Genomic DNA, 57,671 nt, shown 5'->3' on the forward strand with positions numbered 1-57,671 from the left:
CTGTAAAAGCGGAACCAATATCAGCCGTTACCCAAATAACGGATATGTACTCAGTCGGATCCAGCATCCTGGCCGGCCCTGAGGCCGCCATCGGGAGCAAGCCCCCTCCCACAGGTGCCGCGTCACATCACATCCTGATGCCTAGCCCCTCAATTACACGGCTTGTCGTCACGACGCACTTGCGCCTGGGTAGCGCTCCAGTCCGTCAACAGGCTGTACGCCACCGCCAGCAGCGTCGGCCCGATAAACAGCCCGATAAAGCCAAAGGCGATCAACCCCCCAAACACCCCCAGCAGCACAATCACCAACGGCAGGTTACCGCCACGACTGATCAGATACGGCTTGAGCACGTTGTCCACACCGCTGATCACAAACGTACCCCATACCCCAAGGAACACCGCATAGGTGTAGTCACCCTTCCACGCCAGCCAGGCCGTGGCCGGAATCCACACCAGCGGCGGGCCCATGGGGATCAGGCTGAGCAGGAAGGTAACAATACCCAGCACCAGCGCACCCGGCACGCCGGCGATCAGGAAGCCGATCAGCGCCAGCAAGGCCTGGGCCGCCGCAGTGCCGATCACACCATTGACCACCCGCTGCACCGTACCGGCCACCAGCTCGATGTAATAGCCGGCACGTTCACCGATCAGCCGTTCCAGCAGACGGTGCACAAACATCGCCAGGCGCGGCCCATCACGGTAGAAAAAGAACACGAAGACCAGGCTCAGGGTCAGCTCAAGAATACCGCCGCCAATTTGCGCACTGCGTGCCAGCAACCAGTTGCCGACCTGGCCGAGGTACGGCTTGATGCTGACCATCAGCGCCGCGCCTTGTTGGTCAATGCTGTCCCACATCGCCACCAGGCGCTCGCCGACGAACGGGATCGAGCCCAACCAGGTCGGCGCCTCGGGCAAGCCGTCGACCTGAATGTCTTTAATCAGCGCCACCGCATCGCGCACATGGTCGGCCAGGTTGAACCCCAGCCATACCAGCGGCACCGCCACCAGCAGCATCCAGCCCAAGGTCAGGATGCCGGCGGCCAGAGACTCCCGCCCGCCCAGCCAGCGAGTGAGCAAACGCATCAGCGGCCAACTGGCAAACGCCAGCACCGCGCCCCAGAACAGCGCCGACCAGAACGGCGCCATGACCCAGAAGCTGGCGCCAAACAGCACCAGCAGCAGGATTTGCACCAGCAGGCGATCGTTATTGAGCATCGGGTATCTCGAGAATAAGGCTGTAGGAAGAGAGCTTAGGCGAACGGCACGGGTCCGTTCGCCTTGTAATGGTCAGCGTATCAGATGCAGGTGCAAACCCTTAGCGTCACCGCTGCCGGTTTCCAGGCGTGCGGCGCGTACGCCCTTGTCGACCAGGGCCTGGCGCCAGGCCTCGGCTTTCGGGCCGGTCAGGCTCACGCGCAAGGTGGTATCAAGGTTCAACCCACGGGAAATCAAGGTCAGCCAGGTGTCATCAGGCTCGGCGGCCAATGCAGGGAGATCCAGCTCGCCCGTGCTTTTGAGCTCTCGCAGCAGGGTGGCCGAGGTGGGTAGCAGATCGCCCAAGGGCGCGCTGGCATCGAGTTGCTCCACATGCAGGTAAGCGCGTCGGTTGCCGCGAGTAATGCCGTACAGCGCGACCAGCGAGTTGTTCTGCGGGGCGGCCAGGCGCAGTAGCAGGTATTCCTGCTGGCCGTCGGCCCCCACCAGCTTGGCGTTGCCGAACACTTCATTGGCCCACAGGCTGCTCTCGCCGCAATCGCGGGCCTGGCACCAGAACAACAGCTGCGCGCCCTTGGCCTGCAAAGCTTCGCGCGTTGCAGTAAAGGCGGCGCTGGAGCTGTGCTCCGCGGGCAATTCATAGGTGATTGCAGTGGCCTGGCCGCGCGCGGTGGCCTGGCCTTCGTAACGCAACTGGCCGCTGATCTTGCGGATCGCGCCCATGGGGTAGATGCGTTCCTTCTCTTCAGCGGGGCGATAGTCGACAATTTGCGCGTCAACCTGGCGGGACACGGCAGGTAAATCCTGGCTGCCTGGCACATCGGCGGCAAACACCAGGGGGCTGAAACAGCAAAGGCCAAGGGCACGGATACATCCTTTACCCAGGCTCATCGGATCGATAGGCCCTGGCCAATGGAGGTCACAGCGATGTTGAGTGTGTTCATGGTTGACTCCCTTTCAATCCGCCCAGCCTCGGCAGTTGACCCCGCCAAGTCAAGGCGTGGAGAAGAACCGATTGAAACAGTCTGCAACAAGAGCGGCGCCGGACTCATCATTCAGGTGCAAATGATGGCCACCTGGCAGCGTAGTAACGCTGAAGGGTAGCTGAGAAAGCAATTCAGCATGTTTCGCCAACATGCCGTCAGCCGCCACCACCAACTGCGCCGGGCAACTGACGCGACGCACAAAAGCCATGGCCTGTTCATCGGTCAGACGCATCGGCGATGCCAGGGTCAGGCGACTGTCGCTGCGCCAGGTGTAACCGTCCGGTACCGGCATCAAACCGCGCTGGGCCAGCAGTTGCGCCGCTTCACGACTGACCGCCACCACGCCCTTCATTCGCGCTTCAACCGCTTTTTCGAGGGTGTTGTAGACCGGCTTGCGCTTGTCCTGCAGGTTCAGTTGCGCCTGCAAGGCCATGCCCAGACGCTCGGCTGCATTCTCGCCGCTGGCGGTCGGCGGGATCACACCGTCGATCAAACCCAGGTGCGTCACTCGCTCCGGCAGCGCCCCGGCCAACACCAGCGAGACGATGGCGCCCAGGGAGTGGCCAAGTAATGCAAAACGTTTCAACCCCAGTTGTTCGGCCACCTGCAGCACGTCGTAGACATAATCCCACAAGGCGTAACCGGCGCCTGCCGGGCGATGGGCCGAATGCCCGTGCCCAGCCATATCCAGAGCGATGATGCGCAACCCGTGCAGCTTCGGCGCCAGGCGCGCAAAACTGTTGGCGTTGTCCAGCCAGCCATGCAGGGCAATCACTGGCAGGCCATCCTCGGGCCCGAACAGGTGCGCGGCCAATTCGATATGCCCCAGGCTCAGGCGAACCTCTTCGACCGGTGTACTCATGCGCAACTGCGCTCGCGGGCTTGCCAGCGGGCGAACAGGTTCTTGATCAAGGCAGCCGTGTCCTGGGGGCGTTCGAGGGGGAACATATGACCGCCTGGCATAGTGAGCATTTCGCCCATGGGCAAGCGGCCGACGCCGCTGGCATGGTGACGCATGACCACTCGGCTCTGGCGACCACGCACCACGGCCAGTGGCACTTTCAGCTGGCGTACCTGGCCCGGGCTGGTGTGCGGCACGCCCCGGTAGATGCTGATTTCGGTGGCCGGGTCGAAGCGCAGGCGCAGGCGGTCGCCGACTTGCTGCAAGCCATGCTCCAAATACGCGTCAAAGCATTCGGGGTCGAAGCCACGAAACAGGGTTTTGCCGGCGAAGTAGCTGCGTGCGGTGTCCAGGTCGGTGAATTCTTCACGCCGGCCAAGGGTACGTCCTGCCGGTGTCAGTCGATCGATAAAACCAAAGCGCTTGGCGGCGCGGATCACCCAGCGGTCGGCACGGGTGAGCACCGGCGAATCCAACATCACCACGCCACGGTACAACTGCGGGCAACGCATGGCCGCGTACAAATGCAGCACGCCACCGAGGGAATGGCCGACGCCCCACACGGGTTCCGGCTGTTGCTCAAGGTGGTGGATCAACTCGTCCACCAGGTTCTGCCAGTTATCATCCACCGGGAACCTGGGGTCGTGACCGTGCTGGGGCAGATGCGCCACCGTATATTCCGGGGCCAGCGCGGCAAACAGCTTGCCGTAGGTGGCCGAAGGGAAGCCATTGGCGTGGGTAAAAAACACGTGCTGCGACATACAGGTTCCATCGATAAAAACAGAGGTTGATTGTCACCATACCGGCCGCCTACAGCAATGACTGTAACTGCCAGGAATGATGACACTCACGCCACGCCTATCGTGCCGGCGGGTTTTCGCCCAGCGGCACCACGGCCATGGTCAGGCGCGAGACGCAACTGGCCTTGCCATCATCGCTGCTCAGGCGGATATCCCATACCTGTGTAGTGCGCCCGATATGAATGGCCTTGGCCACCGCCGTCACCCGCCCGCTGCGCACGCCACGCAGGTGGTTGGCATTGACCTCAAGGCCCACGCAATAAAACTTGCTGGCGTCGATGCACAGGTAAGCAGCCATGGAGCCGACGCTCTCGGCCAACACCACCGAGGCGCCACCATGCAGCAGGCCGTAGGGCTGATGGGTGCGGTGATCGACCACCATGCTGGCAGTGAGGGAGTGCTCGTCGAAGCTTTCGAAACGAATATCGAGCAACTCACCGATGGTGTTTTTCTGGATCGCGTTGAGTTGTTCGATATTCGGTTGGGTGCGCCACAGGCTCATAGGGTTGTCCTTGTTGGTTTTATTACGATCCTAATCCTGCCACAGAACGGTTTCAGCGCGCTCGCTCCAAGTGTGCAAATGTGGCCCGTACGTCGACTCGATCACGTTGCGCTTGATCTTCAAGGTCGGCGTGAGAAAGCCGTTTTCCACCGCCCAGTTGTCTTTCACCACCACCAATTGGCGCAAGCGCTCATGTTTATCCAGCCCGGCGTTGACCTGTGCCAGCCAGTGGTCAAGGTGGGTTTCAAGCGTTTGGCGGGCTTGGCCCTGTGCCGACAACACGCATAGCCCGATCGGTGCGCCAAGCCCCTCGCCGACTACACACACCTGTTCGATGCGTGCATGTTCGGCCAGGCGATTTTCAATCGGCGCCGGGGCCACGTATTTGCCTTTGCTGGTCTTGAAAATCTCCTTGAGGCGCCCGGTCAAGCGCAGACGACCGTCTGCGTCCTGCTCACCCTTGTCGCCGGTACGCAGGAAGCCATCTTCGGTAAGGGTCTCAGCGGTTTTTTGCGGGTCCTTGAAGTAGCCCAGCATGGTCGCGCCGCTGCGTACCTGCACTTCGCCTGATGGGTCGATGCGCACTTCTACGCCTGGGCAGGGCAGGCCAATCCAACCCAGCGTCTGTGCACCGGGGCGGCACACATGGGAATAGCCGCAGTTTTCGCTCATGCCGTACACCTCCAGCACGTCCAGGCCAAGGCGCTGATACCAACCCAGCAACGCCTCGGGCACGGGTGCCGCACCGGACAGGGCAATACGCAGTGCATCCAGCCCCAGTCCCGCGAGCACTTTATGACCGACGCGCTTGCCGATAAAAGGCAGGCGTAACAGGGTGTCGAGGCGTTTTTCCGGGATCTTGGCGTAGACACCCAACTGGAACCTGGTCCAGATACGTGGCACGCCAAACAAGGCCGTCGGCCGTGCCCTGCGCAAATCTTGCAGGAAGGTATCCAGGTTTTGCGCAAAAAATACGGTTTGCCCGGTGTAGATCGCCGCCATTTCCACAAACATGCGTTCGGCGACGTGGCACAGCGGCAGGTAGGACAGCAACCGATCGCCCTCCCCCAGGCCGAACAACTCGGTGCCGCGGGTGGCAGCGAAGCCCAGTGCCCCGAACGTTTGCATCACACCCTTCGGCAAACCGGTCGTCCCGGAGGTGTAGACGATGGTGGCCAGTGTCGAGCCAAGGGGTTCGGGGTGGTCCTGGATCGGTGAGCAGGCTTGCAGGTCCGCCCAGCTGAAATCGAACGTCCCCGCCGGGCACAGCGGCAGGCTAATGGTTGGCACACCCGCTGGCACACCCGGCGCCATTGCCGGCCAGTCATCGAGCTTGCCGATCAACGCCAACGCCGCCTCGGAATGGGTCAGCACATGGGCGACAGAGTCAGCGGTGAGGTTGGGATAAAGCGGCACCGAAACGTGCCCGGCCATCCAGATCGCCAGGTCGGCGATGATCCAGTGTGCGCAGTTTTTCGAGATCAGGGCGATGTGCGAACCTTGGGGCAAGTCACGTGCACGCAACCAGTGGGCAGCGCACCGGGCCTGGTGGCCGACATCGCCCCAGGTGAGGGTCTGCACCTCGCCACCGTCAATGGGCTGCACCAGAAAAACCTTACGCGGGTGCCGCGCTTCACGCTCGAAGAAGACCTGCAACGGCAAACGAAAAGCGACGGGCATGGGACGCGCTCCTTTGTGATCCGAGATACAGCCAACCAAGCACTTGCTTGGCTGACTGTATAGCACACACAAAGCCAACCATTTCTCAGGGAACACAGAACAGCCAACCGTAACCACGATGCGAAGCGAGCCGCTCTTGCTCTTGATCTGCTTTTGATCTCAGGCGCCCCGTCAAACCACGCTGGCCGGAATTCGACAGGGATTTGGGGGGTAAACCGGCAGGGATGCCGGTTTAGCCGCCCCGCGCCATGGATGGCGCGTGGCGGCGGCCCCCCAAATCCATGGCGGATTACGGGCACACCGAGCCCAGGCGAGGTGCCGAGTGGTGGCGCAAGAGCGCTTTGGTTACTTTCGCCTGGGCCGGCATTCCGGCTTTTCGAAAGTGACCCGCTGTAAGAGCGGAACCAATATCAGCCGTTACCGCAGCAATGGATATGTACTCGGTCTGATCCAAGCCCCCCGTCGGCTACAAGGCCGCCTTCGCGAGCAAGCCCGCTCCCACAGTTGGATCATGGAGTGTCGGGCAGACAAGCGTCGATTGGCAGGTCGTCACGGGAGCAAGCTCCCTCGCCACAGGCCCAGCCTCGCCCCTTATGCCTCGGGATTCTTCACCCCCACCAGACTCATCAAACCCGCCAGCGGAAAATCCCCCTCAAGCTCCGCCAGGCTGGCCGTATACATCGGCTGTGGCTGGCGCTGATGCCCATGCTGCAAAAAGCTGATCAAACTGCCCACCAAAGGCTGATGGCTGACCAGCAACACGTTGTCATCAGTATCAAGTTCCCTCAGCACCTGCTGAACATCACCATCAGGCGTCAGCCACGGCACCGTGCGCACATCCGGCTCGAACCCCAAAACTCCGCGCACCAATTGAGCCGTCTGCTGCGCCCGCACATAAGGGCTGGCGATGATGGCACTGAGAGGCTGCCCGATCAGGTGCGCAGCGCTGAGCAATACTTCGGCACGGCCATGCTCGGTAAGATTGCGTTCAGCGTCCGTGCGGGCGTGCACCTGGGCCTCCCCGTGGCGCAAAACCCACAACTTCATAGCTTTGGCTCTTCATCACGCACCGGGTGCGGTGCTGGCGGCACGCTGTGGGCGGCTTCGCCTTCGGGTGCACGCGGGGCTGGCCAATCGGCAAACGGCCAAGGCTTTTGGTCGGTGTGGAAGCTACCGAAGCGGCCGATCTGCGCCAGGAACTGGCTGAGGCTATCGCCAAAATTCATCAGGCCCAGGTTCGGCGCACCGTAGACAAGCCGGTAAATCAATTGCACCACCACCAACGCGCCGAGCAGCAATTGCGCCACCTGCCACACCAGCGCAAACGCCAGCATCCACAGAATGCGCAAGGCAATCGACTCATATTTGGGGGCTGCTTTCGGATCGTTCATGGCGCGTTCCTCAGTTGAAACCACTGGTAGAAATAAAGTCGACATCGGTCTTGGGCTCGGCCCGCATCAACAACTCGATGACCTGCTCCAAGGTGCGCCCTTCGAACAGGATCGCGTGCAAACCGGCGACCAGCGGCATATACACCCCCACTTCCTGGGCCTTGGCCTTCAATACCTTGAGGGTGTTGACCCCTTCGGCCACTTCACCCAGACGCGTCACAGCGTCTTCCAGGCTCAGCCCTTGGCCCAGGGCAAAACCTACCTGATAGTTGCGGCTTTTGGGCGATGAGCAGGTGACGATCAAGTCACCCACGCCCGCAAGGCCCAGGAACGTCATCGGGTTGGCACCCTGGTTCACCGCAAAGCGGGTCATCTCGGCCAGCGCACGGGTGATCAGCATACTCTTGGTGTTTTCACCCATGCCCAAGGCGACGGCCATGCCGGCAATGATCGCGTAGACGTTTTTCAGCGCCCCGCCCAACTCGACACCAAAGCGATCGGCGCTGGCGTAGACCCGGAAGGTGCGGCCATGCAGCACGGCCTGTACCTGCTCACACAAGGCGTCGTCTTCACTGGCGACCACCGTGGCGGTCAAGGCGTGTTCGGCCACCTCCCGCGCCAGGTTCGGGCCGGACAGCACGCCAATGCGCGCCAGTGGTGCAATCTCGGTGAGGATTTCACTCATCAGTTTGAAGGTCTGGGCCTCAATGCCTTTGGTCAGGCTGACCAGCAACTTGCCTGCCAGGCGCTCGGCGTGCGGCGCCAGCACTGAGCGCAACGCACTGGAGGGCAGCGCGACGAAGCACAGGTCGCACGCAGTGAGCGTTTCCAGCAGGTCGGTAACCGGTTCGACAGCTGGATGAATCTTGATGCCTTTAAGGTAACGGGGGTTTTCCCGGTGCACGCGAATGGCTTCAGCCTGCTCGGGGTCGCGCATCCACTGACGCACGGCATGGCCGTTCTCGGCCAGCAGGTTAGCCACGGCGGTGCCAAAACTTCCGCCTCCCAGGACCGCAATAGGGCGCTGTTGAGTCATATGCAATCCGTTAATCCATACCAATGGCGATGGCGGCATTATACGGGCCGCCCGGCTTGCGGCCAGCCCCCGTATCAATTCGCGCACTTGTCGGAAAATGCCACGTTTGTACGAAGTAATTGCAAGTCCGACGACTGGCAAATAGCCCCACCTCAGTTAACATGGGCGGCTATCCGTCATTAACAAGGCCGTGCCGTGTACCTGGGCCCTCCTCCTCGCTCATCTCTATGGTTGATGCTGTTGTGCAGCGTACCTGCCCTGGCTGACGATCTGTTTCTCGACAGCCAGCCGCTGCCGCAGGTGTTGACCGCCACGCGCCTCAAGCAATCGGCCGCCGCCGTGCCCGGCAGCATGACGGTGATCGACAGTGAGCTGATCAAGGCCAGCGGCGCCCGGGACATCGCCGAACTGCTGCGCCTGGTGCCCGGGATGATGGTCGGCTATACCACCGGCAACCAGGCGTCGGTCAACTACCACGGCACCAGCGCCAGTGATGCGCGGCGGATGCAGGTGCTGATCGACGGGCGTTCGGTGTACCGCGCCGGCCTGGCCACGGTGGACTGGAGCGATATCCCGGTGGCCATGGAAGATATCGAACGCATTGAGGTATTTCGCGGCCCTAATACCGTCAGCTATGGCGCCAATGCACTAATGGCGGTGGTCAATATCCTCACCCGTTCCCCCGCCAACAGCCAGGGCTCGCGGGTGAAGGTCACCCGCGGCGAACGGGGGATCAACGACTTCTATGCCAGCCAGGGCGTGGGTTGGGAAACCGGCGATTTGCGCTTATCCCTGTCCGGGCAACAGGACGACGGTTTTGACAGCGACGCGGTCGGCGCCGACCGCCGTGACGGTCGCCGTCTCAACCGTTTCAGCCTGGCGGTGAGCCAGACGCTGAACGCGCAACAAAGTATCGACTGGCAACTCAATGCCAAGGAAGGCACCAATCAGCGCCCTTATACCTACACCCCGGTGTTTGACGGGATCAGCGAAGGCGGCAGCAATTCCGATGTTGTCGCCAAGGACTACGCTGGCTCTTTGCGCTGGAATTTCGACTTCAATCCCGATCACAGTCTGTATATCCAGGGTTCAGCCCAGCAATGGGACCGCCGACAGGTCTGGAAAGCCTGTGATGCCAAGGTCTCGTTCAGCCCGCAGCTGACCCAGTTGTGGCAACTGAACCCCAACTATGCCGAACTGTTGGCGCGGCACATGGACACCTACAGCCAAGGCTCTCCACCCCCGGGAAGCGCCGCCGAGCAGGCATTGGCCAACCAGGTGCTGGATCAATGGAAGAACCACGGCGGCAAGGACACCGTCTGCGGCGATATCGACCAAAGCACCCGCGAAAGCCGCTACGACGTGGAGATCCAGGACACCTTCAGCCTCTCCGACAGCTTGCGCCTGGTCAGCGGCATCAACTATCGCTATGACCGCGCCGACTCGGACACCTACTTCAATGGAACCCTGGACGACACCACCTGGCGCCTGTTCGGGCACCTTGAATGGCGGGCCAGCGAACACTGGCTGCTGCAGGGTGGCGCCATGTACGAAGACAGTCACCTGAGCGGCGACTCACTGACGCCGCGTGTGGCGGTCAATTACCTGATCAACCCGCGTCACGGGTTGCGGGCGGTTTACTCCGAGGCGATCCGCTCGCCGGACATGTTCGAGAACAACGTCAATTGGAGCTACCGCGTCAACAACCTCAGCTCCCCGGCCTACGGACAAAACTCCGGGCAATATTTTGTCGTGACGCGCGGCCCTGGCGACCTCGACAAAGAGTTGATGCGCTCCCGAGAACTGGGCTACAACGGGTTCTTTGCCGACCTGGGGCTGAATGTCGACGTGAAGCTGTTCTATGACGAAATCACCGACATGATCAGCTCGCCGCTGCGCAACAACCAATACATCGCCAGCAACGCCAACAGCTCGCGCTTTACCGGTGCCGAATCACAGTTCGACTGGCGCATGAGCAACACCGACCGCCTGCGCCTGACCTACGCTTATGTCGACGCTACTTCCAGCAACCCACGGGACAAGGCGCAAACCGCGCGCAACAGCGGCTCGGCCGGTTGGCTGCGCGAGTGGGGCCAAGGGTGGTCCAGCGCCCTGTTCTACTATGGCGACGACGCTCTTAACCAGTATCGCTTCCAACGGGTCGACCTGCGGGTAGCCAAACGCATTGCCGTGGGCAAAACCAATGTGGAGCTGGCCGGCATGTTGCAGCAACGCCTTGATGACCAGCCCACCACCTGGGCCGACAATAATTACGACCATCGTCACGTTCTCTACTTCAGCGCCGAGCTGGACTTCTGACATGGCCGATCAGTCACGGATGACCCTCTTGCTGCTTTCACGATTGTGGCGCCGTGGCGTGCTGCTCGCGTGCCTGCTGCTGGCGGTGCCGGCGTGGAGTGCCGATATCCTGCTGACGGCTGCCGAAGACGGCGCCGGGGTGCAAGCCTTCACCCAGGCCCTTGCCCAGCAGCGCCCCGACGACCGGGTCAGCTTCACCCCGCTCAAGGACTTGCCGACACCGAGCCAGTTGCCCGCCGGCACTCGCTTGATCCTCCTGGACCTGCCCAGCCTCGATTGGCGCCTGCTGGATACCCAGGGACCGCCGACCCTGGTGCTGCGCATCAGCCGCCTGCAGGCGCGGCAACGCCTGGGTAATACGCACCCGGCCAAAATCAGCCTGCTATGGAGCGACCCGCCGCTGGAGCGTCAGTTGCGCCTGATCGCCGACACCCTGCCGCAGGCACGACGCATCGGTGTGCTTTACGGTGCCGACAGTGAATTCCTGCTGCGCGAGCTGATCCGGTTTGCCACCCCCCTGGGCCTGGAAATCGTGCCTCAGCTCTGGGACAACACCAGTGACAGCCGCCCGCTGCAAACCCTGTTCAAGAACAGCGATGTGCTGCTCGGCCTTGACGACCCGCAACTGTACAACCCCAAAACGGTAAAGAACCTGTTGCTGAGCAGCTACGCCCAGCAACTGCCCCTGATAGGGCCCAATGCCGGGTTTGTCCGGGCCGGCAGCCTGGCCAGCACCTACAGCGATCAGCCCGACTGGCTTGCCGTGCTCGACCGCCTGCTGGATCACCCGCCGGCCAATTGGCCGCACACGTTGTACCCGCAACACTTCAAAGTAGTGGGCAACCCGCAAGTCGCGCGCTCACTGGGTATCGAACAGGTTGATGAAACCGCCGTCGCCGCCCGCTTGGCCGAAGGAGAGAAACGCCCATGACCTTGCGTCGCCGTTGGGATATCAACACCCGCACCCAGCTCATTACCCTGGGCCCCGCGTTATTGTTGACCCTGCTGTTGATCAGCTTCTTTACCTTCGTACGGATCCAGGATTTGCGCCAGGAGCTGGACCACACCGGCCAATTGATCGCCAACCAACTGGCGCCTGCGACTGAGTATGGAGTGATTTCCGGCAACAACGATGTGCTTGAAGCGCTGCTGCGTGCGACCTTGGCCACGCCTCACGTGCGCTTCCTGGAAATTCAGAACAGCGCCGAAAACATTCTGGTGTATGTCGAGCAGCCGTCGGAAAGACATGACCGCTCGCTGTCCGTGAAAGTGTTCCAGGCGCCAATCCGCCTGCAACACATCCAGCTCAACAATGACTTTTTCCAGGACAACCTCAACGAACCCAAGGCACCCCGAGCCGACTACCTGGGGCGGGTGATTGTCGGCATGTCCAATGACGCGTTCAGCCAGCGCCAACAGGAAATCCTGTTCAAGGCCGGGATCCTGGCGCTGTTCGCCTTGCTGTTTACCTTCCTGCTGGCACGACGCCTGGCGGCAAGCCTGTCGCAACCAATAAGCGCGATGGGCCATGCGGTCAAGGCTATCCAGCAAGGCGATTACAAAACCCCGCTACCGATTGTCGATGACTCGGAGCTGGGTGACCTTTCGCGGCATATCAACAACCTGGCCGAAGGCCTGAACCAGGCCAGTCGCGAGCAGCAACAAGCCATGGCCCAGTTGATCCAGACCCGCGAGGAGGCCGAGCGCGCGAACAATGCCAAATCGGATTTCCTGGCGATGATGAGCCATGAACTGCGCACGCCCATGAACGGCGTGCTGGGCATGTTGCAACTGCTGGAAACCACCGACATGACTGCCGAACAGACCGAGTACGCGGCGCTGGCCTCCGAGTCCACCGAGCACCTGCTCAAGGTGATCAACGACATCCTCGACTTCTCACGCATTGAGCGCGCCGCCCTGGAACTGGAACATATTGCGTTCAACCTTGCCGACCTGATCAACAGTTGCGCCCAAGCCTTCCAGCACAGTGCCCAGCAACGCGGGCTGAGCCTGGAGCTGCCGATTCCTGCGGGCATGGAGGCCCTGCGGGTGCGAGGCGATCCGACGCGGATCCGGCAGATCCTGGTAAACCTGATAGGTAATGCGTTGAAATTTACCGAACGCGGCAGCGTGACCGTCGAGCCCCATTGGCAAACCCTGGACCACGAACTGGTGTGGTTCACCTGCACCGTGCGCGACAGCGGTATCGGTATTTGCGCCGAACGCCTGGAGCTGATGTTCGATGCGTTCCAGCAGGCCGACAGCTCCATTTCCAGACGCTACGGCGGGACTGGCCTGGGCTTGCCCATCGCCCGCACCCTGGCCGAACGCATGGGTGGCACCTTGCGGGCCCAAAGCGAAGAAGGCCGGGGCTCGGTGTTTACCCTGGAAATCCCGCTGGCCATCGATCAGCAACAAGTACAGGCCATTACGCCCGACGCCCTCGGCAAGGCCAGTGCCGGCGAAGGACGCCACGTATTGCTGGTGGAAGACAACCCGGTCAACCGTACAGTGGTCGAAGCAATGCTGCGCAGCCTGGGCTTTGAAGTCAGCCTGGCCACCGACGGCGCCGAGGCGATCCGCAGCGCCGAGAGCCTGATCTTCACTGCTATCCTGATGGATTGCCGGCTGCCATTGATCGACGGCTACGAAGCCACTCGCCAGATTCGCCAACTGCCTGGCTGCGCCGATCTGCCGATCATCGCCCTGACGGCCAATGCCTTGCAGGGCGACCGCGAAGCCTGTCTGGCAGCCGGAATGAACGATTACCTGGCCAAGCCGTTCAAACGCACGGATTTGCAGCAAATCCTGCAACGCTGGGTGCAATAGCGCCGCGCCATCAACCAACTGCGACTGGCGTGAAAGACGAAAGTGCGGCAGTCTTAGGCACCCGAACGGGCCGATAAACAGGCCCGGTTTAAAATTTCAGTGAACAAGTGTACATTGAGTGCCTTGCCGCTGTGACTTTCACTACAACGCAATAGTCTATGTGTAGGCTGCCGCTATGAGGCATGAACGCTTCATTCGGTTCGGGAAGATTTGCCCAACCCAGCCGCATGGGATTATTGAGGAGCTCGCATGACCAAACAAAACGCCTTTACTCGGGAAGACCTGCTGCGCTGCAGTCGCGGTGAGCTGTTCGGCCCAGGTAACGCGCAACTGCCCGCCCCGAACATGCTGATGGTGGATCGCATCACCCATATCAGCGAAGAAGGTGGCAAGTACGGCAAAGGTGAATTGGTCGCCGAGCTGGATATCACCCCGGACCTCTGGTTCTTCGCCTGCCACTTCGAAGGCGACCCTGTGATGCCAGGCTGCCTGGGCCTCGACGCCATGTGGCAACTGGTCGGCTTCTACCTGGGCTGGCAAGGCCTGCCGGGCCGCGGTCGCGCCCTGGGTTCGGGCGAAGTGAAGTTCTTTGGCCAAGTCCTGCCGACCGCCAAGAAAGTCACCTACAACATTCAAATCAAGCGCGTCCTCAAGGGCAAGCTGAACCTGGCCATCGCCGACGGTTCGGTGACTGTCGACGGTCGCGAGATCTATACTGCCGAAGGCCTTCGGGTCGGCGTATTCACTTCCACTGACAACTTTTAAGGGTTATCCGCATGCGCCGCGTCGTTATCACTGGTCTGGGCATCGTTTCTTGCCTGGGCAATGACAAAGAGACCGTCACCGCTAACCTGCGTGCAAGTCGCCCTGGCATCCGCTTCAACCCGGAATATGCCGAAATGGGTCTGCGTAGCCAGGTTTCCGGCTCCATCGACCTGCCCCTCGAAGAACTGATCGATCGCAAGATCTATCGCTTCGTCGGCCACGCTGCCGCCTACGCCTACCTGGCCATGAAAGACGCGATCGCCGATTCGGGCCTGAGCGAAGACCAGGTTTCGAACGTACGCACCGGCCTGATTGCCGGCTCCGGCGGCGCATCGACCCTCAACCAGATGGAAGCGCTGGATATCCTGCGCGAAAAAGGCGTGAAGCGCGTTGGCCCGTACCGTGTAACGCGGACCATGGGCAGCACCGTTTCCGCCTGCCTGGCCACGCCATTCCAGATCAAGGGTGTGAACTACTCGATCTCCTCCGCGTGCGCTACCAGCGCCCACTGCATCGGGACTGCCGTTGAGCAGATCCAGCTGGGCAAGCAGGACATCGTATTCGCCGGCGGCGGTGAAGAAGAACATTGGAGCCAGTCGTTCCTGTTCGACGCCATGGGCGCACTGTCCACCCAGTACAACGAAACCCCAGAGAAAGCCTCTCGCGCCTACGACGCCAAGCGTGACGGTTTCGTCATCGCCGGCGGTGGCGGCATGGTCGTGGTTGAAGAGCTGGAACACGCTCTGGCCCGCGGCGCCAAGATCTACGCGGAAATCGTCGGCTACGGCGCGACGTCCGACGGCTACGACATGGTTGCCCCAAGCGGCGAAGGCGCGATCCGCTGCATGCAGATGGCCATGTCCACCGTTGATACCCCAATCGACTACCTGAACACCCACGGCACCTCGACTCCGGTCGGCGACGCCAAGGAAATGGAAGGCGTGCGCGCGGTATTCGGCGACAAGGCTCCGGCCATCAGCTCTACCAAGAGCCTGTCGGGTCACTCCCTGGGCGCCGCCGGCGTTCACGAAGCGATCTACTGCCTGCTGATGATGGAAGGCAACTTCATGGCCGGCTCGGCCAACATCGACGAGCTGGACCCAGCCGTTGCTGATATGCCGATCCTGACCAAGACCCGTGAAGATGCAAAAATCGACACCGTGATGAGCAACAGCTTCGGCTTCGGTGGCACCAATGCCACCCTCGTGCTGAAACGCTGGCAGGGCAAGTAAGCCTCGCAGGTTGATCACATGAAAAAGCCCCGACTGGTTCGGGGCTTTTTTTGCGCTTTGATTTGAAACCGCGTCGCCTTCATCGCAGGCAAGCCAGCTCCCACCTTCGATCGCGTTCATCCTGAAGGAATGCAGTCCAGTGTGGGAGCTGGCTTGCCTGCGAATGGGTCAACCCGGTTCCCCGCCCTACACCGAAAACCGCGCCACCATCGAATTCAGGTCCACCGCCAACCGCGACAACTCCTGGCTCGCCGCGCTGGTCTGGTTCGCCCCGGCAGACGTCTGGTGCGCCAGGTCGCGGATATTCGTCAAGTTACGATCCACCTCCCGCGCCACTGCTGCCTGCTGCTCCGAAGCACTGGCAATCAACAGGTTGCGCTCGTTGATCAGGGTGAATGCCGAGGCGATCTCTTCCAGCGCCGTGCCGGCAGACTTGGCGATATCCAGCGTGGAACGCGCCCGCGTGTTGCTCTGTTGCATGGAGCTGACGGCCTGGTCGGTGCCCTGCTGAATCCCACTGATCATCTGCTCGATTTCCTGGGTCGACTGTTGCGTGCGATGGGCCAAGGCACGCACTTCATCGGCCACTACCGCAAAACCGCGCCCGGCATCCCCGGCTCGCGCCGCTTCAATGGCCGCGTTCAGTGCCAGCAGGTTGGTTTGCTCGGCAATCGAGCGAATCACGTCCAGGACTTTACTGATGCCATAGACCTTTTGCGCCAGCGCCTCGACCTGGGTCACATTGGCGGTCACATCGGTAGCCAGGGCTTCAATCGACACCACCGTCTGCTGCACCTGCTCACGGCCCTGCTGGGCAATGCGGTCAGAATCGCGTGAAGCATGGGACGTGGCCACCGCGTTGCTCGCCACCTCTTCCACCGCCGCCGTCATCTGGTTGACCGCCGTGGCCGCCTGTTCGATCTCCTGGTTCTGCTGATGCAGGCCGCGCGTGGCATCCTCCGTCACGCAACTGAGTTCTTCGGAAGCAGAAGCCAATTGGTTGGACGATTCAGCAATGCGCCGGATAGTATCGCGCAGATTCTCTTGCATGCCCTTGAGAGCCTGCTGCAAACGCGCCGGCTCATCGCTGCCGCTCACGCGGATCTCACCGGTCAGGTCGCCGCTGGCCACGCCCTGAGCTACTTTCAGCGATTGGGCCAGCGGTAGCACGATGCTGCGGGTCAGCCAGACCGCCAGGCCAATGGTGATCAATGCCGTGAGGATGATCATGCCAATCACCCCGGTACGCGACTGACTGAAAACGCTTTGCGCGAGGCTGGCCGCCTGATTGGCACTGGTTTTATTGAGGGTGACCAGATCGCGCAACGTGACGGCGATTTGATCGGCGAGCTGATTCATCTCACCGTTGGCCACTTTGATCGCTTCATCGAGCCGGTTGGCCTTGGAAAACCCCATGACCTGCTCCTGACGTTGCAGGTATTGCTGTTCCTGGACCTTGAAACGATCGAACAGCGTGCGCTCTTCAGGGAGCACGATCAGCCCTTCGTAGAGGGCTTGCGCATGGGGCATGCCATTCTTGAGGTCGGTCAGTTTCTGCTCGTTTTGTGCCAACGCCTGCGGATCGCGGTTAACCAACAAGCGCAGGGTCAGCGCACGCACGCGCAGCAGGTCCTGATTCATCTCCCCCACCGCCATGACGCTGGGCAACCAGTTGCTCTCCACCTGGTCCGACTGCTGGCGCATATTGGCCATCTGCAACAGGGCAAAGCCGCCCAACGCGAATACCATCAAGGCCAGCACGCCAAAGCCCAAGCCGGCGCGAGGCGCGATATTCAAACTACGGATATTCATGCCTGGATTCCTTCCAAAAAAGTACTGCATCCACCTGCAGTGTGGTCTTGGAAGTTATCGGCACCCTCCGCCATTTATGTAAGACGAAAACGCGATATCAATGCACCTGACCATTGCCAGGCGGCTTGGGCAGGATGGCAAGGAAATTATCCCGCGCCACCTTGTGCGCCACCTCCTCGGGCAATGCATCGAGGAAGGGCTCGAAGCGACGCATCTCCTTACCTAACTTATTGAAACGCCCTACCACGTCAGATCCCAGCATAAAGCGCTCAGGGAAGCGCTCCACCAGCTTCACCCACTCCTGCCGAGGCTGACCCGCCTCATCCAGCAGATAGGGCGTGAGCATGCTCCAGGACAGGTCGATATACAGGTTGGGGTACGCCTCGAGCATGCGGTTCAAGGTGGGCAGCAAAAAGTCCATCTGCACCTGATGCCGGTGAATTTCCTTGCTGGTGCCAGCATGGGCCCAGATAAAGCGCGTATGCGGGTGGTTACGCAACGGCTCTTCGACTTCCGCCAGGTACAGTGGGTTACGCTCTCGCTTGGAAGTGATGTTGGAGTGCAGCATCACGGGCAGGTCGTTTTCGGCGGCCAGGTGGTAGATACGCGTCATGGCTTCGTTGTTGGCGCGGGGCGTGTCGCCTGAGGTCAGGGCGGTAAGGTCGTCATGGCGGGTAAACACTTCACCGATACCCTGCCACAACCCGGGGTTGAGGTCGATCATGCGCTGGATATGGGCAGCGGAGTTCTTGTCGTTGGGGTTGAAGCCGGCCAGGAACGGGTGAAAGTGCTGGCGCTGCTCGGGGGTCAGCTTATTGACCGCTGCCGCGACAATCACATCGGTGGCGCTGTACCAATAGGCATCGGCGTCATCACCAGCGTAGTAGCGGGGGCGCTTGGGCTCGTCTTCGTGCCATTTCTTGGCCACGGGGATGCCGGAAATCATTACATGTTCGATGCGGTTCTCGGACATCGCCTTGAGCAGTTTGCCCATGCCTGCCGTTTCCTGGAAAAAATCCACGTAATGCATGTGCGCGTCACTGTAGGCATAGTCGCGGGCCTGCGCGGCAAGGCTGCTGGCAGCGAGCAACAAGGCAAGACTCAGGCGGGTCCGAAGCACGGTGAAACCTCAATCAGGGCTGATACGGGTAGACCTTGCGCCTACCTTCGAGGTTCAGCGCGGAAAAACTGGAACACTTGGGCGCCAGCATGCTCTATAACTGCATGACCTTCATCCTGCCCCTTGAGAGGTTCGCCATGCCTGTTACCGTTAATACATTGAACGCTGAAAACTTCCGTCACAGCGTCAATATCAATCACCACGAACTGTTTACCGACCTGCCAAAGAGCCTGGGTGGCGACGACTCGGCGCCCTCTCCCCACGACTATTTCGATGCTGCGCTGGCGTCATGCAAAGCCTTGACGGTCAAGCTCTACGCGCAGAAGAAAGATATCCCGCTCACCGGCGTGACCGTTGAAGTGACCCACGACGCCGCCGAAGAGCAGAAAGGCAAATACAAACTCAGCGTCAAATTGACCCTCAAGGGTGTGCTGAGCGATGAGCAGCGCGAGGAGTTGCATCGCGTTGCGGACAAGTGCCCGGTACACAAGCTGATGACCACCGCCGAAATCAGCATCGAGACGAAATTATCGGAAGGTGCCTTCAGCGCATAGCGCCAACGTCCCATCGGGCGGGTTATGCTCAGACGCATCCAACCCGCTCAGACAGGGATGCACCATGACCACCCTTACCGTGATCCGCCCCCGCGCCGAAGATGTCGAAGGGCAGCCGATTCTGCGCCCGCTGCCTTCCCGTGAATGCCGTAGCGTCGGGCCCTTTGTGTTTTTCGACCATATGCTGCCCACCGCCTATGCACCGGGTACCGGCATGAATATCCGCCAACATCCGCATATCGGCCTATCCACCCTCACCTACCTGTTTGAAGGCGCCTTGCAGCACAAGGACAGCCTCGGCTCGGATCAGGTGGTGCAGGCCGGCGATGTCAGCTGGATGACCGCTGGCAGCGCGATTGCCCATGTCGAGCGTACCCCCGAAGCGCTCAAGGCCAGTGGTTTCAACCTGCACGGCCTGCAGGTGTGGCTGGCCTCCCCCAAGGACCACGAGACCGGCCCCGGCCATTACAGCCATCACCCGGCGGCGAGCTTGCCGGTGAGCGATAACCTGGGCGTGCAGGTGCGCCTGATTGCCGGTGATGGTTTCTGTCTCAAGTCACCAGTGCCGGTGCTCTCGCCGACGTTGTATGCCGAGGTGCAGATGCAAACAGCCACCACCTTGCTGATCCCCGATGAGCATGAGGAGCGCGCGGTGTATGTGCTGGAAGGTGAGGCGCAGCTCGACGGTGAGCCGCTGGCAGTGCATAGCCTGGTGGTATTGCCGCCAGGGCAAGAGATGACATTGTTTGCCGAAACCGACTGCCATGTGGTGGTGTTTGGCGGGGCGCCGCTGGACGGGCCGCGGCGGATCAACTGGAATTTCGTGGCGAGCGATCCGGCAGTGATCGAGCACGCCAGACAGCGCTGGGCTGCTGGGGACTGGCCGAGGGTGCCGGGGGAGTCAGAACGAATTGAGTTGCCTGTGAAATAGCTATCGCAGGCAAGCCAGCTCGCACACTGGGTGGGTGTGCACCTTTAAATGTGGGAGCTGGGCTTGCCCGCGATGGCGTCAGGTCAGGCGCCGCAGAGTCAGCCCTTGAACACTTCATCCAACAAGTTATGCATCGACTGGAAAGCCCGCGCAGCGGTCTTCGCGTCGTACATCATCTTGCCTGGCACATTGGCATGGGGATCGGTGAAGGAATGCACTGCGCCGCCGTAGCTCAGCAACTGCCAATCCACACCCGCTGCGTTCATTTCCTCTTCGAACGCTGGCAGTTGCTCTTTGGGCACCAATGGATCGGACGCACCATGCAATACCAACACTGAACCCCTGATGTTTTTCGCATCCGCCGGGTTCGGCGTGTCGAGGGTACCGTGGAAAGAGACAGCCGCCTTCACCGGCGCACCGGTACGTGCCAATTCCAGAGCGCAGCAACCGCCGAAGCAGAAACCGAAGGCTGCCAGCTTCGACGTATCAACGGCTGCCTCGGTCTGGCCTTGCAGTTGCTCGAAGGCCGCCTGCATACGCTTGTTCAACAATGGACGATCATTTTTCAACGGCATCATCGCTGCGCCGGCTTCATCGCCATTGGTCGGGCGTACAGTTTGCCCATACAAGTCGGCAATCAGCACCACGTAGCCTTTGCCGGCAACACTCTTGGCGATTTCTTCGGCACCCGCACTCACGCCCATCCAGTTCGGTGCCATCAGCAGCCCCGGCAGCGGGCCCTTGTGGCTGGCATCGAACGCCAGGCGGCTTTCATAAGACTGGCCATCAATCTGATAGACCACGGAACGTACTGTGACTTGGCTCATCATTTTCTCCAGTTGAGGAGGATTAACGAAAAAACCCGCCGAAGCGGGTTTTTTCTACAACGGTGTTAAACCGACAATTCAACCAACAGCTTGTTCAGTCGGCGCACATAGGCGGCCGGGTCTTTGAGGCTGTCGCCAGCGGCCAGAGCCGCCTGGTCGAAGAGGATGTGCGACAGGTCGCCAAACCGCTCTTCGCTCTGCTCGCCATCGAGTTTCTCGATCAGCGGGTGAGCCGGGTTGAATTCGAAGATCGGCTTGGAGTCCGGGACCTTCTGGCCGCTGGCTTCAAGGATCTGACGCATCTGCATGCCCAGGTCCTGCTCGCCAATGGCCAGGATCGCCGGGGAGTCGGTCAGGCGGTGGGAAACCCGCACTTCACTGACTGCTTCGCCCAGGGACGCCTTGATCCGTTCAACCAGGCCCTCTTTGGACTTGGCGACTTCTTCGGCGGCTTTCTTGTCTTCCTCGGAATCCAGGTTGCCCAGGTCCAGGTCGCCACGGGCAACGTCAACGAACGACTTGCCGTCGAACTCGGTGAGGTAGCTCATCAGCCACTCATCGATACGGTCGGTCAGCAGCAGCACTTCGATGCCTTTCTTGCGGAAGACTTCCAGGTGCGGGCTGTTTTTAACCTGCGCGTAGGTTTCGCCAGTCAGGTAGTAGATCTTGTCCTGACCGTCCTTGGCGCGTGCCAGGTAGTCAGCCAGGGACACAACCTGCTCGCCGTCTTCGCCCTGAGTCGAAGCAAAACGCAGCAGGCCGGCGATTTTTTCCTTGTTGGCAAAGTCTTCCGCCGGGCCTTCCTTCATCACCTGACCGAAGTTTTTCCAGAAGCTCTTGTATTGCTCAGGCTCGTTCTTCGCCAGTTTTTCCAACATGTCGAGCACACGCTTGGTCAGCGCCGACTTCATGGAGTCGATGATCGGGTCTTTTTGCAGGATTTCCCGCGACACGTTCAGCGACAGGTCGTTGGAGTCGACCACGCCCTTGATAAAGCGCAGGTACAGCGGCAGGAAGGATTCCGCCTGGTCCATCACGAACACGCGCTGCACGTAGAGCTTCAAGCCCTTCGGCGCTTCGCGCTGGTACAGGTCGAACGGAGCACGGGCCGGTACGTAGAGCAGCGAGCTGTATTCCAGCTTGCCTTCAACCTTGTTGTGGCTCCAGCTCAGCGGGTTTTCGTAGTCGTGGCCGATGTGCTTGTAGAACTCCTGGTATTCCTCGTCCTTGATCTCGGTACGCGGACGGGTCCACAGGGCGCTGGCGCGGTTGACGGTTTCCCATTCCTCGGCAGGCTTCTCTTCGCCTTCGGCAGCCGTCTGTTCTTTCGGCAGCTCGATCGGCAAAGCGATGTGGTCGGAGTATTTCTTGATGATGTTGCGCAGGCGCCAGCCATCAGCGAATTCGTCTTCACCGGATTTCAGGTGCAGCACGATGCGGGTACCGCGATCTGCCTTGTCGACAGTGGCAATTTCAAACTCGCCCTCGCCTTTGGACGCCCAGTGCACGCCTTCGCTGGCGTCGAGGCCGGCACGGCGGCTGAATACTTCAACCTTGTCGGCAACGATGAAGGCCGAATAGAAGCCCACGCCGAATTGGCCGATCAGATGAGAATCTTTTTTCTGGTCGCCCGACAGGTTCTTCATGAAATCTGCGGTGCCGGATTTGGCGATGGTACCCAAGTGGGTAATCGCGTCTTCACGGCTCATGCCGATACCGTTGTCTTCGATCGTGACGGTCTTGGCGTCCTTGTCGTAGCTCACACGGATTTTCAGTTCCGCGCCACCTTCCAGCAACTCAGGCTTGGACAGGGCTTCGAAACGTAATTTGTCGACAGCGTCAGAGGCGTTCGAGATCAATTCGCGAAGGAAGATTTCCTTGTTGGAATACAGCGAATGGATCATGAGGTGCAGCAGTTGCTTCACCTCGGTCTGGAAGCCCAGGGTTTCCTTTTGAGTTTCCACACTCATGGTCATCAAACTCCAATTGGATGGCAGTGGCCGCGCCCGAAAGGGTTGGCGGCGGGTTGTCATCAAAGTTGGGGGCTAAGACCGGGATTTCAAGGGCGGGCCAATTCCTCAATCTTGAAATGTGCGCGGGCGGTGGCAATCGGCTCGGCCTCGGTGGTTTGCCAGGCGGTGATCGCCACATTGGCGACGCGCCGGCCCTGGCGGCACACCTGGCATTTGGCGTAAGTGTCGCGAAACTGGCCGGCGCGCAGGTAATCCAGGGAAAAATCGATGATTTTTGGCAGGCCCGGAGCCCCGGTAAATACCCTTAGATGCAGGGCCGCCGACAGCTCCATGAAGCCGGCGATCACCCCGCCGTGCAACGCCGGCAATATGGGGTTACCAATATTGTCCTTGTTGGCCGGCAGGCGAAACAGCAGCTCATCTCCCAGACGGGTGCATTCGATGCCGATCAGCTTGGCGTAGGGCACCAAGCCCAGCAGTGCGTCGTAGTTGCCACGCTCGAGAGCCTGCTCCAGACGGGTCTTGAATCGATGCGTCATGCCTGCTCTCCCTTGATCGTGCTGCCCAGCCCTTGCGTACCTTTTAGGCGCTTGCCCATACGCATGAACGTGCCCACCACATGGGCGATGGGTTGTTGCGGGTCATCCTGATAGGCGAACCCGCGCGTGAAGATCACATCGGTGGTCACCCGGTAACATTGCGCGAAGCCATACACCGGCTTGTGCGGCTCGGCTGCACGCATGTAGTCGATACGCAGGTCCAGGGTCGGGCACACCTCGAATTCGGGTAATACGCACAAGGTGGCCATGCCGCAGGCTGTGTCCATCAACGAGGTCAGGGCGCCACCATGAATCACGCAGGTTGCGGGATCACCAACAAGATGTGGCCCATACGGCAACACCAGGGTCATGCCCTCCTCGCTTGCAGCGTGGACAGCCACACCCAGCACCTGACAATGGCGCAGCGCCGAGACAAAGCGCGCAGCACGCTCTAACAAGGGGTTTTCGGTCATTGTTTTTAGACTCTTATTAGTGTGAAAGCAGCGGACTAAATCGCCGGAAAAAGTTTTTGTGCGAAAAGCGTTATATATCTGTGGGACAAAAGGAACTAATGCTGGCCCCTTGGGTTCGAAAGGCCAGTAGATATCTTCAATAAGGAGAAACACCCCATGCGCAAGACATTAGCTATTTCCATGATGCTGGCCGCTGCACTCGGTCTGGCTGCCTGCGACAAGAAATCCGAAGACAAAGCCCAAGATGCCGCTGCACATTCTGAGCAAGCACAGCAAGACATGGCTAAAGCACAGGATAAAGTGAACGACGCTGCGAAAGAAAACGCCGAAGCTGCCAAAGCTCAGGCTGAATCGAACGCCGAAGCTGCAAAAGAAGCTGCACCTGCCGCACCTGCAGAACCTGCCAAGCAGTAATTGCCGGGTGTGAACCTGTAGTGCTGCAAAAGAAAGCCCGCTTATAAAGCGGGCTTTTCTTTGCCTGCTGTTTTATCCGGCCTTTAAGAAACACTCTCTTTTGCAGCATCCGAAGCTTGCATATTAGTCGGGGTATACACCATCACCTGCAAGACGTCGGAGTGAAACTCGCGGCGATAAAGCACCAATACCACCCCGCTGCTCATCAACATGAACAACCAAGGGCTGACAAACCAGGCCAGCATGGTCATGCCGAAGTAATAAGCGCGCAGCCCAAAGTTGAACTGGTTGGCCGCCATCGAAATCACCCGCGCCGCCCGCAAGGCAAATGCATTGCGCTCCTGCTCCGACACGTGCCGCTCACCAATCATCGGCGCCGAGCCCACTAGCACCGCAGCGAAGTTGTACTGACGCATGCACCAGCTGAAAGTAAAAAACGCATAGACAAATACCAGGGCCAGGCACAGCAACTTGATCTCCGACATGCCTTGGGAGGCCTGCTGCACCATAGGAATGTCTGCCAGCAACGACACCGCCCGCTCGGAAGCACCGAGCACGGTCAGAATACCCGCAAGGATGATCAAGGTGCTGGAGGCAAAGAACGAGGCATTACGCTCCAGGTTGCCGATCACGCTGGCATCGGCGATGCGGTTATCGCGCAACAACATGCGACGCATCCAGTCTTCGCGGTACAGGTGCAATACGCTGGCCAGGCAGGCCGTATCCCGGGCTTTCCAGGTGGCATAACGGGTATAGCCACCCCAGCACAGGATGAACCAGAGGGCGGCAAGCAGATGGACTTGATTGGTTTCAACGAACGACATGCGGGTCCTTGTACACAGGATGATAGGGCCGACACGGTCCAAATGTGGGAGCTGGCTTGCCTGCGATAGCGTCTTTGCAGTCACCACCGCGCCAACCGATGTACCGCCATCGCAGGCAAGCCAGCTCCCACACCGACCGGTGATTTCAACTTGAGATTTTTGACGCCATCCCCAAAAAAAAGACACTGCCATCGACTCAAAAAAAATGCCCCGTATCGTTTGATACGGGGCATTTCAGTGCAGCACAAACCGCGGGTTATGCGACGGCTTCGCTACGCTTGCCCAGCATACGATCGATCACCACGGCCACCACCAGCGTCATCACTGATGGCACCAACCACGCCAAGCCTTGCTCGCTCAGCGGCAAGTTTGCCAATTGTGTAGGCATCCAACCCGCCAGGCCCGCGCCCTTGAGTGCGTCGATACAACCAAAGATGAATGACACCAACATCACCGGGCCGACGATACGGCCCTGTTCCTGCCAGAAGCCTTTGCAGAAACTCAGGGCTACCAGCACGATGCACGGCGGGTAGATCGCTGTAAGCACCGGAATCGAGAACGCGATCAGTTTGGTCAGGCCCAGGTTGGACACGAACAGCGAGAACAACGCCAGAATCACCACCAGTGTCTTGTAGGACAGCGGCAGGATTTTGCTGAAGTACTCGGCGCAGGCGCAGGTCAGGCCGACGGCAGTGACCAGGCACGCCAGGGAGATCAGCACGGCGAGGAAGCCGCTGCCCAGGGAGCCGAATGTGTGTTGCACATAAGCGTGCAGTACGGCTGCGCCGTTGCTGGCACCGGCAGCCACGGCATGGCTGCCCGAACCCAGGCGGAACAGGCTGATGTACACCAGCGCCAGGCCCACGCCGGCAATCAGGCCGGCGATAATGGCGTAACGGGTGATCAGTTGGGGCGACTCGACACCCCGTGAACGGATCGCGTTGACGATCACGATGCCGAACACCAGCGCACCCAGCGTATCCATGGTCAGGTAACCATTGATAAAGCCCTGGGAGAACGGTGCGGCCACGTATTCCGGCGTAGCGACGCCCACTTCACCGGCCGGCAACGCAAACGCGGCAATGCCGAGGATGGCCAGGGCGATGATCTTCAGCGGCGCGAGGAAGCGGCCCACGGTGTCCAGCAGTCGACCTGGGTACAGGGACACAAAGAACACCACCAGGAAATACACCGAGCTGTAGAGGAACAGCGCCAACGGGCTTTCACCGGTCAGTGGCGCCAGGCCCACTTCGAATGACACGGTCGCAGTACGCGGGGTAGCGAACAGCGGCCCCACCGCCAGGTACGCCGCCGCCGCCAGCAGGCCACCGGCGATCTTGCCGATCGGGCTACTCAGCGCATCCATGCCACCACCGACCTTGGCCAGGGCAATCACGGTGACCACCGGCAAACCGACCGCGGTGATCAAAAAGCCAAGCGCGGCCATCCAGACATGTGGCCCGGACTGCAAACCCACGATAGGCGGGAAGATGATGTTGCCAGCGCCCACGAACAGGGCAAAGGTCATAAAGCCCAGCGCCAGGATATCCTGGCTTTTCAACACTTTCATTTGAGGAAATACCACACTACTGAATCGGAATTTAGAGAGGGCTTCCCTATGGATGAGGGAAATGCTGCCGGCCCTTATGGGGACCGACCGGTCTAGCGCGCAGCTTCCTTTTGGGATGCGGACGCATAAAGAGGCGGCTAGAGTACAGAATCAGGCTGACAAACGCACTGTTGCGGGGCGAACTGTCCGATAAGCGACATTTGAATGTCGCGTTTTCATACTTAATTGGGCAATGCTGGCCCCTGTGGGAGCTGGCTTGCCTGCGATGGCATCGACTCGATGTGTCTGATGCACCGAGGTGCCTGCATCGCAGGCAAGCCAGCTCCCACACGGGACCAAGTACATCCTCACTCTATTTCAGAATGCACAAAGGCCACCCGAAGGTGGCCTTTGTGTGGTGAAGCGTCAGCTAAGCGCGAGGCTTACTTGACAGCCCAACCGGTCAGCTCGGCCAGGGCCTTGCCGATGTCTGCCAGCGAACGCACGGTTTTCACACCTGCGTCTTGCAGTGCAGCGAACTTCTCGTCTGCAGTGCCTTTGCCGCCAGAGATGATTGCGCCAGCATGGCCCATGCGCTTGCCCGCAGGGGCAGTCACACCAGCGATGTAGGAAACAACCGGCTTGGTCACGTGTGCCTTGATGTAGGCAGCCGCTTCTTCTTCAGCCGAACCGCCGATCTCACCGATCATCACGATCGCTTCGGTCTTCGGGTCTTCCTGGAACAGCTTCAGGATATCGATGAAGTTCGAGCCTGGGATCGGGTCACCGCCGATGCCGACGCAAGTCGACTGACCGAAACCGGCGTCAGTGGTCTGCTTAACAGCTTCGTAGGTCAGGGTGCCGGAACGGGAAACGATACCGACCTTGCCTGGCAAGTGAATGTGACCTGGCATGATGCCGATCTTGCATTCGCCTGGGGTGATCACACCTGGGCAGTTAGGGCCGATCAGGACTACGCCCAGCTCGTCGCACTTAACTTTGGCGTCCAGCATGTCCAGGGTAGGAATGCCTTCGGTGATGCACACGATCAGCTTGATGCCGCCGAATGCCGCTTCCAGGATCGAGTCCTTGCAGAAAGGAGCTGGAACATAGATCACACTGGCGGTAGCGCCAGTGGCAGCTACAGCGTCTTTCACGGTGTTGAACACTGGCAGGCCCAGGTGCTCGGTACCGCCTTTGCCCGGAGTTACGCCGCCAACCATCTTGGTGCCGTATTCGATGGCTTGCTGGGTGTGGAAACTACCTTGCGAACCGGTAATACCCTGGCAGATAACTTTGGTGTCTTTATTGATCAGGACGCTCATTATTTGCCCTCCGCAGCTTTGACAACTTGTTGAGCAGCGTCGGTCAGGCTGGTAGCCGCGATGATGTTCAAACCGCTTTCTGCCAGTACTTTAGCGCCCAGTTCAGCGTTGTTACCTTCAAGGCGAACAACAACCGGGATTTTAACGCCAACTTCTTTCACTGCACCGATGATGCCTTCGGCAATCATGTCGCAACGAACGATGCCGCCGAAGATGTTGACCAGTACTGCAGCGACGTTGGAGTCGGACAGGATGATCTTGAACGCTTCGGTAACGCGTTCCTTGGTAGCGCCACCACCTACGTCGAGGAAGTTGGCTGGTTTGCCGCCATGCAGGTTGACGATGTCCATGGTACCCATGGCCAGGCCAGCACCGTTGACCATGCAACCGATGTTGCCTTCCAGCGCTACGTAGTTCAGTTCGAACTTGGCAGCGTGCGCTTCGCGCGGATCGTCTTGCGACGGATCGTGGAAAGTCTTCAGCTTAGGCTGACGGTACATGGCGTTGGCGTCGATGTTGATCTTGGCATCAAGGCAATGCAGGTCGCCGTCAGCCTTGATCACCAGCGGGTTCACTTCCAGCAGGGCCAGATCGTGATCCTGGAACAGTTTGGCCAGACCTACGAAGATCTTGGCGAACTGGGCAACTTGCTTGCCTTCCAGACCCAGCTGGAACGCCAGTTCACGACCCTGGAACGGCTGTGCGCCAACCAGTGGATCGATAGTGGCCTTCAGAATTTTTTCTGGGGTTTCGTGAGCGATTTTCTCGATGTCCACGCCACCTTCGGTGGAAGCCATGAACACGATGCGACGGCTCGAACGGTCAACGACAGCGCCCAGGTACAGCTCTTTAGCGATATCAGTGCACGATTCAACCAGGATCTTGGTGACTGGCTGGCCATTGGCATCAGTCTGGTAAGTCACCAGACGCTTGCCCAGCCACTGCTGTGCGAAGGCCTTGGCGTCTTCTTTGCTGCGAACCAGCTTAACGCCGCCCGCTTTACCGCGACCACCGGCGTGGACCTGGGCTTTGACAACCCACTCGCTGCCACCGATTTTGTCGCAAGCTTCTGCTGCTGCTTCCGGGGTGTCTACTGCGTAGCCCTTGGAAACTGGCAGGCCGTATTCAGCGAACAGCTGCTTACCCTGATACTCGTGAAGATTCATGCTTTTTACCGTCTTCGTTAGGTACTGCGCATTCGGCGCTGCGCTCATTATGAGTGCCGCACCACCTGTGACTGCTGCTTGCGCAACTTGCGGGGCTTATGGCCCGTAAAGCTGCGCAAGGCTGCGTCCAGCGGATATTCCGCGGTGAGTCTTGCGCGCAAGGCTCACGACGGGCAACTCCGCCGTGGTTTCTTATTATCTCGCTTAGCGCTTCTTCTTGTTGGCGATGTGGATGGCACCGCCATTCACTGCCAACGCTGCTTCGTGCAACGCTTCGGACAGGGTCGGATGGGAGAAGACCATCATACCCAGGTCCTCGGCACTGGTGCCGAATTCCATACCGATCGCGCCTTGCTGAACCAGTTCTGCAGCGCTTGGGCCAATCACGTGGACGCCCAATACGCGGTCAGTTTTGGCATCAGCGATGACTTTGACAAAACCACCGGTGTCGTTGGCTGCCATGGCACGGCCGGAAGCGGCAAACGGGAAGGTGCCGACGTTAACTTCAACGCCTTCAGCTTTCAACTGCTGTTCGTTCTTGCCGACCCATGCGATTTCCGGGTGGGTGTAGATAACCGACGGGATCAGGTCGTAGTTCATCTGGGTCTTGTGACCCTTGATGCGCTCGACGACCATGATGCCTTCCTCGGAAGCCTTGTGGGCCAGCATCATGCCACGAACCACGTCGCCGATCGCATATACGCCCGGCACGGTGGTTGCGCAGTGATCATCAACGTGGATGAAGCCACGCTCGTCAATGTTCACGCCGCTGTCGGAAGCCAACAGGTCGTTGGTCACTGGACGGCGACCAACGGCAACGATCAGCTTGTCGAAGGTGATGGTCTGCTCGCCGTCTTTATCGGTGTAGGTCACCACGACTTCTTCGCCGTTGACCTTGGAGCCGGTGACACGGGCGCCGAGCTTGATGTCCAGACCTTGTTTGGTCAGGGTTTTCAGCGCCTCTTTGGAGACTGCAGTGTCGGCCGCCAGCAGGAACGTGTCCAGGGCTTCCAGCACGGTGACTTCAGCGCCCAGACGGGACCATACCGAACCCAGTTCCAGACCGATTACGCCAGCGCCGATCACGCCCAGGCGCTTAGGCACAGCCTGGAATTCCAAGGCGCCGGTCGAATCAACGATCACGTTGTTATCAACTGGGGCAGGCGGAATGTCGATTGGACGCGAGCCAGGTGCCAGGATCACGTTTTCGGCTTCGATGACTTCAACCGAACCGTCTGGCTTGGTGACTTCGACTTTCTTGCCGGCCAGCAGCTTGCCGTGACCCTGAATGGAAGTCACACCGTTGGCCTTGAACAAGGTGGCAACGCCGGAAGTCAGGCCTTTGACGATGTTGGCTTTACGGCCGACCATTGCTGGCACGTCCATGGTCACGCCAGCATGGTTGATGCCGTGGATCGCGAAGCCGTCTTGGGCTTCGTGGAATTTCCAGGAGCTGTCCAGCAGCGCCTTGGAAGGAATGCAACCAACGTTCAGGCAGGTACCGCCCAGCGCCAGTTTGCCTTCCTTGTCGGTGTACTTTTCGATGCAAGCAGTCGAGAGGCCCAGTTGCGCAGCCTTGATGGCGGCAACATAGCCGCCAGGGCCTGCACCAATCACTACAACGTCAAATTTCTGTGTCATGAAAATAGATCCTCTATTTGCGACAAGCTTCTAGCCACACATTGCAAGCCAAGCTGCTTTTTCCTACAGCTTGTAGCTCGCAACGTGCAACTGCTTCTATCAGATGTCCAGGAGCAGGCGAGCCGGGTCTTCCAGCAGGTTCTTGATGGTCACCAGGAACGTCACGGCTTCTTTACCGTCGATCAGGCGGTGATCGTAAGACAGTGCCAGGTACATCATTGGGCGGATCACGACCTGGCCGTTGATGGCCATCGGACGCTGGATGATGTTGTGCATGCCCAGGATCGCGGCTTGCGGTGGGTTGACGATCGGCGTCGACATCATCGAACCGAAGGTACCACCGTTAGTGATGGTGAAGGTACCGCCGGTCATCTCGTCGATGGTCAGCTTGCCGTCACGGGCTTTCTTGCCGAAGCCGGCGATGCCGCCTTCGATTTCGGCCAGGCTCATCAGCTCGGCGTTACGCAGCACTGGAACCACCAGGCCACGGTCGCTGGACACGGCAACGCCGATATCTGCATAGCCGTGGTAAACGATGTCGCCGCCGTCGATGGAAGCGTTGACTGCCGGGAAGCGCTTGAGTGCTTCGGTGGCCGCTTTCACGAAGAACGACATGAAGCCCAGGCGCACGCCGTTGTGGGACTTCTCGAACAGGTCCTTGTACTTGGAGCGCAGGGCCATGACTTCGGTCATGTCGACTTCGTTGAACGTGGTCAGCATCGCCATGTTCGACTGCGCTTCAACCAGGCGCTTGGCCACGGTGGCACGCACGCGAGTCATCGGTACGCGCTTCTCGGTACGGTCGCCGGCAGCGAACACCGGGGCAGCAGCCGCTGGAGCAGCAGCCTTGGCAGGCGCGGCAGCCGGAGCGTTCTTCTTGGCTTCAACCGCAGCAACCACGTCTTCCTTGGTCACGCGGCCGTCTTTGCCGGTACCCTTGATGGAAGCCAGGTTGATGCCGTTCTCTTCAGCCAGTTGACGCGCAGCTGGTGCAGCGATTGGATCTTCGCCACCGGCTGCCGGTGCAGCGGCAGGCGCCGAAGCAGCCGGTGCAGCAGCAGCGGCGGCAGGAGCAGGAGCTGCAGCAGCGCTGCCCTCTTCGATCGAACCCAGTACCTGGTTCGACAGAACGGTAGCGCCCTCTTCAGCCACGATCGCGCCCAGCACGCCGTCAGCTTCGGCCAACACTTCCAGTACGACTTTGTCAGTCTCGATGTCGACGATCAGGTCGTCACGCTTGACGGCCTCGCCTGGTTTCTTGTGCCAGGTGGCAACGGTGCCATCGGCAACCGATTCCGGGAATGACGGGGCTTTGATTTCGATAGCCATTATCTGTAGGTCCTTAAAATTCGGTTTCAGTCAGCGCGAAGGCGTTAAACAGTGAAAGCATCTTGCAGCAGTTTTTCCTGCTGCTCGGCGTGCATCGACGCATAGCCACACGCAGGTGCAGCAGAAGCATCACGACCGGCGTACTCAAGGACCAAGGCCTTGTTGTGGTTGCCGATGCTGCGACGCAGATGATGCTGGCTGCTGTACCAGGCGCCCTGGTTCATCGGTTCTTCCTGACACCACACCACGTTCGTGAGGTTGGTGTAAGGCGCGATGATCTCCATGAGGTCATCTTCCGGGAACGGGTAAAGCTGCTCGATACGCACGATGGCGATGTCTTCGCGGCCTTCGGCACGGCGTTTTTCCAACAGATCGTAATAGACCTTGCCGCTGCACAGGATCAGGCGAGTGACCTTGGCGGCGTCCAGTGTATCGATCTCTGGAATCACGGTCTGGAACGAACCTTGGGCCAGATCTTCCAGGGTCGAAACGGCCAGTTTGTGACGCAACAGCGATTTCGGAGTCAGCACGACCAGCGGCTTGCGCAGCGGGCGGATCACCTGGCGACGCAGCAAGTGGTAGATCTGCGCCGGGGTGGTCGGCACGCACACCTGGATGTTGTGCTCGGCGCACAATTGCAGGTAACGCTCCAGACGGGCCGAAGAGTGCTCCGGACCCTGGCCTTCATAACCGTGTGGCAGCAGCATGGTCAGACCGCACAGGCGGCCCCACTTGTGCTCGCCGCTGGTGATGAACTGGTCGATAACCACCTGGGCACCGTTGGCGAAGTCGCCGAACTGGGCTTCCCAGATCACCAGCGCATTAGGCGTGGTGGTGGAGTAGCCGTATTCGAACGCCAGTACGGCTTCTTCGGACAGGAACGAATCGTACAGGTCGAAACGTGGCTGGCCTTCGTACAGGTTCTGCAACGGGATGTAGGTGCCCGCATCTTTCTGGTTGTGCAATACCGCATGACGGTGCGAGAACGTACCGCGGCCGATGTCCTGGCCGGTCATGCGGATCGGGTGACCTTCGAACGCCAGGGTCGCGTACGCCATGGTTTCGGCGTAACCCCAGTTGATCGGCAGGCCGCCGGCTTGCATCTTCTGACGATCTTCGTAGATCTTCGCCACCTGGCGCTGTACGACGAAGCCTTCGGGAATTTCCAGCAGCTTGGCGGACAGTTCCTGCAACGTCTTCAAATCGAAGGATGTATCGTGACGTGCAGTCCAGGTGTGGCCCAGGTACGGACGCCAGTCAACGAACAACTCTTTGTTCGGCTCCTTGACCAGGCTTTTCACTACATGCAGGCCATTGTCCAGCGCGTTGCGGTATTCATCGACTTTCGCCTGAACACGCGCATCGTCAACCACGCCGGCCTTGGTCAGGCTTTCGGCGTACAGCTCACGGGTGGTGCGCTGCTTGGTGATCTGCTGGTACATCAACGGCTGGGTGCCGCTTGGCTCGTCCGCTTCGTTGTGACCGCGACGGCGGTAGCAAACCAGGTCGATCACCACGTCACGCTTGAACTGCATGCGGTAGTCGACTGCCAGTTGGGTCACGAACAGCACGGCTTCCGGATCATCGCCATTCACATGGAGGATCGGCGCCTGGATCATCTTGGCAACATCGGTGGCGTACTCGGTGGAGCGCGCGTCCAACGGGTTGCTGATGGTGAAGCCGACCTGGTTGTTGATGACGATGTGAACGGTACCGCCGGTCTTGAAGCCGCGAGTCTGCGACATCTGGAACGTTTCCAGGACCACGCCTTGACCGGCGAATGCCGCGTCACCGTGGATGGAAATCGGCAGAACCTTCTCACCGGTGGCATCGTTACGACGATCCTGGCGCGCACGTACCGAACCCTCGACCACTGGCGAAACGATTTCCAGGTGGGATGGGTTGAACGCCATGGCCAGGTGAACTTCACCGCCGGTGGTCATCACGTTGGACGAGAAGCCCTGGTGGTATTTAACGTCACCGGAACCCAGCTCGACCTTCTTCTTGCCTTCGAACTCGTCGAACAGCTCGCGCGGGTTCTTGCCGAAGGTGTTGACCAACACGTTCAGGCGACCACGGTGAGCCATGCCGATCACGATTTCCTTGGTGCCGTAGGAACCGGAACGCTGGATCAGCTCGTCGAGCATCGGAATCAGGCTTTCGCCGCCTTCCAGGCCGAAACGCTTGGTGCCCGGGTATTTGGTACCCAGGTATTTCTCGAGGCCCTCGGCCGCGGTCACGCGCTCCAGCAAGTGGCTGCGGACATCGGCGGACAAGACCGGACGGCCACGCACGCCTTCCAGGCGGTGCTGGAACCACTGGCGCTGCTCGGAATCGGTGATGTGCGTGAATTCAGCGCCGATGGTGCGGCAATATGTCTGCTGCAACGCTTCGTGAATTTCGCGTAGGCTCGCTTCCTCTTTGCCGATGAACAGGTCGCCGGCACGGAAGGTCGTATCAAGATCGGCATTGGTCAAGCCGTAATGATTGATCGACAGGTCTGCAGGTGCAGGACGCTGCCACAGCCCCAGCGGGTCAAGCTGGGCTGCCTGGTGGCCACGCATACGGTAGGCCTGGATCAGTCGCAGTACTTCAACTTGCTTCTTCTCGTGCTCACTGCTCACGCTGCCGGCGGAAACCGGTTGGGCGCGGCGCTGGTTCTTTGCCAGCAGCACGAACTGATCGCGAATTGTTGCGTGCGATACATCGGTGGCAGCGTTACCGTCTGCAGGCAACTTCTGAAAATAGGTGCGCCATTCTTCTGGCACAGCGTTAGGGTCGTGCAGGTAGAGCTCATAGAGCTCTTCCACATAGGCAGCATTACCACCGTCTAAGGTGCTGCTGTTCCACATGCGCTGCATCACGCTTTCTTGCATGCTTGGTCACCCTCATTTTGGGGACACCACCGGCGAATACACCGAGTTTGCTTGCAAAAGGCCAAGTGCAGCGACCAAAACAAGCCACTTAGGATCACGCTGATAGTTCGGGTACCAACCCGAATGCCCCTGCTTGTCTCATTTCTTCAAAATAAGAGCCGCGGCTTTGTAAGTCGCTGCTCAAGTTAAAACTACGGCGCCGGTTGAAGCCTGCGCCGCAGCATTTACGGGCACAACGGTCCTGCTTTACTACAACGTCAGTTACACGCCGCTGTGCAGCAGCATGTTACGGATGTGACCAATGGCCTTAGTCGGGTTCAGGCCTTTGGGGCATACGTTGACGCAGTTCATGATCCCGCGGCAGCGGAATACGCTGAACGGGTCATCCAGCGAAGCCAGACGCTCGGACGTCTTGGTGTCACGGCTGTCTGCCAGGAAGCGGTACGCTTGCAGCAGTGCAGCTGGACCCAGGAATTTGTCCGGGTTCCACCAGAAAGACGGGCACGACGTCGAGCAGCAAGCACACAGGATGCACTCGTACAGACCGTCGAGCTTCTCGCGCTCTTCCGGGGATTGCAGACGCTCGATGGCCGGAGCCGGCGTGTCATTCTGCAAGAACGGCTTAACTTTCTCGTATTGCTTGTAGAAGATGCTCATATCGACGACCAGGTCACGGATAACCGGCAAACCTGGCAGAGGACGAACGATCAGCTTGTTGCCCTTGACAACAGCAGACAGCGGCGTGATGCACGCCAGGCCATTCTTGCCGTTGATGTTCATGCCGTCGGAGCCGCAAACACCCTCACGGCAAGAGCGACGATAGGAGAAACCTTCGTCCTGCTCTTTGATCAGTGCCAGTACATCCAGCACCATCAGGTCTTTACCACCGGTATCGACCTGGAACTCCTGCATGAACGGCGCAGCGTCCTGATCAGGGTTGTAGCGATAAACACTGACTTTCAACATGGCAGCCACCCTTAGTAAGTCCGAATCTTCGGTTCAAACGTCGGCACCGTCTTCGGCGAGAAGTTCACGGCACGCTTGGTTACGCGCTTGTCACCCGGGAAGTACAGGGTGTGGCACAACCAGTTTTCGTCATCGCGATCTTCAAAGTCTTCACGAGCGTGAGCACCACGGGATTCTTTACGAACCTCGGCGGCGATCGCCGTCGCTTCAGCCACTTCCAGCAGGTTTTGCAGCTCAAGGGCTTCGATACGAGCGGTGTTGAACGCCTGGCTCTTATCGTTGATCTTGACGTTGGCGATACGCTTGCGCAGGTCAGCCAACTGGGCGATACCTTTCTGCATGTATTCGCCGGTACGGAACACACCGAAGTAGTTCTGCATGCAGTTTTGCAGCTCGCGACGCAGGGTTGCCACGTCTTCGCCATCTGTGCGCTCGTTCAGAGCGTTCAGGCGCGCCAGGGCCGCTTCGATATTGGCGTCGGTGGCGTCATCGTATTCGATGCCGTCGGTCAGCGCCTTTTCCAGATGCAGGCCGGCCGCGCGACCGAACACTACCAGGTCGAGCAACGAGTTGCCGCCCAGGCGGTTGGCACCGTGAACCGATACACAAGCCACTTCACCTACCGCGAACAGACCATGGATGATCTCGTCCACGCCTTCGGCATTCTGGGTGATCGCCTGGCCGTGAATGTTGGTCGGTACGCCGCCCATCATATAGTGGCAGGTCGGAACAACCGGAACCGGAGCAACCACTGGATCAACGTGAGCAAAGGTCTTGGACAGTTCGCAGATACCTGGCAGGCGGCTGTGCAGCACTTCTTCACCGAGGTGATCGAGTTTGAGCAGTACGTGGTCACCATTCGGGCCACAACCGTTACCGGCGATGATCTCTTTAACCATCGAACGGGCCACGACGTCACGACCAGCCAGGTCTTTGGCGTTCGGAGCATAACGCTCCATGAAACGCTCGCCGTGCTTGTTGATCAGGTAACCACCTTCACCACGGCAACCTTCGGTTACCAGTACACCGGCGCCGGCGATGCCGGTGGGGTGGAACTGCCACATTTCGATGTCTTGCACCGGTACGCCAGCACGCAGTGCCATGCCGACGCCGTCACCGGTGTTGATCAGGGCATTGGTGGTCGAGGCGTAGATACGGCCTGCACCGCCAGTCGCCAGCACGGTAGCCTTGGCGCGGATGTAGGTGGTTTCACCGGTTTCGATGCAGATGGCGATCACGCCGACGAACTCGCCCTTGCCGTTCTTCACCAGATCAACAGCGTAGTACTCGTTCAGGAACGTGGTACCGGCTTTCAGGTTGCCCTGATAAAGGGTGTGCAACAGCGCGTGACCGGTACGGTCGGACGCAGCGCAAGTACGGGCAGCCTGCCCGCCTTTACCGTAATCCTTCGACTGCCCGCCGAATGGACGCTGGTAGATACGACCTTGCTCGGTACGCGAGAACGGCAGACCCATGTGGTCCAGCTCGAACACTGCGGCCGGGCCTTCCTGACACATGTACTCGATAGCGTCCTGGTCACCGATGTAGTCGGAACCCTTGACGGTATCGTACATGTGCCAGCGCCAGTCATCGTTCGGGTCGGCGGAGGCGATGGCGCAGGTGATGCCACCCTGGGCCGATACGGTGTGGGAGCGCGTCGGGAACACCTTGGTGATCACGGCAGTCTTGTGACCACCCTGGGCCAGCTGCAGAGCAGCGCGCATGCCCGCACCGCCGCCACCAATAATGATGGCGTCGAATGAAATAGTTGGAATGTTAGCCATGAATCAGATACCCCAAAGAATCTGCACACCCCAGACGAAGTAAGCGAACATCGCGACGCCGCATACTGCCTGGAAGAGGAAACGTACTGCAGTCGCGGACTTGCCAAGCGCCATAGGCGTCAGGTAGTCGGTCGCGATGGTCCACATGCCAACCCAGGCGTGTGCGCCCAGGGCTACAAGGGCCAGCAGACTGAAGATTCGCATCGCATTGTGGGAAAACAGGCCGTGCCACTGCTCATAGCCGATGCCCGGGTTTGCGACGAGGTATCCGATCAGAAAAATGAAATAAGCCGCGAGAACGACCGCAGACACACGCTGTGCCATCCAGTCATAGAGGCCCGAACGCGACAGATTCGTTACGCTGGTTACCATATCCAAACTCCTGCCAGAACGATCAGCACCACGGAAATGGCGATGATGATTTTCGAGCCCAGGCGGCCGCCTTCCAGCGTCTCACCGATGCCCATGTCCATGATCAAGTGGCGCACACCGGCTACCAGGTGATACAGAAGAGAGGACAGGAGGCCCCATGCTACGAACTTGGCCAGCGGGCTGGTCAAGCATGCCTTCACCTCGGCGTAACCTTCCTCGGAACCCAGGGATTTGCTCAATGCATAAAGCATGATGCCCAAGCCCAGGAACAGGATGATGCCGGAAACACGGTGCAGGAACGACGTAACGCCGGTGATGGGGAGTTTGATGGTCCTTAGGTCTAGGTTTACAGGTCGTTGGCTATTCACGGCTTTTTTTCACACTGAAGAGCCCCTAACAATCAGGGCAAAGTTGTTGGGGAGTGCGACTGGTCAGGTAAGCACCACCCAGGGAGTGCGACCCCCAATGAAAGCAAGCCCAAAAGCCCTTGGCGGTCGGTGGCCGAGTATAGACAGTTAGGTTACTAATGACAACGCGCACACCTCACCCTAATAGCTGATTGCGCTGGCGGGATAAAAGGCGTAAATGGCAGGCAATTTCGACGAAAAAGTACGGTTAAAGCCTTCTGGCGCAAGACTTTAGGCAAATTGACATCTGGATTTATATCAATATAGTGGTGCGGGCCCTGCGTGGGGGGTCTGTCTGATGATTTGAAGCATAAATAGGAGGCCACATGGCTGACAAAAAAGCGCAGTTGATCATCGAGGGCGCAGCCCCCGTCGAGCTGCCCATTTTAACCGGCACCGTTGGTCCCGATGTTATCGACGTACGGGGCCTGACGGCCACGGGCCGTTTTACTTTCGACCCAGGCTTCATGTCGACCGCTTCCTGCGAGTCGAAGATCACCTATATCGATGGTGACAATGGCATTCTGCTTCATCGCGGCTACCCGATCGAACAACTGGCTGAAAAGTCGGACTACCTGGAAACCTGCTACCTGCTGCTAAATGGCGAATTGCCAACAGCCGAGCAAAAGGCCCAGTTCGTCAGCACCGTGAAGAACCACACCATGGTTCACGAGCAGTTGAAGACCTTCTTCAACGGCTTTCGTCGCGACGCCCACCCGATGGCCGTCATGTGCGGCGTGGTCGGTGCCCTGTCGGCCTTCTATCATGACTCCCTGGACATCAATAACGCCGAGCATCGCGAAATTTCCGCGATCCGCCTGGTTGCCAAGATGCCGACCCTGGCCGCAATGGTTTACAAGTACTCCATGGGCCAGCCCATGATGTACCCGCGCAACGATCTGACGTACGCGGAAAACTTCCTGCACATGATGTTCAACACCCCGTGCGAGATCAAACCGATCAGCCCGGTGCTGGCCAAGGCAATGGACCGGATCTTCATCCTCCACGCCGACCATGAACAAAACGCCTCCACTTCTACCGTCCGCCTGGCCGGCTCTTCGGGTGCCAACCCGTTTGCCTGTATCGCCGCCGGTATCGCCGCACTGTGGGGCCCTGCCCACGGCGGTGCGAATGAAGCCGTATTGACCATGCTCGATGAAATCGGCGATGTATCCAACATCGATACGTTCATCGCCAAGGCCAAGGACAAGAACGATCCATTCAAGCTGATGGGCTTCGGTCACCGGGTCTACAAGAACCGTGACCCTCGCGCAACCGTCATGAAGCAGACCTGCGACGAAGTGCTGAAGGAACTGGGCATCAAGAACGATCCGCAACTCGAACTGGCCATGCGCCTGGAAGAGATCGCCCTGACCGACCCGTACTTCATCGAGCGCTCGCTGTACCCGAACGTCGACTTCTACTCGGGGATCATCCTCAAGGCGATCGGCATTCCAACCAGCATGTTCACCGTGATCTTCGCCCTGGCGCGGACCGTGGGCTGGATTTCCCACTGGAAGGAAATGCTCTCCAGCCCGTACAAAATTGGCCGTCCACGCCAGCTGTACACCGGCTACGAGTCGCGCGACATCACCAAGCTGGAAGATCGCAAGTAAGCACTTAACTGCTTGTTTGTCATGAGAACGGCCTCCCTTAGCGGAGGCCGTTTTTGTTTGTGTGGCCTGATCTACCGCCATCGCAGGCAAGCCAGCTCCCACAGTCGATCGGGTTCACACAGTCAACCTGTGGGAGCCGGGCTTGCCCGCGATGAGGCCAGCCCAGGCAACACAAAAGACCCAGGCAAAAAAATACCCCGGCCTTGCGACCGAGGTATCTCTTATGCATCTGACGACTTAGTGATTAACCGCCCCACTCGCCCCCAGGCCAGTCTGCGAACGCACAAACTGCGGGAAGTACAGCGCACGCTCTTTCTCTGCCGCCGCCGATTTGTCGGTGATGGAGAAGAACCAGATGCCGATGAACGCAATGATCATCGAGAACAGCGCCGGATACTCGTACGGGAAGATGGCTTTTTCATGGTGCAGGATCGAGACCCAGATGGTCGGGCCGAGGATCATCAGGCCCACGGCACTGATCAAGCCCAGCCAGCCGCCGATCATGGCGCCACGGGTGGTGAGATTTTTCCAGTACATGGAAAGCAGCAACACCGGGAAGTTACAGCTGGCGGCAATCGAGAACGCCAGGCCGACCATGAACGCAATGTTCTGGCTTTCGAACAGGATGCCCAAGCCAATCGCCAGCACCGCCAGGGCGATAGTGGTGATCTTCGATACGCGAATTTCATCCTTCTCGTTGGCCTTGCCCTTCTTGATCACGCTGGCATACAGGTCATGGGACACCGCTGAAGCGCCGGCCAGGGTCAAGCCGGCAACCACCGCAAGGATGGTGGCGAAGGCCACAGCCGAGATGAAGCCCAGGAAGATACTGCCGCCCACCGCGTTAGCCAGGTGCACCGCCGCCATGTTGTTACCGCCAAGCAAGGCGCCTGCTGCATCCTTGAACGCCGGGTTGGTGCTGACCAGCAGAATCGCGCCGAAGCCGATGATGAACGTCAGGATGTAGAAGTAACCAATGAAGCCGGTCGCATACAGCACGCTTTTACGCGCTTCCTTGGCGTCGCTCACCGTGAAGAAGCGCATCAGGATGTGCGGCAGGCCGGCGGTACCGAACATCAGGGCCAGGCCAAGGGAGAATGCCGAGATCGGGTCTTTCACCAGCCCACCCGGGCTCATGATCGCTTCACCTTTAGGGTGAACCTTGATCGCCTCGGCAAACAGCGTGTTGAAGTCGAAGTTGACGTGCTTCATCACCATCAGCGCCATGAACGAAGCACCGGAGAGCAGCAGCACTGCCTTGATGATCTGCACCCAGGTGGTCGCCAACATGCCGCCGAACAACACGTACAGGCACATCAGGATGCCGACCAGGATCACCGCCACATGGTAGTCCAGGCCGAACAGCAGCTGGATCAACTTGCCCGCGCCAACCATCTGCGCGATCAGGTAGAACGCTACCACCACCAGCGAGCCACAGGCCGACAGGCTGCGGATCTGAGTTTGCCCCAGGCGATAGGACGCCACGTCGGCAAAGGTGTACTTGCCCAGGTTACGCAGGCGCTCGGCGATCAGGAACAGAATGATCGGCCAGCCCACCAGAAAGCCGATCGAGTAGATCAGGCCATCGTAGCCGGAAGTGAACACCAACGCGGAAATCCCCAGGAAGGACGCGGCCGACATGTAGTCACCGGCAATCGCCAAGCCATTCTGGAAACCGGTGATCTTGCCGCCTGCCGCATAGTAGTCAGCCGCCGACTTGTTGCGCTTGGACGCCCAATACGTGATGCACAGGGTGGCGCCGACAAACGCGACGAACATCACGATGGCCGAGACGTTCAGCGGTTGCTTGTGCACTTCACCGGTCAATGCGTCCGCCGCCCAGACGGCCGGAGCAAACAGCGAAGCGCCGAATATAGCCAATAGACGCCGGATCATTGCGCAGCCTCCTTGAGAATCGCATTGTTCAGGTCGTCAAATTCGCCGTTGGCCCGGCGTACGTAGATGCCAGTGAGAATGAAGGCAGACACAATCAGCCCGACGCCCAGGGGAATGCCCCAGGTAATCGAGGAACCGGGGCTGATCTTGGCCCCCAGTATTTGTGGCCCGTAGGCAATCAACAGGATGAAAGCGGAGTAAAGCCCTAGCATGATCGCCGAGAGAATCCAGGCGAACCTTTCCCTTTTCCTGACCAGCTCCTTGAAACGCGGGCTGTTTTGAATCGAGAGGTAAATGCTGTCGTTCATTGTTTTTATCCTCGCAGCACAGCTTTTTTATTATTTTGGAACATATCCACTGTATGCGGCTGCGGAAGAGGTTCCAGACGACCTTAGTAGTAGATCGAGTGTAGCGAGGGATGGCCAAAGCGCAGGAAGATTTGAGGCGGTGCGAAACCAATGTGGGAGGGGGCTTGCTCCCGATAGCGATGTGCCAGTCAAAAAATCTGTGACTGACCTACCGCTATCGGGAGCAAGCCCCCTCCCACAGGGGTGCATCAGTGGCTTTTATTTAGCGGTCCACTCGGCGACGCGCTCAGGGTGCTTGGCCACCCAATCCTTGGCCGCTGCGTCTGGCTTGGCGCCTTCCTGGATAGCGAGCATGACTTCACCGATTTCATCCTTGGAGGCCCACTGGAATTTTTTCAGGAAAGCTGCCACTTCCGGCGCTTTCTTTTCCAGGCCCTTGCTGCCGATGCTGTTGACGGTTTCAGCAGCACCATAAATCCCTTTTGGGTCGTCCAGGAAACGCAGTTTCCACTTGGCGAACATCCAATGGGGCACCCAACCGGTTACCGCAATGGATTCCTGCTTGTCTTCGGCACGTGTCAGTTCGGCGATCATCGCCGCGCCCGAGCTGGCTTGCAGTTTGTAGTCCAGGCCGTATTGCTTGATGGCGTCGTCGGTCTTGAGCATCACGCCTGAACCGGCGTCGATGCCGACGATCTTGTTTTTGAAGGTGGTGTCGGTCTTGAGGTCTTCGATGGATTTGGCCTTGACGTACTCCGGTACGATCAAGCCAATTTTTGCATCCTTGAAGTTGGGGCCGTAGTCGACCACCTTGTCCTTGTTCTTGGTCCAGTATTCACCATGGGTCACCGGCAGCCAGGCAGACAGCATGGCATCGAGCTTGCCGGTGGCGACGCCCTGCCACATGATCCCCGTGGCGACCGCTTGCAGTTTCACGTCATAACCGAGCTTTTGCTTGATCACTTCCGCCGCCACATGGGTCGTGGCAACGCTGTCGGACCAACCGTCCACGTAACCGATGCTCAGGGTTTTGCTGTCGGCACTGACCAGTGTGGAGCCCATCGCAACTACCAGCGTGGCAGCTGCGCCCAAGAGTCGTCGCATCTTCATATGTACTTCCCCGAAAGTGCTGCGCCCGACGGATGCCGAGCGACATCAACCTGTTGTTATGCGGTGCACCGCGCCCCCTTCACGCGCATCGATCCGGTTGCTGAGGCATCAGTGGAGTACTGACAGTTTTATCATCAACCTGCGTAGGCCTTTGCCCTGCTCTGTGGGCGACCTTGGTTGAGCAAGAAACGACATCACATCGCCAGCAGGACGTTTTGTAGGAGTTATCGTCAGAATCCCGCCCGAAGTTTGCATGTCAAAATTATGCAGCCGCACTGGCACGCGCCAAATCCGGGTAAGATGCGCGCCTTTGCTCCCCCAGATAAGCCGACCATGCCTGCGACTGCCCGCTTTCCTGCCCTGCCCTATTTTCTTGCCTTGATCCTTGGTGTGCTTGCACTCGCTGGCTACTGGTATGGCCTCGGCCGGCCGGTAGTGCTGCCGGATGTAGCGAGCGCCAGCCACAAGTTGCAGTGTGCGTCCTACACGCCCTTCGACAAAGACCAGTCGCCGTTTGACCAGCCATTCAAGCTGCGCCCCGAACGCATGGATGCCGACCTGGCCTTGCTGGCCACACGCTTTGAATGCATCCGCACCTACTCCATGACCGGCCTGGAAGCCTTGCCGGACATGGCACGCAAGCATGGTTTGAAGGTCATGGCCGGCGCCTGGGTCAGCAGTGATCCGGTGGCGACCCAGAAAGAAATCAACGAACTGATCGCGGCGGCCAACACCAATCCCGATATCGTCACTTCGGTGATCGTCGGCAACGAGGCGCTGCTGCGCAAGGAAGTCACGGCCAAGCAACTGGTGGCGCTGATCCATCAAGTCAAAAGCCAGATCAAGCAACCGGTCACCTATGCCGATGTGTGGGAGTTCTGGCTGCAACACCCGGAAATCGAGCCGGCGGTGGACTTCCTGACCATTCACCTGCTGCCGTACTGGGAAGATGAGCCGTCCGGCATCGACCAGGCGCTCAAGCATGTAGGCGACGTACGCCAGACCTTCGGCCACAAGTTCGCGCCCAAGGACATCGTGATCGGCGAGACCGGTTGGCCCAGCGAAGGCCGTCAGCGCGAGACTGCCGTGCCGAGCCGGGTGAATGAAGCCAGGTTCATGCGCGGCTTTGTCGCCATGGCCGAAGCCAATGGCTGGCGCTACAACCTGATCGAAGCGTTTGACCAACCTTGGAAGCGCGCCAGTGAAGGTGCCGTCGGCGGGTATTGGGGGCTGTTCGATGCAGACCGCCAGGACAAGGGCATCCTCGCAGGGCCGGTGACCAATGTGCCGTACTGGTCGTTGTGGCTGGGCGTAGGCGCCGTGATTCTGCTCGGTACCCTGGCGCTCGGTGGCCGCATTCGCAGCAAGCGCTCCGCGGTGCTCCTGCCACTGCTCGGTGCGGTTGCTGCCTGCTCCATCGGCACCTGGGCCGAACTGACCCGCGTCACTGCGCGTTTCAGCGATGAATGGGTATGGGCAGGCTTGCTGGTGGTCTTGAACCTGTTGGTGCTGGCCCACGCCGCCCTGGCCCTCAGCGCCCGTGACGGCTGGCGCGAGCGTGCATTCAACTGGCTGGAGCAACGCGCTGGCTGGCTGGTGGCGATTGCCGGGTTTGCGGGGGCGGTGATGATGCTGGCGCTGGTGTTTGACCCGCGTTATCGCAGCTTTCCAAGCGCGGCGCTGGTGCTGCCAGCCCTGGTGTACCTGGTGCGCCCGGTGACCGGGCCGCGTCGGGAGATTGCGCTGCTGGCCTTCATTATCGGTGCCGGCATTGCGCCGCAGTTGTACCGCGAAGGGCTGTTGAATCAGCAGGCCTGGGGTTGGGCTGTGGTCAGCGTGCTGATGGTTGCGGCTTTGTGGCGTTGCTTGCGAGTGCGCAAGGCTTAAGATCGCTATCGCAGGCAAGCCAGCTCCCACATTTGACCGTGCTCACAGATAGAAATGTGTGAACCCAATCAACTGTGGGAGCTGGCTTGCCTGCGATGAGGCTACATCAGGCGCCGCCAGGCTTTCTGACCAACCGTAATCCCGCAATCACCACCGCAAACACCGCAAGCGTCGTGTTGTACAACGCCAAGGCCGGTAACCCGAACACCATCCCCAGCACCGCCAAGCCCCATCCCGCACGCCCCGGTACAAAAAAGCCCAACACCGAGGTGATCAACGCCGCCCAGCCCAGCACCTTGAAGTGAATCATCAACCCCAGGTTCGCACGCACCTGGCACTCCCAGCGGCTGGCCTCCTCTGCGCAAAGGCCGACCCACTGCCCATCCTCCATAAAGCCATAACGTGCGGCATAACTGGCAGCCAGCCATAACGGCAGAGCAACAAGCGGCAAAATCAACGGCAAGCGGCGGGACATGGGGCACTCCGATAGGCAAAAACGGCGCTCAGCTTAATCCCACCGCGGCCGTTAGCAAGGTGTTCGCGCAGATATCTGTTCAACAATGCATGGCAAAGTGTATCGTCTGGCTACTATTACCCCGACTCCGACGTTTTTTCCGACTTTTCGTGCCGCTGCCTGGCACTTCGGTGGCAACGCGGTGGTCATAGCCTGCGAATTTCATTCAGCACGTTTCCTCTTAGGGATTAAGTCATGCTCCGTTCCTTGCGCTGTGCTGCCTTGCTGGGCAGCCTATTTTTGAGTGCGTCAGCACTGGCCGTCGATATCGACCAGGCCAGCTATGGCTACCCTTTGACCAACCCGTTCGAAGCGACCATCGCCACCACGCCTCCCGACCTTCGGCCAACCTTGCCGACCGATGATGAGATCAACCAATCCGATTACACCCTGAATATGCGCCCCGAGCGTGAGTTCAGCCTGCCCGATAACTTCTGGGCAGTGAAGAAGCTCACCTATCGCATCGCCAAGCAGGACCGCGCCGCGCCGCTGATCTTCCTGATTGCGGGCACCGGTGCGCGGTTCGACAGCAGCATCAACGAATACCTGAAGAAGCTGTATTACCAGGCCGGCTACCACGTGGTGCAGTTGTCATCGCCCACCAGCTTCGACTTCATCAGCGCTGCCTCGCGCTTCGCCACCCCGGGTATCACCCAGGAAGACGCCGAAGACATGTACCGCGTGATGCAAGCCGTGCGCGCGCAGAACGCCTCGCTGCCGGTCACCGACTTCTACCTCACCGGCTATAGCCTGGGGGCGCTGGATGCGGCGTTCGTCAGCAAGCTCGATGAGACGCGCCGCACCTTCAATTTCAAGAAAGTGCTGCTGCTCAACCCGCCGGTCAACCTCTACACCTCGATCACCAACCTCGACAAGCTGGTACAGACCGAGGTCAAGGGCATCAACAACACCACCACTTTCTATGAACTGGTGTTGAGCAAACTGACCCGCTACTTCCAGCAAAAAGGCTACATCGACCTCAACGATGCCCTGCTCTATGACTTCCAGCAGTCCAAGCAGCACCTGAGCAATGAACAGATGGCCATGTTGATCGGCACCTCGTTCCGCTTCTCGGCTGCCGACATTGCCTTCACCTCGGACCTGATCAACCGCCGTGGCCTGATCATTCCGCCTAAATACCCGATCACTGAAGGCACCAGCCTCACGCCGTTCCTCAAGCGTGCCCTGCAATGCGACTTCGACTGCTACCTCACCGAGCAAGTGATCCCGATGTGGCGCGCCCGTTCCGACGGCGGCAGCCTGCTGCAACTGATCGATCAGGTCAGCCTGTACGCCCTCAAGGACTACCTGCGCGACAGCCCGAAAATCGCCGTAATGCATAACGCCGATGACGTGATCCTCGGCCCTGGCGATCTGGGTTTCCTGCGTAAAACCTTCGGCGATCGCTTGACCGTCTACCCGCTGGGCGGCCACTGCGGCAACCTCAATTACCGCGTCAACGCCGACGCCATGCTGGAGTTCTTCCGTGGCTAAATATCTTCTGCTGCTCGCCGCACTGATGTGCGCAGGCGTGGCCAATGCCGACAACAGCAAGGCTCAAGAGCCCATCAAGGTCGATGCCGACGGCTTCAAGGAGCCGCTGACCAAGCTCAAGTTCAACCCGGGCCTGGACCAGCGTGAATTCGAGCGTTCCACGCTTACCGCGCTCAACGTCTACGACCCGCTGGAGTCGTGGAACCGCCGCGTTTACCACTTCAACTACCGCTTCGACCAATGGGTGTTCCTGCCGGTGGTCAATGGCTACCGCTACGTCACGCCGAGCTTCCTGCGCACCGGTGTGAGCAACTTCTTCAACAACCTGGGCGATGTGCCCAATCTGTTGAACAGCCTGTTGCAACTCAAGGGCCATCGCTCCCTGGAAACCACCGGGCGCCTGCTGGTCAACACCACCATCGGCGTCGCCGGCCTGTGGGACCCGGCAACGGCCATGGGCCTGCCACGCCAGAGTGAAGACTTCGGCCAGACCCTGGGCTTCTACGGCGTACCGGGCGGTGCCTATGTGGTGTTGCCGATCTTTGGCCCGTCGAACCTGCGTGATACCACCGGCTTGCTGGTGGACTACACGGCAGAATCGCAGATCAACTTCCTCAACGTGTCCGAAGTCAGCTCCAACCACCCGGAAGTCTGGGCCCTGCGCGCAGTGGACAAGCGCTACCAGACCAGCTTTCGCTATGGTCAGATGAACTCGCCGTTCGAGTATGAAAAGGTGCGGTATATCTACACGGAATCGCGCAAGTTGCAGATTGCCGAGTAATTCGCCCCCATGAAAAAGGCCATTCGATTGAATGGCCTTTTTTGTACGTGCTACGTCATGCCCTGAGTGCTTTCCAGCCCTTGCCCACGATGCTGACCGCCGCCAGCACCACAGCCCCGGCAATAATCCCCGCCACCGCATTCAGCAACGTCGGCATCAACCATGCCAGCGCCCCGGTGCTTTGGCTTACCGTTTCGATCCAGTGATGCACCACGGGCACGCCATGGGTGAGGATGCCGCCACCGACCATGAACATCGCCGCCGTGCCAATCACTGACAGGCTCTTCATCATGTAGGGGGCCGCACTCAGAATCGCGCCGCCAATACTGCGCGCCACCTGACCCGGCTTCTGCGTCAGCCACAGCCCCAGGTCGTCGAGCTTGACGATACCGGCCACCAATCCATATACGCCGATGGTCATGACAATGGCGATACCCGACAGCACGATCACTTGCTGCGTCAGTTGCGCATCGGCGACGATGCCGAGGGTGATGGCAATGATCTCGGCCGACAGAATGAAGTCGGTACGGATCGCGCCCTTTATCTTGTCTTTCTCGAACGCCACCAGATCGGTTGCCGGGTCGGCCACCGCTTCAGCCAACTGCGCGTGTTCGGCTTGATCTTCAGCCTTGCTGTGCAGGAATTTGTGGGCGAGTTTTTCGAAGCCCTCGAAACACAGGTAGGCGCCGCCGAGCATCAACAGTGGTATCACCGCCCACGGAGCGAAGGCGCTGATCAACAGGGCCGTCGGCACCAGGATCAACTTGTTGATAAACGAGCCCTTGGCCACCGCCCACACCACCGGGATTTCCCGCTCGGCGCGCACGCCGGAGACCTGCTGGGCGTTCAGTGCAAGGTCATCGCCCAGCACGCCCGATGTCTTCTTGGCGGCCATTTTTGTCATCAGCGCGACGTCATCGAGTACCGCCGCGATATCGTCGATCAACACCAATAAGCTGCTTCCTGCCATGAACCGGACTTCCGTTAGAGAGAGATGACGCGAGCATAGCCCGGCGCACGGCCTTGCGGCCAGATTGTTGAGGCCTGCTGATGGCCGGTGCTACCATGCGCAACCGCCTGTCATGGCAAGGAAACGTCTGGTTTATGAGCAGCATTCGCGAGCGCAACAAAGAAAAAATCCTGCGGGCGGCGAGCGAGGAGTTTGCCGACAAGGGCTTCGCCGCGACCAAAACCAGCGACATCGCCGCCAAGGCCGGGCTGCCCAAGCCCAACGTCTATTACTACTTCAAGTCCAAGGACAACCTCTACCGCGAGGTGCTCGAAAGCATTATCGAGCCGATCCTGGCCGCTTCCACGCCGTTCAACCCCGAAGGGGAGCCCAAGGAAGTATTGAGCAACTACATCCGCTCCAAAATTCGCATCTCCCGCGACCTGCCGTTCGCCTCCAAGGTGTTCGCCAGCGAAATCATGCACGGCGCCCCACACCTGAGCGCCGAGCAGGTTGAACAGCTCAATGCCCAGGCCAAGCACAATATCGATTGCATCCAGAACTGGGTGGATCGTGGGTTGATTGCGGCTATCGACCCTAATCACCTGATGTTCAGCATCTGGGCGGCGACCCAGACCTATGCGGACTTTGACTGGCAGATCTCAGCCGTTACCGGCAAGGCCAAGTTGGATGAAGCCGATTATGAGGCGGCGGCGCAGACGATTATCCGGCTGGTGCTCAAGGGGTGTGAGCCGGATTGATAGACCGCGGCGAGGCTATCGCAGGCAAGCCAGCTCCCACACGGATTTGCGCCGAACACAAAATGTAAAGTGGTCACAATCCCCTGTGGGAGCGGGCTTGCCCGCGATAGCGCCCATCCAGACACATCCTGCTAAAAGCCTGCCGATCAGCCTTCGCCCCTCAGTCTAGCCTCTCAGAACACCATCTGAAGAGAGGCCAAGGAATGCCCGATCTCCCTGCTTCAAATCGCCTGCGCATCGGACGCTATAACGAATCCAACCGCATTTACCTGCTCACCACCAACACCCTTGAACGCGAGCCCATCTTCAGCGACTTCAGACTTGGCCGCCTGGTCGTACACCAATTCAGGATCGCTCAATATAAAGGGCTCGCAACATCATTGGCCTGGGTAGTGATGCCTGATCATTTCCATTGGCTTGTTTCTCTGGAGAAAGGTTCGCTTGCCGACTTGATGCGCCAAGTTAAATCCAAGAGCACACGAGTGGTGAATGCGGTGGCGGGCCGCCAAGGTCGCCTCTGGCAGCCGGGCTTTCATGATCATGCCGTGCGTCGAGAGGAAAGCCTTGAGGGGATTGCACGTTACATCGTAGCCAATCCACTCAGGGCCGGGCTGGTAAAGAAATTTGGCGACTATCCGCTATGGGATGCCATTTGGGTTTGACTGTAGACCGAGTCGACTGCATCGCAGGCAAGCCAGCTCCCACACTGAGTGGGCTCACACAGTTAGATCTGTGAACACCGTCAATGTGGGAGCTGGCTTGCCTGCGATAGCTTACTCACAGTCAGAACGACTCAAGCCGACACCCCCGCATCCGCCATCAACCCCACCCCCTCAATCGCCGTGATCGCACACTGCTCGTCAATGTCCGACGTATCCCCGGTGATTCCAATCGCCCCCAACACCACCCCCGACTGATCCCGTATCAACACCCCGCCCGGCGCCGGCACCACACTGCCCTGCCCCAGGCTGTTCAACGCTGCGATAAACGCCGGCCGCTGCTGCGCATCCAGTGCCAGTAAACGTGAGCCCTTGCCCAAGGCAATCGCCCCCCAGGCCTTGCCGATGGCGATTTGCGGGCGCAGCAGGCTGGCGCCGTCTTCGCGCTGCAAGGTAATCAAGTGCCCCCCGCTATCGAGTACCGCGATGGTCAGCGGCGCTGCAGAAATCGTGCGGCCTGCGGCGATAGCATGGCCGGCCAACTGGGTGGCGAGTTTCAAGGTTAAAGCGCTCATGGTGCCGTCCTTCTTTTGTTATTGGAAAGCGGTGGAGTTCTGTTTGATCAGATGCTCGATCGAATAAATAGAACACAATGACATTTGTTTTTGTATACAATATTTTCAAACAAAGGCTCCATACGTCGAAAAAAGCCGTTCCGACGAACGCAAAGGCCGTTTCATAAAATGCATTGACCTGCGCCGTCCGCCGTGAATACACTTTGGACAGACACCACTTGTATACAATTACAAAACGCAAGAGGCACCAAAACCATGAGCAAAATGAGAGCAATCGAAGCCGCTGTCCTGGTGATGCGCCGTGAAGGTGTGGATACCGCCTTCGGTATCCCGGGCGCCGCGATCAACCCGCTGTATTCAGCCTTGCAGAAGGTGGGTGGCATCGATCACGTCCTTGCTCGCCACGTTGAAGGCGCCTCGCACATGGCCGAGGGCTATACCCGCACCAAGGCCGGCAATATCGGCGTGTGCATCGGCACTTCGGGCCCGGCGGGCACTGACATGGTCACCGGCCTGTACAGCGCCTCGGCCGACTCGATTCCGATCCTGTGCATCACCGGGCAAGCGCCACGTGCACGGATGCACAAGGAAGACTTCCAGGCCGTCGATATCACCAGCATCGTCAAGCCCGTGACCAAGTGGGCCACCACCGTGCTCGAACCCGGCCAGGTGCCCTACGCGTTCCAGAAGGCTTTCTATGAAATGCGTTCCGGGCGCCCAGGCCCGGTACTGATCGACTTGCCGTTCGACGTACAAATGGCCGAGATCGAATTCGACATCGACGCCTACCAGCCACTGCCCCTGGCCAAGCCCTTGGCCACCCGTATCCAGGTCGAGAAAGCCCTGGCGATGCTGGACCAGGCTGAACGCCCATTGCTGGTGAGCGGTGGTGGCGTGATCAACGCCGACGCCAGCGAGTTGCTGGTGGAGTTCGCTGAGTTGACCGGCATCCCGGTGATTCCGACCCTGATGGGCTGGGGCACCATTCCCGATGACCACCCGCTGATGGTAGGCATGGTCGGCCTGCAGACGTCCCACCGTTATGGCAACGCGACGATGCTCCAGTCGGACGTGGTGCTGGGTATCGGCAACCGCTGGGCCAACCGTCACACCGGCTCGGTGGAGGTGTACACCGAAGGGCGCAGATTCATTCACGTTGACATCGAGCCGACGCAGATTGGCCGCGTGTTCACCCCGGACCTGGGTATCGTCTCCGACGCCGGTTCCGCGCTGACGATGTTCATTGAAGTCGCCCGCGAATGGAAAGCCGCCGGCAAGCTCAAGGATCGCAGCGCCTGGTTGCATGACTGCCAGCAACGCAAAGCCACGCTGCACCGCAAGACGCACTTCGACAACGTGCCGGTCAAGCCGCAACGCGTGTACGAAGAGATGAACCAGGTGTTCGGCAAAGACACCTGCTACGTCAGCACCATCGGCCTGTCGCAGATTGCCGGCGCGCAATTTTTACATGTGTACAAGCCACGCCACTGGATCAACTGCGGCCAGGCGGGCCCGCTGGGCTGGACCATTCCGGCGGCACTCGGCGTGGTCAAGGCCGACCCGAGCCGCAAGGTGGTGGCGCTGTCAGGCGACTACGACTTCCAGTTCATGATCGAAGAACTGGCGGTGGGCGCGCAGTTCAAGCTGCCGTACATCCACGTGGTGGTGAACAACTCTTACCTGGGGCTGATCCGCCAGGCCCAGCGCGGCTTTGAAATGGACTACTGCGTGCAGTTGTCTTTCGACAACCTCAACGCCCCGGAACTCAACGGTTATGGCGTCGACCATGTGGCCGTCGCCGAGGGCCTGGGCTGCAAGGCGCTGCGTGTGTTCGAGCCGGGCCAGATCCAACCGGCCCTGCGCAAGGCTCAGGAAATGATCGAAGAATTCAAAGTGCCGGTGATCGTTGAGATTATTCTGGAGCGAGTGACCAATATTTCCATGGGCACCGAGATCAACGCCGTCAACGAATTCGAAGACCTGGCCCTGGTCGGCAACGATGCGCCGACTGCCATTTCCCTGCTCGATTAAGGAGAACCCTATGCCGCGCTTTGCCGCCAACCTGTCCATGCTGTTTACCGAACAGAACTTCCTTGCTCGCTTCAAGGCAGCCGCCGATGCCGGCTTCGAAGGTGTGGAATACCTGTTCCCGTACGAATTCAGCTCTGCCGATATCAAGGCACAGCTCGATGCCAACGGCCTGACCCAGGTGCTGTTCAACCTGCCGGCCGGTGATTGGGCCAAGGGCGAGCGCGGCCTGGCCTGCCACCCGGACCGGGTCGAGGAATTCCGCGCCGGGGTCAAGCTGGCCATCGCCTATGCCCAGGTATTGGGCAACACCCAGGTCAACTGCCTGGCGGGTATCCGGCCACAAGGCGTCGATGACGAGACCGTGGAAAAAACCTTCGTCGCCAACCTCAAGTACGCCGCCGAGAAGCTGCAGGCGGCGGGTATCAAGCTGGTGATGGAGATGATCAACACCCGCGACATTCCGGGCTTCTACCTCAACAACACGGCGCAGGCTCTGTCGATTCGCGAGCAAGTGGGCAGCGCCAACCTGTTCCTGCAATACGACATCTACCACATGCAAATCATGGAAGGCGACCTGGCGCGGACCATGCAAACGCACCTGGGTGAGATCAACCATATCCAGCTGGCAGACAACCCGGGGCGCAACGAGCCAGGTACCGGTGAGATCAACTACCGCTTCCTGTTCGAGCATCTGGACCGCATTGGTTACGCAGGTTGGGTCGGCTGTGAGTACAAGCCGTTGACCACTACCGAGGCGGGTTTGGGTTGGCTCAAGACCCATAACGCCATCTGACAACTGACAACTGACACAACATAAAACAATGTGGGAGCTGGCTTGCCTGCGATGCAAACACCTCGGTGTATCAGTCAGGTCCGGTTGATGCCATCGCAGGCAAGCCAGCTCCCACATTAAAAGAGGATTTTGATCATGGCTAAAATCGGATTTATCGGCACCGGCATCATGGGCCAACCCATGGCCGCCAACTTGCAGAAAGCCGGTCACCAACTGTTTCTCTCCGAGCACCACGGCAAAGCGCCCGCCGAGCTGCTTGCTGCCGGCGCCATCGCCTTGGCCAACCCGCAGCAGGTCGCCCAGGAATCGGAATTCATCATCGTCATGGTGCCCGACACCCCACAGGTCGAAGACGTGCTGTTGCGCGCCGATGGCGTGGCCGCCGGTCTGTCACCCAATAAAGTAGTGATCGATATGAGCTCGATCTCCCCCACCGCCACCAAGGCGTTCGCGGCGAAGATCAACGACACCGGCGCGCAGTACCTGGATGCACCGGTGTCTGGCGGTGAAGTCGGCGCCAAGGCCGGTACCTTGAGCATCATGGTCGGTGGTGAACCGCAGACGTTCGAACGCGCATTGCCGCTGTTCCAGGCCATGGGCAAGAACATCACCCTGGTGGGCGGTAACGGCGATGGCCAGACCGCCAAGGTCGCCAACCAGATCATCGTCGCGCTGAACATCCAGGCGGTGGCCGAAGCCTTGCTGTTTGCCTCGAAAAACGGTGCCGACCCGGCCAAGGTGCGTGAAGCGTTGATGGGTGGCTTTGCGTCGTCGAAGATTCTGGAAGTACATGGCGAACGCATGATCAAGGGCACCTTCGATCCGGGCTTCCGCATCAACCTGCATCAGAAAGACCTGAACCTGGCATTGGCCGGCGCCAAGGAACTTGGGATCAACCTGCCGAACACCGCCGGCACCCAGCAAGTGTTCAGCACCTGCACGGCGATTGGCGGCGGTAACTGGGACCACTCGGCACTGATCAAGGGCCTGGAGCACATGGCCAATTTCTCCATCCGCGACAAGTAACCCACCTTGGAATGCAATCCAGTGTGGGAGGGGGCTTGCTCCCGATAGCAATCGGTCATTCAACCACTATGTCGACTGATACACCGCTATCGGGAGCAAGCTCCCTCCCACATTTTGACCGCATTTCAAATCTGAAATGGCTGCACTCCTAACAACAAGAATCCCCCGGGAGCCCGCTTATGTCGGTCGATCCGCAACACCTGCTTCGCGAGCTGTTTGCCACAGCCATCGACGCCGCCCACCCCCGGCAAGTCCTTGAACCCTACCTGCCTGTTGACCGCAGTGGCCGAGTGATCGTGATCGGCGCCGGCAAGGCCGCGGCCGCCATGGCGCTGGTCGTCGAAGACTGCTGGCAGGGAGAGGTATCGGGCCTGGTGGTCACCCGCTACGGGCACGGTGCGCCGTGCAAAAAAATCGAGGTGGTCGAAGCGGCCCACCCGGTGCCGGATGCTGCCGGCCTGGCTGTGGCCCAGCGCGTACTGGCGCTGATCAGCAACCTGGGCGAAGAAGACCGTGTGATTTTCCTGCTGTCCGGCGGCGGTTCGGCGCTGCTGGCCTTGCCCGCCGAAGGCATCAGCCTGGCCGACAAGCAAAGCATCAATAAAGCCCTGCTCAAATCCGGTGCCACCATTGGCGAGATGAATTGCGTGCGCAAGCACCTCTCGGCGATCAAGGGCGGGCGACTGGCCAAGGCCGCTTGGCCGGCTACCGTGTACACCTACGCAATTTCCGATGTGCCGGGCGACCAGGCCACGGTGATCGCCTCGGGCCCAACCGTCGGTGACCCGAGCACTTCGCAACAAGCCCTGGCAATCCTCAAGCGCTATGGCATCGACGCTCCCGCCTCGGTGCGCAGTTGGTTGCAAAACCCCGCCTCGGAAACCGTCAAGCCTGGCGACCCGATACTTGCCCGCAGCCACTTCCAATTGATCGCCCGCCCCCAGCAATCCCTGGAAGCCGTGGCCGTGAAGGTCCGCCGGGCAGGGTTCAGCCCACTGATCCTCGGTGACCTGGAAGGTGAAGCGCGGGAGGTGGCCAAGGTGCATGCCGGCATCGCCCGGCAGATTGTGCAGCACGGCCAGCCCCTGGCAGCGCCGTGCGTGATCCTTTCGGGCGGCGAAACTACCGTCACCGTGCGCGGCAACGGCCGTGGCGGACGCAATGCCGAATTCCTGCTCAGCCTCACCGATAGCCTTAAGGGCATGCCCGGCGTTTACGCCCTGGCCGGCGACACCGACGGTATCGACGGCTCGGAAGACAATGCCGGCGCGATCATGACCCCCTGCAGCTACCGCCGTGCCGAAGCCCTCGGCCTGAGCGCCAGCGACGAGTTGGATAACAATAATGGCTACGGCTATTTCGCCGCCCTGGGCGACTTGATCGTCACCGAGCCGACCCGCACCAACGTCAACGATTTCCGCGCCATCCTGATCCTTGAGACTGCCAACCATGACGCCTGACAAGAAGGTCAAAATCCTCGCCACCCTGGGCCCGGCCACCGACGGTATCGATGACATTCGCGAGCTGGTGCAGGCCGGGGTGAATATCTTCCGCCTCAACTTCAGCCACGGCGAGCACGCCGACCATGCGCAGCGTTACCAGTGGATTCGCCAAGTGGAGCGCCAGCTGAATTACCCGCTGGGCATCCTCATGGACCTGCAAGGGCCGAAGCTGCGGGTCGGACGTTTTGCCGAAGGCAAGGTACAGTTGATTCGCGGCCAGGCTCTGCGCCTGGACCTCGACCCGACACCCGGCGACCAACGCCGCATCAACCTGCCCCACCCAGAGATTATCGCGGCCCTTGAACCGGGCATGGACCTACTGCTCGACGACGGCAAGCTGCGCCTGCGGGTGATCACCAAACACGCCGATGCCATCGACACCACCGTGCTCAACGGCGGCGAGCTGTCCGACCGTAAAGGCGTAAACGTCCCACAAGCGCTATTGGAACTCAGCCCGCTCACCGCCAAGGACCGCCGCGACCTGAGCTTTGGCCTGGAGCTGGGCGTGGACTGGGTGGCGCTGTCCTTTGTGCAGCGCCCGGAAGATATCCGCGAGGCCCGCGAGCTGATTGGCGACAAGGCCTTCCTGATGGCCAAGATCGAGAAGCCCTCAGCCGTGCAGCGCCTGCAGGAAATCGCCGAGTTGAGCGATGCGATCATGGTGGCCAGAGGCGACCTGGGCGTGGAAGTGCCGGCCGAAAGCGTGCCGCAGATCCAGAAAGACATCATCAGCACCTGCCGCCAACTGGGCAAGCCGGTAGTGGTCGCCACGCAGATGCTCGAATCCATGCGTTTCTCCCCGGCGCCGACGCGTGCCGAAGTCACCGATGTCGCCAACGCCGTGGCTGAAGGCGCGGACGCGGTGATGCTGTCGGCCGAAACCGCGTCGGGCGAGTACCCGCTGGAAGCGGTACAGATGATGAGCAAGATCATCCGTCAGGTGGAAAATGGCCCGGATTACCAGGCGCAACTGGACGTCAGCCGGCCCAAGGCGGATGCCACGGTGTCGGACGCCATCAGCTGCGCGATCCGGCGCATCAGCAGCATCCTGCCGGTGGCGGTGCTGGTGAACTACAGCGAGTCGGGCAGTTCCAGCTTGCGCGCCGCAAGGGAGCGCCCGGTGGCGCCGATCCTCAACCTCACGCCGAACCTGTCCACGGCGCGACGCTTGAGCGTGGCGTGGGGCGTGCATTCGGTGGTCAATGATCGTTTGCGCCAGGTCGACGAGGTGT

Annotated in this window: 51 protein-coding genes (1 of these 51 running past the window's edge); 19 read left to right on the forward strand and 32 right to left on the reverse strand. The window is 59.7% G+C overall.

Features of this window, described 5'->3' with window-relative positions; translation table 11 throughout:
* Positions 1-149: 149 nt before the first annotated feature.
* The 9 genes from E4P01_RS19355 to E4P01_RS19395 all read right to left on the reverse strand — a co-directional run bounded on the left by E4P01_RS19355 (position 150) and on the right by E4P01_RS19395 (position 8,510).
* Positions 150-1,214, reverse strand: a complete 1,065-nt coding sequence (locus tag E4P01_RS19355) for an AI-2E family transporter (protein WP_005786630.1) — start codon at positions 1,212-1,214, stop codon at positions 150-152.
* A 72-nt stretch (positions 1,215-1,286) separates the two neighbouring features.
* Positions 1,287-2,105, reverse strand: coding sequence for a DUF4892 domain-containing protein (locus E4P01_RS19360; RefSeq protein WP_148852271.1), 819 nt, complete (start codon positions 2,103-2,105; stop codon positions 1,287-1,289).
* Between the two features lie 102 nt (positions 2,106-2,207).
* Positions 2,208-3,062, reverse strand: a complete 855-nt coding sequence (locus tag E4P01_RS19365; RefSeq protein WP_216090967.1) for an alpha/beta fold hydrolase — start codon at positions 3,060-3,062, stop codon at positions 2,208-2,210.
* Positions 3,059-3,862, reverse strand: coding sequence for an alpha/beta hydrolase (locus E4P01_RS19370; RefSeq protein ID WP_078820737.1), 804 nt, complete (start codon positions 3,860-3,862; stop codon positions 3,059-3,061). Before E4P01_RS19370 ends, E4P01_RS19365 begins: the two co-directional genes overlap by 4 nt.
* 97 nt (positions 3,863-3,959) lie before the next feature.
* Positions 3,960-4,403 carry a hotdog fold thioesterase gene (locus E4P01_RS19375; protein WP_078820736.1) on the reverse strand — a complete coding sequence of 148 codons (444 nt, stop codon included), beginning with the start codon at positions 4,401-4,403 and terminating at the stop codon, positions 3,960-3,962.
* 30 nt (positions 4,404-4,433) lie between these two features.
* Positions 4,434-6,083 (reverse strand): AMP-binding protein, encoded by a 1,650-nt coding sequence (locus E4P01_RS19380; protein WP_032877081.1) that lies wholly within the window; start codon positions 6,081-6,083, stop codon positions 4,434-4,436.
* A gap of 591 nt (positions 6,084-6,674) precedes the next feature.
* Complete coding sequence (sixA, locus tag E4P01_RS19385) at positions 6,675-7,130, reverse strand: phosphohistidine phosphatase SixA (protein ID WP_032877082.1); 456 nt, start codon at positions 7,128-7,130, stop codon at positions 6,675-6,677.
* Positions 7,127-7,474: a DUF4389 domain-containing protein gene (locus tag E4P01_RS19390; RefSeq protein WP_032877083.1), complete on the reverse strand. Its 348-nt coding sequence runs from the start codon at positions 7,472-7,474 to the stop codon at positions 7,127-7,129. The genes sixA and E4P01_RS19390 overlap by 4 nt, the downstream gene beginning before the upstream one ends.
* 10 nt (positions 7,475-7,484) lie before the next feature.
* Entirely contained in the window at positions 7,485-8,510 is a 1,026-nt protein-coding gene (locus E4P01_RS19395) for an NAD(P)H-dependent glycerol-3-phosphate dehydrogenase (RefSeq protein WP_005786614.1), read from the reverse strand.
* A gap of 195 nt (positions 8,511-8,705) precedes the next feature.
* Between E4P01_RS19395 and E4P01_RS19400 the strand changes: the two genes are divergently transcribed.
* The 5 genes from E4P01_RS19400 to fabB all read left to right on the forward strand — a co-directional run bounded on the left by E4P01_RS19400 (position 8,706) and on the right by fabB (position 15,655).
* Positions 8,706-10,829: a TonB-dependent receptor gene (locus E4P01_RS19400; RefSeq protein ID WP_005786612.1), complete on the forward strand. Its 2,124-nt coding sequence runs from the start codon at positions 8,706-8,708 to the stop codon at positions 10,827-10,829.
* Position 10,830: 1 nt separating this feature from the next.
* Positions 10,831-11,760 carry an ABC transporter substrate-binding protein gene (locus E4P01_RS19405; RefSeq protein WP_078820727.1) on the forward strand — a complete coding sequence of 310 codons (930 nt, stop codon included), beginning with the start codon at positions 10,831-10,833 and terminating at the stop codon, positions 11,758-11,760.
* Complete coding sequence (locus E4P01_RS19410) at positions 11,757-13,658, forward strand: ATP-binding protein (RefSeq protein WP_078820726.1); 1,902 nt, start codon at positions 11,757-11,759, stop codon at positions 13,656-13,658. Before E4P01_RS19405 ends, E4P01_RS19410 begins: the two co-directional genes overlap by 4 nt.
* A 249-nt stretch (positions 13,659-13,907) precedes the next feature.
* Positions 13,908-14,423: a 3-hydroxyacyl-[acyl-carrier-protein] dehydratase FabA gene (gene fabA, locus E4P01_RS19415; RefSeq protein ID WP_003210552.1), complete on the forward strand. Its 516-nt coding sequence runs from the start codon at positions 13,908-13,910 to the stop codon at positions 14,421-14,423.
* Positions 14,424-14,434: 11 nt separating this feature from the next.
* Positions 14,435-15,655 (forward strand): beta-ketoacyl-ACP synthase I, encoded by a 1,221-nt coding sequence (fabB, locus tag E4P01_RS19420; RefSeq protein ID WP_032877086.1) that lies wholly within the window; start codon positions 14,435-14,437, stop codon positions 15,653-15,655.
* A 186-nt stretch (positions 15,656-15,841) separates the two neighbouring features.
* Here the strand turns inward: fabB and E4P01_RS19425 are convergent, their stop codons facing one another.
* Positions 15,842-17,467 carry a methyl-accepting chemotaxis protein gene (locus tag E4P01_RS19425; RefSeq protein WP_216090966.1) on the reverse strand — a complete coding sequence of 542 codons (1,626 nt, stop codon included), beginning with the start codon at positions 17,465-17,467 and terminating at the stop codon, positions 15,842-15,844.
* A 97-nt stretch (positions 17,468-17,564) separates the two neighbouring features.
* Entirely contained in the window at positions 17,565-18,587 is a 1,023-nt protein-coding gene (locus E4P01_RS19430; RefSeq protein WP_216090965.1) for an amidohydrolase family protein, read from the reverse strand.
* Positions 18,588-18,724: 137 nt separating this feature from the next.
* Here E4P01_RS19430 and E4P01_RS19435 point away from each other — a divergent pair, with 137 nt between their 5' ends.
* A complete protein-coding gene (locus E4P01_RS19435) occupies positions 18,725-19,141 on the forward strand; it encodes an OsmC family protein (protein ID WP_005786596.1) in 417 nt (138 codons plus the stop codon).
* Positions 19,142-19,205: 64 nt separating this feature from the next.
* Positions 19,206-20,072, forward strand: coding sequence for a pirin family protein (locus E4P01_RS19440; RefSeq protein WP_032877088.1), 867 nt, complete (start codon positions 19,206-19,208; stop codon positions 20,070-20,072).
* Positions 20,073-20,170: 98 nt separating this feature from the next.
* Here the strand turns inward: E4P01_RS19440 and E4P01_RS19445 are convergent, their stop codons facing one another.
* The 4 genes from E4P01_RS19445 to E4P01_RS19460 all read right to left on the reverse strand — a co-directional run bounded on the left by E4P01_RS19445 (position 20,171) and on the right by E4P01_RS19460 (position 23,884).
* On the reverse strand, positions 20,171-20,899 hold the full coding sequence (locus E4P01_RS19445; RefSeq protein ID WP_216090964.1) for a dienelactone hydrolase family protein: 729 nt from the start codon (positions 20,897-20,899) through the stop codon (positions 20,171-20,173).
* 65 nt (positions 20,900-20,964) lie between these two features.
* Positions 20,965-22,869, reverse strand: coding sequence for a molecular chaperone HtpG (gene htpG / locus E4P01_RS19450; protein WP_216090963.1), 1,905 nt, complete (start codon positions 22,867-22,869; stop codon positions 20,965-20,967).
* Positions 22,870-22,958: 89 nt separating this feature from the next.
* Positions 22,959-23,411 (reverse strand): PaaI family thioesterase, encoded by a 453-nt coding sequence (locus tag E4P01_RS19455; RefSeq protein ID WP_005786590.1) that lies wholly within the window; start codon positions 23,409-23,411, stop codon positions 22,959-22,961.
* On the reverse strand, positions 23,408-23,884 hold the full coding sequence (locus tag E4P01_RS19460) for a PaaI family thioesterase (RefSeq protein ID WP_005786588.1): 477 nt from the start codon (positions 23,882-23,884) through the stop codon (positions 23,408-23,410). Before E4P01_RS19460 ends, E4P01_RS19455 begins: the two co-directional genes overlap by 4 nt.
* A gap of 156 nt (positions 23,885-24,040) precedes the next feature.
* Here E4P01_RS19460 and E4P01_RS19465 point away from each other — a divergent pair, with 156 nt between their 5' ends.
* The gene (locus E4P01_RS19465; RefSeq protein ID WP_005786587.1) at positions 24,041-24,298 is read left to right on the forward strand and encodes a hypothetical protein; all 258 of its coding nucleotides are present in this window, start codon (positions 24,041-24,043) and stop codon (positions 24,296-24,298) included.
* Positions 24,299-24,381: 83 nt separating this feature from the next.
* Here the strand turns inward: E4P01_RS19465 and E4P01_RS19470 are convergent, their stop codons facing one another.
* The 11 genes from E4P01_RS19470 to sdhC all read right to left on the reverse strand — a co-directional run bounded on the left by E4P01_RS19470 (position 24,382) and on the right by sdhC (position 38,498).
* Entirely contained in the window at positions 24,382-25,122 is a 741-nt protein-coding gene (locus E4P01_RS19470) for a DUF599 family protein (protein WP_005786585.1), read from the reverse strand.
* A gap of 256 nt (positions 25,123-25,378) precedes the next feature.
* The gene (gene brnQ / locus E4P01_RS19475; RefSeq protein ID WP_005786584.1) at positions 25,379-26,692 is read right to left on the reverse strand and encodes a branched-chain amino acid transport system II carrier protein; all 1,314 of its coding nucleotides are present in this window, start codon (positions 26,690-26,692) and stop codon (positions 25,379-25,381) included.
* Between the two features lie 422 nt (positions 26,693-27,114).
* A complete protein-coding gene (sucD, locus tag E4P01_RS19480) occupies positions 27,115-27,996 on the reverse strand; it encodes a succinate--CoA ligase subunit alpha (RefSeq protein ID WP_003172813.1) in 882 nt (293 codons plus the stop codon).
* Positions 27,996-29,162 carry an ADP-forming succinate--CoA ligase subunit beta gene (sucC, locus tag E4P01_RS19485; RefSeq protein WP_003190011.1) on the reverse strand — a complete coding sequence of 389 codons (1,167 nt, stop codon included), beginning with the start codon at positions 29,160-29,162 and terminating at the stop codon, positions 27,996-27,998. Before sucC ends, sucD begins: the two co-directional genes overlap by 1 nt.
* A gap of 204 nt (positions 29,163-29,366) precedes the next feature.
* On the reverse strand, positions 29,367-30,803 hold the full coding sequence (lpdA, locus tag E4P01_RS19490) for a dihydrolipoyl dehydrogenase (RefSeq protein WP_005786578.1): 1,437 nt from the start codon (positions 30,801-30,803) through the stop codon (positions 29,367-29,369).
* A gap of 99 nt (positions 30,804-30,902) precedes the next feature.
* A complete protein-coding gene (gene odhB / locus E4P01_RS19495) occupies positions 30,903-32,132 on the reverse strand; it encodes a 2-oxoglutarate dehydrogenase complex dihydrolipoyllysine-residue succinyltransferase (protein WP_032877091.1) in 1,230 nt (409 codons plus the stop codon).
* Between the two features lie 44 nt (positions 32,133-32,176).
* Positions 32,177-35,008 (reverse strand): 2-oxoglutarate dehydrogenase E1 component, encoded by a 2,832-nt coding sequence (locus tag E4P01_RS19500; protein ID WP_216090962.1) that lies wholly within the window; start codon positions 35,006-35,008, stop codon positions 32,177-32,179.
* A 261-nt stretch (positions 35,009-35,269) separates the two neighbouring features.
* Positions 35,270-35,974, reverse strand: a complete 705-nt coding sequence (locus tag E4P01_RS19505) for a succinate dehydrogenase iron-sulfur subunit (protein WP_005786573.1) — start codon at positions 35,972-35,974, stop codon at positions 35,270-35,272.
* A gap of 11 nt (positions 35,975-35,985) precedes the next feature.
* Positions 35,986-37,758, reverse strand: a complete 1,773-nt coding sequence (gene sdhA, locus E4P01_RS19510; RefSeq protein WP_005786572.1) for a succinate dehydrogenase flavoprotein subunit — start codon at positions 37,756-37,758, stop codon at positions 35,986-35,988.
* Positions 37,759-37,761: 3 nt separating this feature from the next.
* The gene (gene sdhD, locus E4P01_RS19515; RefSeq protein WP_003172805.1) at positions 37,762-38,130 is read right to left on the reverse strand and encodes a succinate dehydrogenase, hydrophobic membrane anchor protein; all 369 of its coding nucleotides are present in this window, start codon (positions 38,128-38,130) and stop codon (positions 37,762-37,764) included.
* Positions 38,124-38,498, reverse strand: coding sequence for a succinate dehydrogenase, cytochrome b556 subunit (gene sdhC / locus E4P01_RS19520; RefSeq protein ID WP_003190005.1), 375 nt, complete (start codon positions 38,496-38,498; stop codon positions 38,124-38,126). The genes sdhD and sdhC overlap by 7 nt, the downstream gene beginning before the upstream one ends.
* Positions 38,499-38,863: 365 nt before the next feature.
* Between sdhC and gltA the strand changes: the two genes are divergently transcribed.
* Entirely contained in the window at positions 38,864-40,153 is a 1,290-nt protein-coding gene (gene gltA / locus E4P01_RS19525; RefSeq protein WP_005786568.1) for a citrate synthase, read from the forward strand.
* 237 nt (positions 40,154-40,390) lie between these two features.
* Here the strand turns inward: gltA and E4P01_RS19530 are convergent, their stop codons facing one another.
* From E4P01_RS19530 to E4P01_RS19540, 3 genes are all read right to left on the reverse strand, one after another.
* On the reverse strand, positions 40,391-42,049 hold the full coding sequence (locus E4P01_RS19530; protein ID WP_005786566.1) for a cation acetate symporter: 1,659 nt from the start codon (positions 42,047-42,049) through the stop codon (positions 40,391-40,393).
* Positions 42,046-42,357, reverse strand: a complete 312-nt coding sequence (locus E4P01_RS19535) for a DUF485 domain-containing protein (RefSeq protein WP_005786564.1) — start codon at positions 42,355-42,357, stop codon at positions 42,046-42,048. Before E4P01_RS19535 ends, E4P01_RS19530 begins: the two co-directional genes overlap by 4 nt.
* Before the next feature lie 258 nt (positions 42,358-42,615).
* Positions 42,616-43,467 (reverse strand): glycine betaine ABC transporter substrate-binding protein, encoded by an 852-nt coding sequence (locus E4P01_RS19540; protein ID WP_032877092.1) that lies wholly within the window; start codon positions 43,465-43,467, stop codon positions 42,616-42,618.
* Between the two features lie 333 nt (positions 43,468-43,800).
* On the opposite strand from E4P01_RS19540, the gene E4P01_RS19545 reads away from it, so the two are divergent.
* The gene (locus tag E4P01_RS19545; protein ID WP_216090961.1) at positions 43,801-45,354 is read left to right on the forward strand and encodes a glycosyl hydrolase family 17 protein; all 1,554 of its coding nucleotides are present in this window, start codon (positions 43,801-43,803) and stop codon (positions 45,352-45,354) included.
* Positions 45,355-45,460: 106 nt separating this feature from the next.
* Here E4P01_RS19545 and E4P01_RS19550 read toward each other — a convergent pair whose 3' ends face one another.
* Positions 45,461-45,829, reverse strand: coding sequence for a hypothetical protein (locus tag E4P01_RS19550; RefSeq protein WP_216090960.1), 369 nt, complete (start codon positions 45,827-45,829; stop codon positions 45,461-45,463).
* A gap of 234 nt (positions 45,830-46,063) precedes the next feature.
* On the opposite strand from E4P01_RS19550, the gene E4P01_RS19555 reads away from it, so the two are divergent.
* Together E4P01_RS19555 and E4P01_RS19560 are read left to right on the forward strand one after the other, a co-directional pair.
* On the forward strand, positions 46,064-47,362 hold the full coding sequence (locus E4P01_RS19555; protein ID WP_032877094.1) for a serine/threonine protein kinase: 1,299 nt from the start codon (positions 46,064-46,066) through the stop codon (positions 47,360-47,362).
* Positions 47,355-48,143, forward strand: coding sequence for a VacJ family lipoprotein (locus E4P01_RS19560; RefSeq protein WP_032877095.1), 789 nt, complete (start codon positions 47,355-47,357; stop codon positions 48,141-48,143). Before E4P01_RS19555 ends, E4P01_RS19560 begins: the two co-directional genes overlap by 8 nt.
* Positions 48,144-48,198: 55 nt before the next feature.
* Here the strand turns inward: E4P01_RS19560 and E4P01_RS19565 are convergent, their stop codons facing one another.
* Complete coding sequence (locus tag E4P01_RS19565) at positions 48,199-49,113, reverse strand: DUF808 domain-containing protein (RefSeq protein ID WP_078820720.1); 915 nt, start codon at positions 49,111-49,113, stop codon at positions 48,199-48,201.
* Between the two features lie 134 nt (positions 49,114-49,247).
* Here E4P01_RS19565 and E4P01_RS19570 point away from each other — a divergent pair, with 134 nt between their 5' ends.
* Positions 49,248-49,853, forward strand: coding sequence for a TetR/AcrR family transcriptional regulator (locus E4P01_RS19570; protein ID WP_032881048.1), 606 nt, complete (start codon positions 49,248-49,250; stop codon positions 49,851-49,853).
* Positions 49,854-50,056: 203 nt separating this feature from the next.
* A complete protein-coding gene (locus E4P01_RS19575; RefSeq protein ID WP_216090959.1) occupies positions 50,057-50,515 on the forward strand; it encodes a transposase in 459 nt (152 codons plus the stop codon).
* Positions 50,516-50,646: 131 nt separating this feature from the next.
* On the opposite strand, the gene E4P01_RS19580 is transcribed toward E4P01_RS19575, so the two are convergent.
* Positions 50,647-51,087, reverse strand: coding sequence for a heme-binding protein (locus E4P01_RS19580; protein ID WP_032877098.1), 441 nt, complete (start codon positions 51,085-51,087; stop codon positions 50,647-50,649).
* Positions 51,088-51,342: 255 nt separating this feature from the next.
* Here E4P01_RS19580 and gcl point away from each other — a divergent pair, with 255 nt between their 5' ends.
* The 5 genes from gcl to pyk form a co-directional block, all read left to right on the forward strand.
* Positions 51,343-53,118, forward strand: a complete 1,776-nt coding sequence (gene gcl / locus E4P01_RS19585) for a glyoxylate carboligase (protein ID WP_216090958.1) — start codon at positions 51,343-51,345, stop codon at positions 53,116-53,118.
* 10 nt (positions 53,119-53,128) lie between these two features.
* Positions 53,129-53,911: a hydroxypyruvate isomerase gene (hyi, locus tag E4P01_RS19590; protein ID WP_216090957.1), complete on the forward strand. Its 783-nt coding sequence runs from the start codon at positions 53,129-53,131 to the stop codon at positions 53,909-53,911.
* 135 nt (positions 53,912-54,046) lie between these two features.
* The gene (locus E4P01_RS19595) at positions 54,047-54,937 is read left to right on the forward strand and encodes a 2-hydroxy-3-oxopropionate reductase (RefSeq protein WP_078820719.1); all 891 of its coding nucleotides are present in this window, start codon (positions 54,047-54,049) and stop codon (positions 54,935-54,937) included.
* Between the two features lie 179 nt (positions 54,938-55,116).
* Entirely contained in the window at positions 55,117-56,397 is a 1,281-nt protein-coding gene (locus E4P01_RS19600) for a glycerate kinase (RefSeq protein WP_078820718.1), read from the forward strand.
* Positions 56,387-57,671, forward strand: partial view of a pyruvate kinase gene (pyk, locus tag E4P01_RS19605; RefSeq protein ID WP_032877103.1) — the 5' portion only. Its footprint extends 131 nt past the window's final position; only the first 1,285 of its 1,416 coding nucleotides appear in the window; its start codon is at positions 56,387-56,389; its stop codon lies off the right edge, out of view. The genes E4P01_RS19600 and pyk overlap by 11 nt, the downstream gene beginning before the upstream one ends.

It is taken from the genome of Pseudomonas sp. NCIMB 10586 (genome assembly GCF_023127895.1).
Taxonomy (GTDB): Bacteria; Pseudomonadota; Gammaproteobacteria; order Pseudomonadales; family Pseudomonadaceae; genus Aquipseudomonas; species Aquipseudomonas synxantha_A.

Coding starts and splice junctions, on each gene's coding strand:
- E4P01_RS19425 (WP_216090966.1), bottom strand. CDS start 17,467: ATGAATATCCGTAGTTTGAATATCGCGCCTCGCGCCGGCTTGGGCTTT.
- htpG (WP_216090963.1), bottom strand. CDS start 22,869: ATGAGTGTGGAAACTCAAAAGGAAACCCTGGGCTTCCAGACCGAGGTG.
- E4P01_RS19455 (WP_005786590.1), bottom strand. CDS start 23,411: ATGACGCATCGATTCAAGACCCGTCTGGAGCAGGCTCTCGAGCGTGGC.
- gcl (WP_216090958.1), top strand. CDS start 51,343: ATGAGCAAAATGAGAGCAATCGAAGCCGCTGTCCTGGTGATGCGCCGT.
- sdhD (WP_003172805.1), bottom strand. CDS start 38,130: ATGGTAACCAGCGTAACGAATCTGTCGCGTTCGGGCCTCTATGACTGG.
- E4P01_RS19390 (WP_032877083.1), bottom strand. CDS start 7,474: ATGAACGATCCGAAAGCAGCCCCCAAATATGAGTCGATTGCCTTGCGC.
- E4P01_RS19360 (WP_148852271.1), bottom strand. CDS start 2,105: ATGAGCCTGGGTAAAGGATGTATCCGTGCCCTTGGCCTTTGCTGTTTC.
- E4P01_RS19570 (WP_032881048.1), top strand. CDS start 49,248: ATGAGCAGCATTCGCGAGCGCAACAAAGAAAAAATCCTGCGGGCGGCG.
- E4P01_RS19440 (WP_032877088.1), top strand. CDS start 19,206: ATGACCACCCTTACCGTGATCCGCCCCCGCGCCGAAGATGTCGAAGGG.
- E4P01_RS19500 (WP_216090962.1), bottom strand. CDS start 35,008: ATGCAAGAAAGCGTGATGCAGCGCATGTGGAACAGCAGCACCTTAGAC.
- E4P01_RS19405 (WP_078820727.1), top strand. CDS start 10,831: ATGGCCGATCAGTCACGGATGACCCTCTTGCTGCTTTCACGATTGTGG.
- E4P01_RS19370 (WP_078820737.1), bottom strand. CDS start 3,862: ATGTCGCAGCACGTGTTTTTTACCCACGCCAATGGCTTCCCTTCGGCC.
- E4P01_RS19465 (WP_005786587.1), top strand. CDS start 24,041: ATGCGCAAGACATTAGCTATTTCCATGATGCTGGCCGCTGCACTCGGT.
- E4P01_RS19540 (WP_032877092.1), bottom strand. CDS start 43,467: ATGAAGATGCGACGACTCTTGGGCGCAGCTGCCACGCTGGTAGTTGCG.
- E4P01_RS19575 (WP_216090959.1), top strand. CDS start 50,057: ATGCCCGATCTCCCTGCTTCAAATCGCCTGCGCATCGGACGCTATAAC.
- E4P01_RS19445 (WP_216090964.1), bottom strand. CDS start 20,899: ATGAGCCAAGTCACAGTACGTTCCGTGGTCTATCAGATTGATGGCCAG.
- sixA (WP_032877082.1), bottom strand. CDS start 7,130: ATGAAGTTGTGGGTTTTGCGCCACGGGGAGGCCCAGGTGCACGCCCGC.
- E4P01_RS19595 (WP_078820719.1), top strand. CDS start 54,047: ATGGCTAAAATCGGATTTATCGGCACCGGCATCATGGGCCAACCCATG.
- sdhA (WP_005786572.1), bottom strand. CDS start 37,758: ATGGCTAACATTCCAACTATTTCATTCGACGCCATCATTATTGGTGGC.
- E4P01_RS19545 (WP_216090961.1), top strand. CDS start 43,801: ATGCCTGCGACTGCCCGCTTTCCTGCCCTGCCCTATTTTCTTGCCTTG.
- odhB (WP_032877091.1), bottom strand. CDS start 32,132: ATGGCTATCGAAATCAAAGCCCCGTCATTCCCGGAATCGGTTGCCGAT.
- brnQ (WP_005786584.1), bottom strand. CDS start 26,692: ATGAAAGTGTTGAAAAGCCAGGATATCCTGGCGCTGGGCTTTATGACC.
- lpdA (WP_005786578.1), bottom strand. CDS start 30,803: ATGACACAGAAATTTGACGTTGTAGTGATTGGTGCAGGCCCTGGCGGC.
- E4P01_RS19435 (WP_005786596.1), top strand. CDS start 18,725: ATGCCTGTTACCGTTAATACATTGAACGCTGAAAACTTCCGTCACAGC.
- E4P01_RS19550 (WP_216090960.1), bottom strand. CDS start 45,829: ATGTCCCGCCGCTTGCCGTTGATTTTGCCGCTTGTTGCTCTGCCGTTA.
- E4P01_RS19460 (WP_005786588.1), bottom strand. CDS start 23,884: ATGACCGAAAACCCCTTGTTAGAGCGTGCTGCGCGCTTTGTCTCGGCG.
- E4P01_RS19375 (WP_078820736.1), bottom strand. CDS start 4,403: ATGAGCCTGTGGCGCACCCAACCGAATATCGAACAACTCAACGCGATC.
- E4P01_RS19565 (WP_078820720.1), bottom strand. CDS start 49,113: ATGGCAGGAAGCAGCTTATTGGTGTTGATCGACGATATCGCGGCGGTA.
- hyi (WP_216090957.1), top strand. CDS start 53,129: ATGCCGCGCTTTGCCGCCAACCTGTCCATGCTGTTTACCGAACAGAAC.
- E4P01_RS19410 (WP_078820726.1), top strand. CDS start 11,757: ATGACCTTGCGTCGCCGTTGGGATATCAACACCCGCACCCAGCTCATT.
- E4P01_RS19470 (WP_005786585.1), bottom strand. CDS start 25,122: ATGTCGTTCGTTGAAACCAATCAAGTCCATCTGCTTGCCGCCCTCTGG.
- E4P01_RS19505 (WP_005786573.1), bottom strand. CDS start 35,974: ATGTTGAAAGTCAGTGTTTATCGCTACAACCCTGATCAGGACGCTGCG.
- E4P01_RS19535 (WP_005786564.1), bottom strand. CDS start 42,357: ATGAACGACAGCATTTACCTCTCGATTCAAAACAGCCCGCGTTTCAAG.
- fabA (WP_003210552.1), top strand. CDS start 13,908: ATGACCAAACAAAACGCCTTTACTCGGGAAGACCTGCTGCGCTGCAGT.
- E4P01_RS19355 (WP_005786630.1), bottom strand. CDS start 1,214: ATGCTCAATAACGATCGCCTGCTGGTGCAAATCCTGCTGCTGGTGCTG.
- E4P01_RS19555 (WP_032877094.1), top strand. CDS start 46,064: ATGCTCCGTTCCTTGCGCTGTGCTGCCTTGCTGGGCAGCCTATTTTTG.
- E4P01_RS19530 (WP_005786566.1), bottom strand. CDS start 42,049: ATGATCCGGCGTCTATTGGCTATATTCGGCGCTTCGCTGTTTGCTCCG.
- E4P01_RS19600 (WP_078820718.1), top strand. CDS start 55,117: ATGTCGGTCGATCCGCAACACCTGCTTCGCGAGCTGTTTGCCACAGCC.
- fabB (WP_032877086.1), top strand. CDS start 14,435: ATGCGCCGCGTCGTTATCACTGGTCTGGGCATCGTTTCTTGCCTGGGC.
- E4P01_RS19365 (WP_216090967.1), bottom strand. CDS start 3,062: ATGAGTACACCGGTCGAAGAGGTTCGCCTGAGCCTGGGGCATATCGAA.
- E4P01_RS19395 (WP_005786614.1), bottom strand. CDS start 8,510: ATGACTCAACAGCGCCCTATTGCGGTCCTGGGAGGCGGAAGTTTTGGC.
- sucD (WP_003172813.1), bottom strand. CDS start 27,996: ATGAGCGTCCTGATCAATAAAGACACCAAAGTTATCTGCCAGGGTATT.
- E4P01_RS19580 (WP_032877098.1), bottom strand. CDS start 51,087: ATGAGCGCTTTAACCTTGAAACTCGCCACCCAGTTGGCCGGCCATGCT.
- E4P01_RS19380 (WP_032877081.1), bottom strand. CDS start 6,083: ATGCCCGTCGCTTTTCGTTTGCCGTTGCAGGTCTTCTTCGAGCGTGAA.
- gltA (WP_005786568.1), top strand. CDS start 38,864: ATGGCTGACAAAAAAGCGCAGTTGATCATCGAGGGCGCAGCCCCCGTC.
- sucC (WP_003190011.1), bottom strand. CDS start 29,162: ATGAATCTTCACGAGTATCAGGGTAAGCAGCTGTTCGCTGAATACGGC.